The organism is Cupriavidus sp. P-10 (assembly GCF_003402535.2).
Taxonomy (GTDB): Bacteria; Pseudomonadota; Gammaproteobacteria; order Burkholderiales; family Burkholderiaceae; genus Cupriavidus.
The window spans coordinates 2848847-2904459 of sequence record NZ_AP025171.1; the positions used below are offsets into that span (position 1 = coordinate 2848847).

The following is a 55613-nucleotide window of genomic DNA, read 5'->3' on the forward strand; positions in this document are numbered from 1 at the left end:
CCCGCGCCGACGGCATCGGCATCCGCCCCGGGCGGCAGCAGGGCCACGACCGACCAGGTCGTGCCCATGCTCGCGCCGCCCCAGCGGTGCTGCCGGGCATCTTGCGCGGGCGGCACCGGGGGCGCTTGCAGCGCGACAGGGACCAGGATGCGGTTCAACGCGGCGAAATGCTTATTGCGGCAGCACTTCCACCGTCACCGCGTAGGTGGCGCGGCGCGACTTGGCCTGCTTGAAGCTGGCCTTGTCGTCGCGGACCTCGGCTTCCATCCAGTACATGCCCGGCGCCGGCCACTTGACGCTGAACTTGCCGTCGGCGTCGGTGGTGGCGCTGAACTCCTGCAGCTTGTCGCGGTAGCGGATGCCGCCCGGCACCACCTCGACCTTCAGGTTGGCGGCGGGCTTGCCGTCGAGCAGCAGGCGGAAGCTGGCGGTGTCGCCGGCGACCAGGTCATTCGGGTGCGTGATCGGCGCCAGTTCCAGGCCGCGGCCGGTGGTGCGCAGGCCCTTGTCGCTGGGCTTGCCGGCGGTGATGAAGGACTCCACGCGGCCTTCGGCCTGCGTGACCGTCAGCTCCTGCGCATTGGCCGGGACTTCCTTCGCGAAGTTCTCGGCCGACCCGCGCCAGCGCTTGGCCTGGCCATCGACCTTGTAGCTGGCAAACAGGCCCTGGTTGACCACCGCCACGCGGTACGTGCCCGGCTGCGTCAGGTGCAGGTCGAAGGTGCTGCGGTACTTGCCGGTGGCGGCGTTCTCGGCCTTGACGGCGCTGCCGTCGGGGGCGGTCACCTGCAGGTTGTCCAGGCGCAGCGGCACGTGCTCGAAGTAGAACAGGTCGTTGGAGACGGCGGCGTCAACGGTCACCCACGGGTCATTGCCCGACAGCACGGTGGCCGACGGCAGCAGCCACTGGCGGTGCGCGTGCGCGGCCAGCGGCGCCAGCGCGGCGAGGGCGAGCACGGCCACGCGGATGGCCATGCGGGAACGGGTGGGGGACACGATGGCAGACAGGATGGCGGTAGGTTTCATCGTCAGGCTCCGGGAAGGATTACGGCTTCAGGTCGACGGTGACACCGCCGAGTTCGTGGTCGCCCTTGGCGCGGGCGGTCTGTGCGGCTTGCGGCGGCCAGGTGAACGGCACGCGCACCAGTTCGCGCCCGCCGACTTCGCGCGCGGCTTCGACCACCAGCTGGTAGTCGCCCGCCGGCAGCTTGCCCAGCGGATTCTTGCCATCGCGGAAGCTGACCGTGTGCTCGCCCGGCGCGCGGGTCGCGCCCGAGATGCCGTCGGCCGGCATGTTCAGGTCGCGGCCGGCCTTGCGCCACCACTGGCGCATGTCCTTGAGCCACTTGGTGCCCTCGTTTTCCTTGAGCTTGCCGTCGTACCAGACCGCCAGGGTCTGCACCGGGCTCTGGTCGGCGCGCTCGACCCACATCGCCACGTAGGGCTTGTGGTACTCGGCCACGCTGAGGCGCGGGATTTCCACCTTGACGTTCAGGTCGGCGGCCAGCGCGGGACCCGCGAACGGGACCGTGGCCATGCCGGTCAGGGTGACGGAGAGCAGTCGGCGCATATTCGGAGAAACCTCGTCAGTGAGATGCAGCAGGAAAAAGGCAAATGGGGTTGGGTTGCCGGCGGGTCCGGTGATGCTCAGTGAATGCTCAGTGAATGAACAACACCGCCAGCAGCAGCGGCACCACCAGCCCCAGGCCGACCAGCGGCCACGTCGCCAGGCGCCCGCCCGCATGCAGCTTGAGCAGGAACAGGCCGGTAATGCTGAAGACCAGGCAGGCGAACGCGAACACATCCAGGAACAGACTCCATGCCTGGCCGGTGTTGCGGCCCTTGTGCAGGTCGTTCAGGTAGGAGATCGCGCCGCGCGTGGTTTTCTCGTACTGGGCTTCGCCGCTGTCGAGCTCAAGGCTGACCCAGGCATCGCCGCCCGGGCGCGGCAGCGCCACGTAGATTTCATCGGCCGACCATTCGGCCTCGCGCCCGTTGGCATCGACATCGAGCGCCTGTGCCAGCCATGCGGCCAGCGCTTCAGGCACCGGCGCCTTGCGATCGCGTGACTTGCCTTCGCCGGCGGGCTCCTGCGCGCGCAGCGCGTCGAGCAGCGCGGCGGGCGCGGTGGCGTGGCGCGTCTCGACCGCCGGCTTCGCCTCGATCTGCGACGCATGGTTGAGCGTGAAGCCGGTCACGGCGAACAGCATCATCCCGATCAGGCAGATCGCGGAACTGATCCAGTGCCACTGGTGGAGATGCTTGAGCCAGAACGCGCGGCGCTGCTGGCCGGAAGCTGGCTGGGATTCGGTCATTGCGGTGGTAAGCGGGTGGCTCCGGCGGAGCCGGCGGCCGGCCCTGCGCTGGGATCCTTGGAAGCTGGAGCGCCGCCTCGCGCACGTAACGCTGAGGTTGTGCCATTGTCATCACAATGACAGACGCCGCAGAGAAGGATAATCGTTCGCATTTGAATGCGCAAACGGTTCCGCGACGCGGCAGGTTACGACGCATTACAAGGGTCAAGCTGGCGCGTGCCGAGGTCTCCCGCAGGCCCGGCAGCAGCCGCCCCTACGGCGACAATTGCAGCGGCTATTGCAGCGGTGCTGCGGCGTTACAGCCACATGCCCGCCGCCCACCCCACCACGCCGCTGGCGAGTACCACCAGCCATGGCGGCAGCTTCCACGCCATCAGCGCCACCAGCGCCAGCGCGACCAGCACGATGTCGAGCGGCCCGCGCACCGCGCCGACCCACACCGGCTGCCACAGCGCCGCCAGCAGCAGCCCAACCACGCCCGCATTGACGCCGGCCAGCGCCGCCTGTGCCCGGCGGTTACGGCGCAGGCTTTCCCAGTAAGGCAGCGTGCCGAGCACCATCAGCGCGCCGGGCAGGAAGATCGCCACCGTGCACAGCAGCCCGCCAGCCCAGCCGGAAGGCGGCATCTGCGACGAAGCGCCCAGGAAGGCTGCAAATGTAAACAGCGGACCGGGCATGGCCTGCGCCACGCCATAGCCTGCCAGGAAGGTTTCCTTGCCGACCCAGCCGGGCGCCACCACTTCGGCGTCCAGCAGCGGCAGCACCACGTGTCCCCCGCCGAAGACCAGCGCGCCGGCGCGGTAGAAGGCGTCGAACAGGCCCGCGGCCGGATCGGCGCTCAGCTGCGCCAGCACCGGCAGGCCCGCCAGCAGCAAGGCGAAGGCTGCCAGCAGCAACGCGCCGGCCCGATGACCCATCGGCAGCCCGAGTGGCTCATGCGCGCCGGCCAGCGCCGGCCGCAGCAGCGCCGCGCCCGCCAGCGCCGCAACGGTCATCACCGCCACCTGTGTCCATGGCCCCGGCAGCGCAAGCACCGCAACGGTGGCCAGCAACATGATGGCAATGCGCAGCGCGCCCCGGCACAGGGTGCGCGCCATGCCCCACACCGCCTGCGCCACCACGGCCACCGCCACCAGCTTGAGCCCGTGCAGCACGCCTGGCGCGGCGGCCATGCCGTAGTGCGAGACGCCCAGCGCGAACAGGATCATCAGCACCGCCGACGGCAGCGTGAAGCCCAGCCATGCCGCCAGCGCGCCGGCATAGCCCGCGCGCGACAGCCCCAGCGCGATCCCGGTCTGGCTGCTGGCCGGGCCGGGCAGGCACTGGCACAGCGCGACCACATCGGCATACGCGGCTTCGCTCAGCCACTGGCGGCGCCGCACCAGCTCGTCGCGGAAGAACGCCAGGTGCGCGACCGGACCGCCGAACGACGTCAGGCCGAGGCGCAGGAACACCAGGAACACGGCAAGCGGCCCGTCATGGCGGTGGGTGTTTTCGGACGGGCTGGGCAAGGTGGCCATGTGCGCAGGGGACGTTGTAGATGAGAAAGGTTGTGTCGGTGCAACGCGCCGATTCTGCCGGATTTACAGGGACAACGGCGTGACATGAGCCTGCGGCATCACGTCCCGCCTGCCACGAAGAAACATAAGAGCTCGTTACATCACTTATGCGGCAAATGTATTAAAACCAAACAACCACACCACTCCCATGGGCGGTATTACCCCAATCAAGTTAGTTTGCCGCCCCGCCGTTAGCCCGCAGACGCACACGCATGCCCCGACAGGCGTCAACCATGAATGACGCCGCAGATGCGTGTCACCGATGAGCAATGCGCAATGCGCTGAAGGAGGAGTGAGAAGCATGCTGGACAACCTGAGCCTGAAGAAAAAACTGCTGCTGCCGCTGGTGCTGAGCTGGGTCTGCCTGCTCGGCGTCACGCTGTGGAACGCCTGGCACATACGCAGCCTGCGCATGGAAGAGCGCCGGCTGGACCTGATCCATGTCACCGACACGGTCGTCTCGGTGGTGGCCAATTACGAGGCGCTGGCCAAGGCAGGCAAGCTGCCGCAGGAGGAGGCCAGGCAGCAGGCCATCGACCGCGTGCGCGCCATGCGCTTCGGCAGCGATGGTTACTTCACCGTCATGCGTTCCAACAGCGTGGTGCTGATGCACCCGTTCAAGGAAGACATGATTGGCAAGGTGATGGAGGACACGAAAGATCCCAACGGGGTCTACCTGTTCCGCAACATGATCGAGGTCGCCAAGGGGCCGGGCAAGGGCTTCGTCGAGTATGCATGGCCCAAGCCGGGCGCCGAGGCGGCACAGCCCAAGCTCAGCTACGTGGCCACCTTCCGGCCATGGGACTGGGTTTTCGTCGCCGGCTTTTACATGGATGACATCGAAGCGACCTTCCACAAAGAGCTGATGAAAGCCTTCGGCCTGTTGCTGGCGGTCGGCGCGCTGATGTCGCTGGTGATGGTGCGCGTCTCCGCCAGCCTGCACCGCCAGCTCGGCGGCGAGCCGGCCACCACCGCGCAGATCGCCGGCCGCATTGCCGAGGGCGATCTCGGCAGCCATGTCGACGTGCGCCCGGGCGACGAGCACAGCGTGCTGTTCGCGATGCAGCGCATGCAGACGCGCCTGACCGGCGCGATCGGCAGCATCCGCGGCTCGGCCGACTCGATCGCCGGCGCGGCCAAGCAGATCGCCGCGGGCAATGCCGACCTGTCGCGCCGCAGCGAGGAACAGGCCGCCTCGCTGCAGGAAACCGCCGCGAGCATGGAGCAGCTGACCAGCACCGTGCGCCAGAGCGCCGACAATGCGCGCCAGGCCAGTCACCTGGCCGAGGGCGCCTCGGACATCGCCGTGCGCGGCGGCACCATCGTCAACCAGGTGGTCGGGACCATGGGCGAGATCAAGCAGGCCTCGGGCAAGGTGGTCGACATCATCGGCGTGATCGAGGGCATTGCCTTCCAGACCAATATCCTGGCGCTGAATGCCGCGGTGGAAGCCGCCCGCGCCGGCGACCAGGGCCGCGGCTTCGCCGTGGTGGCTGGCGAGGTGCGCACGCTGGCGCAACGCAGCGCCACTGCCGCCAAGGAGATCAAGGCGCTGATCGGCAATTCGGCGCAGCGCGTGGAAGACGGCGCGGTGCTGGTGGAAAGCGCCGGCAAGGCGATGGACGAGATCGTGGCAGCGGTCAAGCGCGTGACCGACCTGATGGGCGAGATGCGTGCCGCCACCGAGGAGCAGACCGGCGGCATCGAGCAGGTCAACCAGGCGGTCTCGCAGATGGACCAGATGGCGCAGCAGAACGCGGCGCTGGTCGAAGAAGCGGCCGCCGCCGCGGCCTCGCTGGAGGACCAGGCCGACATGCTGCACCGGGCCGTCGGCCAGTTCCGGCTGGCGGGGGGCTGATCCCGCCGGCCCAGTCCCGTTGCCGTCATACGCAGCCGCTGGCTGCGTGTATCATGAAGCGCAGCCGGCTGCATCGTGCGGCCGGCGCCCATTCTAAGCAGTCCACTACCGGGAGCGCACCATGATGGCATTCATCGGCACCGTGTTCGTTGGCCTCATCGTCGGACTGATCGCACGGGCGGTGAAGCCCGGCGACGACAAGATGGGCTGGATCATGACCATCATCCTCGGCGTGCTCGGCTCGGTGGTGGCCGGCTACGTCGGCCGCGCGATGGGCTGGTACCAGCCGGGCGAACCGGTGGGCTGGATTGCCTCGGTGATCGGCGCGATCGTGCTGCTGGTGATCTACGGCATGGTCCGCCGCAAGGGCTGACTGGCCTTGCGCACGGTGATCGCATCGTTGGCGTCGGCCAGGCTCGGCGCTTCGGGCTTGGCCGGCTTGGCCGGGGCAGGCGCCGCAGGCGCCGGGGGCTGAGCCACCGCGTCCGCGCGCGGCGGGGCTTCCAGCCCCTGCGCCATGGTGGCGCCCGGCACGGCTTCGGCCGGAGCCGCCATGGTCGGCACGCGCGGCGTGCGCAGGCCCGGCGCGGCATCGCGGCAGCGCAGCAGCGCGCGGTCACCGCCTGGCGCCATTGCCGCCACCTGGGGCGCGATCGCGCGCAGCACCCGCACCGCCAGCGCGCTGGTAAAGCTGTAGCGCGCCGCGTAGGGTTCGCGCACGTTGACCACCACGGTGCCGAAGAAGCGCTCACCCAGCGTAAAGACAAAGGTTGCCGAGCGGTTCACCGAGCGCGACGAGATCAACCGACCGCCCGGGCCGTACACCTGGAAGCGCTGGTCGCCGGTGCCGGTCTTGCCCGCCACCGTCATTGACGCACCGTCGCGCCCGGGCACCGTGAAAGCGCCGCGGATCGACTTGGCGGTGCCGCGCTCCACCACATCGAGCATCGAACGCCGCGCCAGCTCGGCCACCTCGGCCGGCAGCACGCGCTTGCCCGATCCCGGCTGCAGCACGTAGCGCGTGGCGTAGGGGGTGCCGTCGGCAAAGGCCAGGCTGCGCACCGCGGCGCTCTGCGTGACCACGCCGCCGGCCAGCAGGATGCCGGCCAGTTCGGCCAGCGCCGCCGGACGGTCGCCCGCCGCGCCGATCGCACTGGCGTACGACGGCGTCAGCGAATCGAACGGGTAGCCGACCCGCTGCCAGCGCCTGGCGATGCGGGTGAAGGCGTCCTGCTCCAGCAGCGTGCGGATGCGGTTGTCCTGGCCCGCCTTGCTGCGCGTCTTGAACAGCCACTTGTACACTTCCTGCCGCTCGGCGGTGCTGGCGCGCAGGACCTCCGTCATCGTCGCCTCGGGGTGCTGGTCCAGGTACTCCACCATCCACAACTCCAGCGGATGCACCCGTGACAGGTAGCCACGGTCGTTCAGGTTGAACTTGTCCTTGCCGTACTTGCGGTACAGCGCGGGCAGGTCTTCCTTGGCCAGCTGCTTGTCGCCCAGGCGCGCGCGCATGATGCGGATATAGTTTTCCTCATCCAGGTAGGGGCGCGCGCTCAGCAGCGTCACCGACATGCGCACCGCGTTGATGTGCGGGATGGTCATGCGCACGCGGCCCAGCAGCGTGTCCAGCCGCTGCTCGGAATTCTTGCCGCGATAGCGCTGGTAGAAGTTGACCATGTAGGCGCTGCCTTCCTGGTCGGCGAAGCGCTCCAGGTACTCGCGCCGGCCGGGGGCATTGCGGTCCTCGAACAGCTCGCCGATATCCGGGCTGGCGTGGAAGGTCTCATAGCGCACGATGTCGCGCATCATGCGGATAAAGACCAGGTTGACCGAGTGCTGGAACGCGATGCGCACGGTCATGTTGCGCTCGCCCGCCTCGCGCTCGAAGTTGGTGAAGCTCTGCAGCCCGCCGCCGGTGTAGAAGCCTTCACCGGCGCTGCCGGAGTACTTGCGCTCCATCGCGGCCTCGAGCATCGCCATCAGTTCGCGCTCCTCGGGCTTCTTCGTCTTGGACAGGTAATCCACCGCCCAGTGGGCGAGCGCATCCTGCCGGGCCAGCCGCACCCCGGCCAGCTCGGCGCGCCCCATGCCGGCGTACTGCGCGTGCAGCTCGCTGATGATTTCCAGGTAGGTCACCAGCGTGCGCAGCTTGGCGGTCGAGCCCAGGTTCAGGCGCCCGCCACTATTGATGTCGAACGGCTGGTCGATGTTGTCGGCCTGCACCCGCACCACATTGGCGTTGCCGACACGCTCGAACAGCGTGAAACTGGTCATCAGCCTCGACGGGTCGTCGTTATCGCGCAGCAGGTTGTGGCCGTACAGGCCCATGGCGCGCGCATCCGCCTTGTTGTTCACGCGCTGCAGCGTCTCGCTGACGATGCGCTGCGCCTCGCGGTTGACGGTGCTGTCGACCGTCAGGTCGAGCCGGTCCATGTCGTAGCGGCTTTCCACGCCGGTCAGGCGGGTGACGTCGGCACGCACGCGGTTGACGGCCTTGCGCGTGACGAACGGCTCCTGCGGCCCGCGCAACGGCGGCGCGGCCTTGTCCAGCGTCTGCGCCAGTGCCGCGTCGCGCAGCTCGGCGGTGATGATGCCGTTGGCAGCCAGCAGGCGCAGGTAGCTGCCGGTCAGCGCATCCAGGTTGGTGTCGTCGCGACGCAAATGGTAAGACGGGCGGCGCTGCGAGATGATCAGCGACAGCGCGCGCTTGTATACCTGCGCCTGGCGCGGGTCGGGCGCGCGCTGGTCCATTTCCTTGAGCAGCCGGTTAACTTCGCCGAAGTCCTCGCCGTACCAGACCCACAGCGCGTCGCCGATGCCGTTGATCTCGCCGAAGCCCTCGCGCGCCGACAGCGGCACGGTGTTGAGGTAGTCAACCACGATGCGCTCGCGCGCGCGCTGCGTGTCGGGCCCGTCGAGGTAGGCGCGCAGCGACGCCGACGCCATCTGCCGGAACTTCTCGGGGATCGACGCGGTGCGGCCCTCGGGCGAGTGCCGGTACTTCTCGATCTGCGTGGCCAGCGTGCTGCCGCCGGGCGCGTCGTGCGAGCGGTCGGCCAGCCGGATGACCTGGTCGATCACCGCGCGCGACAGCCGGCGCCAGTCCAGCGCCGGGTTCATGTTCGGGTATTCGGGGTTCAGCAGCCCCTGGTTCTCGACGTACAGCAACGCACTCACCAGCAGCGGCGGCACCGTGGCGAAGTCGGGATACTGGCGCTGCGGATAGCGCTCGAACGCCAGCGTCAGCCCGTTGCAGTCGCGCAGCAAGAGGCCGGCCTGGTTTTTCTCGCGGTACGGCGCGAAAAAGCCCTGGTCCATCAGCCTGACCATGTCGGGCGACATGCGCGCCTGCTCGGCCGGAACGTAGCCGCGCTGCTGCAGCCGCTGCGCGAACTGCGGCAGCATGCCGTAGCCCATGCGGGCATCGTACGGACCGGAATGCGGGAAGCGGATGCTGTCGCTGGCGCCGGGCTGGATCTCGAAGGTCAGCCGCTGGCCGAGCTCGCCGATCAGCCGCGCCTGCCAGTGCGAATTGCGCACTTCGCTCGCGACAATGCTATACACGACGTAGACGCCCCCGGTGAGGGCGACCGCCAAGCCAGCGAAGATCCAGCCACGACGCGACACGTTGGGCTTCCCTGTTGGGCCGGCGCTGCGCGCAGAGGCATGCGCGCACCGGCTCGAAGCGCATTATTCTCGCGGCACGCGCAGTGCGCGTGCCGCTTCTCTTGATATTAGTAGGAGTCGGGCCCGCGTGCAGCAAGCATGCGTGGGGTCTTCGCGACGTTCTTCGCGCCGTTGTTAACGCGCGTCATCCGGAGACGCGCTTGCGCCACATGCCGCCGCTGGCTTGCACCGCCGGCGTGCGTCGCTGTCATGCTTTCTGCGCGCGTGCCACCGGCCTTCCCCCGAACGGGTAACCCGGGTCGTTGTAGCCGTGGGTCGACGCATGCCCCGGCACGACCAGCGCATCGATCATGGCCTCTTCGTCCGGCGTGATTTCGACCCCGAGCGCGCCGAAGTAGTCCTCGAACTGCGCCAGCGTGCGCGGCCCCGCGATGACCGACGAGATGATCGGGTTGGCCAGCACCCACGCCGTGGCGAACTGCCCCGGCGTCAGGCCGCGCGCCTCGGCATGCGCCTTGAGTTGCTGCGCGATCACCAGCGATTCCTCGCGGAACTCGGTTTCCATCATGCGGCGGTCGGCGCGGCCGGCGCGGGTGCCCTGTCCCGGCGCCTGGCCGGGCGCGTACTTGCCCGTCAGCACGCCGCGTGCCACCGGGCTGTAAGGCACCACGCCCAGGCCATAGTGCTCGCAAGCCGGCAGGATCTCGACCTCGGGGACGCGGTTCAGCAGGTTGTAGTACGGCTGGCAGGCCACCGGGCGCGGCACGCCCAGCTCGCCGCACAGGCGGGCGATCTCGGCGATGCGCCAGCCGCGGAAGTTCGACACGGCCCAGTAGCGGATCTTGCCGCTGCGCACCAGGTCTCCCATCGCGCGGACCGCCTCTTCCAGGTTCTCGCCGGGGTAGTCGCGGTGCAGGTAGAGGATGTCGAGGTAGTCGGTCGCCAGCCGGTTCAGGCTGTCCTCGACCGCACGCGTGATCCACACGCGCGAGTAGTGCGAGTGGTTGGGCGCGGACTGCATGGCGTTGCCCAGCTTGGTCGCCAGCACCCAGTCGTGACGGTTCGAGGTCAGCAGGCGGCCGACCATCTGTTCCGAAGCGCCCTTGGTGTAGACGTCGGCGGTATCGATGAAGTTGACGCCCTGGTCACGCGCGCTGGCAACGATGCGCGCCGCCTCGGCTTCGTCGGTCTGGTCGGCGAACATCATGGTGCCCAGGCACAGCGCCGAGACGCGCAGGTTGCTGGCGCCGAGGCGACGGTAGGGCATGGTGGTGGCTGGCATGGGGTTCTCCGGATATGGGTGTGACCACGATCCCACATTTTGCCGGCAGTGCGGCAATCGTGCCGGCGAGCACACCGGCAGACGGCGGACAGCGAAACAAACGCGGCTGTCAGGCTCCTTTTATTGCGCCTTTTATTGCACCCCTGCTGCACCATGGCTACCCCACAATTCCGCGCGACAACCGCCTGAAATGGTTTCAAGATGTTGCTGGCACGCCAACTGGCGGCGTTTTGCCGCCATATTCTTGCGTTTGCCGGCGGCCCCACCCCGCCGGCCTGACCAGGAACAAGGATCGGACACCATGCAAACGGAAACCACGGATGTCGTCATCATTGGCGCAGGCCCGGCCGGCTCGGTCGCGGCGGGCCTGCTGCGCAAGCACGGGATCCCGGTACTGGTGATCGAGAAGGAAATCTTCCCGCGCTTTTCGATCGGCGAAAGCCTGCTGCCGCAGAGCATGGCCTATATCGAAAGCGCCGGCATGCTGCGCGCGGTGGTGGAAGCCGGCTTCCAGTACAAGAACGGCGCCGCGTTCTCCCGCGCCGGCCAGCACACTGCCTTCGATTTCCGGGAAAAATTCTCTCCCGGCTGGGGCACGACCTACCAGGTGCAGCGCGCCCGCTTTGACGATGTGCTGATCCGCGAGGCTGCACGCCAGGGCGCTGAAGTCCGCTTCGCGCATCTGGTCGAGAACGTCGACGTCGGCGGCGCGCAGCCCGAGGTGACGGTGCGCGCGCCGGACGGCAGCCAGTACCGGGTGCGCGCGAAATTCCTGCTCGATGCCTCGGGCTTCGGCCGCATCCTGCCGCGCCTGCTCAAGCTGGAGTCGCCGTCGGGCTTCCCGGTGCGCAGCGCGCTCTTCACCCATGTCGAAGACCGGATCGCGCCGGGGACCTTCGACCGCAACAAGATCCTGATCAGCGTGCATCCGCAGCACCCGGACGTGTGGTACTGGACCATCCCGTTCTCGGACGGCCGCTGCTCGCTCGGCGTGGTGGCGGAGAAGGCGTTCCTGGACAACTACACCGGCACCGAGACCGAGCGGCTGCGCGCGCTGGTGGCCGAGGAGCCGGGGCTGGCCAGCCTGCTTGCCGATGCCTCGTGGGACACCCCGGCGCGCCAGATCGCGGGCTACTCGGCCAACGTCAGCTCGCTGTGGGGCAACGGCTACGCGCTGCTCGGCAATGCCGGCGAATTCCTCGATCCGGTCTTTTCCTCCGGCGTCACCATCGCCTTCAAGTCGGCCAGCCTGGCGGCGGACTGCCTGGTGCGCCAGCTCGGCGGCGAAACGGTGGACTGGGAGAAGGATTTCGCGCAGCCGCTGCGTGCGGGCGTCGATTGCTTCCGCGTCTTTGTCGAGGCATGGTATGAAGGCCGCTTCCAGAAGCTGATCTTCCACCCCAACGCCACGTCGGAGATCCGCGGCATGATCAGCGCGGTGCTGGCCGGGTATGCGTGGGACCGCAACAACCCGTTCGTCGCCGATCCACGCCGCCGCATGGCAGTGCTGGAAGAGTTCTGCAACGTCTGACCGCCGCCGAGCCGGCATAGCCCTTATGCAAGGACAACAAGCATGACCAATCCGACCGTACTGGTCACCGGATCGTCGCGCGGCATCGGCCGCGCCATCGCGCTGCGCCTGGCGCGCGACGGCTATGACGTGGTGGTGCACTGCCGCGCACGCCGCGACGAGGCCGAAGCCGTGGCCGACGCGGTGCGCGCCCATGGCAGCAGGTCGCGCGTGCTGTGCTTCGACGTCAGCCGCCGCGACGAGGCAGCGGCCACCCTGCTGGCCGACATCGCCACGCACGGCTGCTACTACGGCGTGGTCTGCAATGCCGGGCTGGCCCGCGACGCGGCGTTCCCGGCCATGACCGGCGCCGAGTGGGACGAGGTGGTGCACACCAACCTCGACGCCTTCTACAACGTGCTCAACCCGGTGGTGATGCCCATGGTGCAGCGCCGCCAGCCCGGCCGCATCGTCACGCTGTCGTCGGTTTCCGGGCTGGTCGGCAACCGCGGGCAGGCCAACTACAGCGCCGCCAAGGCGGGCATCATCGGCGCCACCAAGGCGCTTGCCATCGAACTGGCCAAGCGCGCCATCACGGTCAACTGCGTCGCGCCCGGCCTGATCGACACCGACATGGTCGAGCCGCACGTGCGCGAGGAAGCGCTGCGCCTGATCCCGGCGCGGCGCATGGGCACGCCGGACGAGGTTGCTGCCACCGTGGCCTTCCTGCTGTCGCCCGATGCCGGCTATATCACGCGGCAGGTGATTTCGGTCAACGGCGGGATGTTCGGGTAAGGACGCGAAGATCCAATGAACGCGGTGAGCATCTTCTTCCTGCAGGCCATGCTGGTGGTCGCCCTGCCCTACCTGCTGTGGCGCGGGGCAGGCCTGCAGGCCGCCTTTCCGCTGGTGGCCGTGCAGGTGCTGGCCGGCATCATGCTCGGGCCGTCCGTATTCGGCCAGCTGGCGCCACAGGGCTGGTCGGCGCTGTTCGGCCCCGATCACTTGCCGATGCTGTCCGGCCTGCAATGGCTCGCCGTGACGCTGTTCTGCTTCCTGACCGGCCTGCATTTGCGCGAAGACGCGGCGACGACGCACTGGCATGACACCTTGCGTATCTCGCTGGGCAGCATCGCCGCGCCGTTCGTGCTCGGCGGCGTAACGGGGTGGTGGATGATCCGCGCCGGCTGGCCGGTGGCCGGCGAGCATGCCGATCCTTACTGGTTCGCCTGTGCGATGGGCATCTGCACCGCGGTCACCGCGCTGCCCGTGCTGGGCGCGCTGCTGCGCGAGATGCGGCTCACCGGCACCCCGCTGGGCCAGCTTGCGCTGCGCTGCGCGGCGGTCAACGACGCATGGGTGTGGTTGTTCCTGACGCTGGTGCTGCTGCAGCAGGGCAGCCAGCAAGGCGCCAGCGTGCTGGCCATCGGCGCGCGCGCCGTGGCCTATCTCGCCTTCATGTTCGGCGCGGTGCGCCCCGCGCTCGCCTGGCTGCTGCGCCACCGCGCGCAGGAGACGGAGCTGCTGCTGGCGGTGGCGTTCTTCCTCGTGCTGGCGTCGGCGTTCCTGGGCGAGCTGGCCGGACTGCACCACGTGATGGGCGGCTTCGTCGCCGGCCTGGTCTGGCCGTCGCAGGCGGCACAGCGCGTGCGCCAGCAGCTGGAGCCGATGACGGTGGTGGTGCTGTTGCCGTTCTTTTTCCTCGCCGCCGGGCTGCGGACCGAAATTTCGCTGCAGGAGCCGATGACACTGTGGATCGCCGCGCTGTCCCTGGTCGTCGCCATCGCCGGCAAGATGGCCGGCGTTGCGCTGCCGGCGTTGCGCGCGGGCATGGGCTGGCGCAAGTCGCTCGCCCTGGGCGCGTTGCTGCAGACCAAGGGACTGGTCGAGGTGGTGGTGCTGACCGTGCTGCTGGATGCGCGCGTCATCAGCACCACGGCATTCTCGGGGCTGCTGCTGATGGCGCTGGCCAGTACGCTGCTGGCGCGTCCGCTGACCTTGCTGGTGACACATGGCCGCTTGCGCTGAGCGGCTGCGGGTCGCGATTCAGAACACGTGCTTGATGCCCAGCATCGAACCGAACTGCGTACCGCCCACATTGGGCGAGCCACCCGTCGCCGCGCTGCTGACCGACAGCGCCAGTTGCCCGCCGTTGCCGATATAGCCCGCGGTGGCGTACACCGAAGTCCGCTTCGAGAAGGCATAGCTGGCGCGCACCGCGCCGAGCCACGCCTTGTTGGGGCTGTTGCGGTATTTCAGGTAGAACAGCTCGCCGGCCAGGTTCAGCGCCGGCGTGATGTCGTAGGCCACGCCGCCGTAGAACAGGTTGCTGCGTGGCGCCGCCAGCGCTTCGTTGCGGCGGCCGACCCAGCCCAGCCCCGCCTTGGCATTGCCCAGCAGCATGTAGCCGCCAAGCGCCAGGCGGTCATCCTTGAGCGCGCTGGAGGTCAGCCCGCCGAACGCGCCGGGCCCGCCGCGCTGCGAATCGTAGACGCCGGACACGCCCCACCAGTTGGTCTCGTACATCAGCATGGCCGACCATTCGCGGCAGGCGCGGCTGTCGGCGGGGTTCTCGCCGGCGCAGTTGGTGCCCGAGGGACTGGGGCCGGCGTTGACGGTGTCGCGCCCGAGGCTGTAGGTCGCCCCCACCGTCAGGCCGCCGAACTTGCCCTTGTAGGCGACCGCGTTGTCGGCGCGCGCATTGGGGAAGTAGCTGTCGAGCGAGCCGGAACCGTAGGCGTTGGGGCCGAGGATGTCGGTATCGAGCATGGCCCAGAACAGCATGGTGTACTGGCGCCCGAAGCTGACCTGTCCCCACTGGTTCTGCAATCCGACCCATGCCTGCCGCCCGAACAGCCGGCCGCCCTGGTTGGCGCTGCCGGAGTCGGCGCCAAAGCCCGATTCGAGCACGAAGTTCGCCTTCAGCCCGCCGCCGAGGTCTTCGGTGCCGCGCAGGCCCCAGCGCGACGGCACCGTGCCGCTCAGGTTGGGCATGCGCACCACGGTGTCGCCGCCGCCGACGTGGTTCAGGAACTCCACGCCGGTATCCACCAGCCCGTACAACGTCACTGACTGCGCCGCGGCCAGCGCGGGCACGGCGCACAGCGCGGCCAACGCCGATCGCACGACGGGTCGTTTTGCTCTCATCCCTCTCCTCCTGTTGTTGTTATCAATAGGCCCGCCATGCGGCGGGCAGCCGGCTCAATCGATGTAGCGCAAGCCGGCACGCGCCAGCGGCTCGCGCAATCCGTACATGTCCAGGCCCAGCTCGCCCGCGGCAAAGCGGGCGCGCTTGGCTTCCTCGTTGGCGCTGCGCGCGTCGGCAGCGTCGGCCACGGCGGCGGCCAGCGCCTTGGGCACGATCACCACGCCGTCGTCGTCGGCGATCACCACGTCGCCGGGATCCACCAGCGCGCCGGCGCAGACCACCGGCACATTGACCGAGCCGATGGTGGCGCGCGCACAGCCTTTGGCGTGGATGGCGCGGCTGAAGACGGGAAAGCCCATTTCCTTGAGGTCGCGCGCATCGCGCACGCCGCCGTCGATAACAAGGCCCTTTGCGCCCTGGGCGCGATAAGAGGTCGCGAGCAGGTCGCCGAAGAAGCCGTCGGTGCTGTCGGCGGTGCAGGCGGCCACCACCACGTCTCCCGGCTGGATCATCTCGGCGGCCACGTGCAGCATCCAGTTGTCGCCGGGCTGCAGCAGCACGGTGACGGCAGGGCCGCAGGTGGCCGCACCGGCGTACACCGGACGCATATAGGGCTTCATCAGGCCGATACGGCCCATCGCCTCATGCACGGTGGCGACGCCGAAACGCGACAGGCGCGCCACCACCTCGGGATCGGCGCGTTCGATGCGGCGGTGCACGACGCCGATCTGGTTCTGGATGGGTTGCATGGCGGATTCCTTTCTCGTCGGATGGCGTGGATTACAACCCGCGCACCTTGAGTTGCGCGTCCAGCCGCGGATAGACGCGGCGCGCGTTGCCCTCGAAGATCTTGTGGCGCTGTTCGTCATTCAGGTTTGCCGTGGCGTCGACATAGCGCCTGGTGTCGTCGTAGTAGTGGCCGCTGCGCGGATCGATGCCGCGTACCGCGCCGATCATTTCGGAGGCAAACAGGATGTTGTCGACCGGGATCACCTCGGTCAGCAGGTCGATGCCCGGCTGGTGATAGACGCAGGTGTCGAAGAACACGTTGTGCAGCACATGCTCTTCCAGCGGCGGCACCTTCATTTCCTGCGCAAGGCCGCGGAAGCGGCCCCAGTGGTAGGGCACCGCACCGCCGCCGTGGGGGATCACGAACTTCAGCCTGGGGAAACGCTGGAACAGGTCGCTGGCCAGGCACTGCATGAAGGCCGTGGTGTCGGCATTCAGGTAGTGGGCGCCGGTCGTGTGGAAGCACGCGTTGCAACTCGTACTCACGTGGATCATGGCCGGCACGTCGTACTCGACCATCATCTCGTAGACCGGGAACCAGTATTCGTCCGACAGCGGCGGCGAGGTCCAGTGGCCGCCCGACGGGTCGGGATTCAGGTTCACACCCACGAAGTTGTATTCGGTGATGCAGCGCTTCAGTTCCGGCAGGCAGGTGCTGACGTCCGCGCCCGGCGACTGCGGCAGCATGGCGGCGCCGACGAAGTTGTCCGGAAACAGTTGCGCAACGCGGGCGCACAGTTCGTTGCAGATCGCCGCCCACGTGGCGCTGGTTTCGAGATCGCCGATGTGGTGCGCCATGAACGACGCGCGCGGCGAGAAGATCGTCAGGTCGGAGCCGCGCTCCTGCATCAGCCGGAGCTGGTTGCCGGCGATGGCTTCACGCAGTTCGTCGTCGGAGATGCGCAGGTCGGAGGGCCTGGGGCCGAGTTCCGGCGTGGCGAGGTTGGCCACCTGCTGTTTGCGCCAGTCTTCCAGCGCCTTGGGCGCGGTGGTGAAGTGGCCGTGGCAATCGATGATCATGGTGTCTCTCAGTCTTGTGGCCATGCGCTGGCCGGCACGAGCACTTCGCCGCGCATGATGGGGCGGGCCGTGCGCACCAGCGCGCTGCGCGCGATCGTGCCGGGCCGCTCGGGGTCGGTTTCGATTTCGATGGTGAACTCGCCGCTGGGGTGTTCGATGCTGACGTTGTGCACCGGGCCACTGCCTTGCAACCGGGCGATGCCATCGGCCACCGTGCCGCGCAGCACGCACGCAGTTCCGGCGGTGACCGCGGCCAGCACGCCGATGGCCGCGTGGCATACGTGCGGGATAAAGCAGCGCGTCGCCAGCGTGCCGCCATCGCGCGGTGCGGCGATCAGGCACATCTTGGGATAGCTCTTGCCGCTGGCATCGCCCAGGCCCATGCTGTGGCCGGCGGCAAGGCGCAGCGCTTCCAGCGTCGCTTTCAGCGATGCGTCCTCATTGAGCGCGATTACGCTCTCGTAGCCGGTACGGCCGAGGTCGGTTGCACGCAGCAGCACCATCGGCATGCCGTTGTCGATCAGCGTGGCGTCGACGGCCAGGCCATCGATCACGAGCCGGTCGCGTGGATTGCCGGTGGGCAGCAGCGCGCTGCAGACCGAGCCCGCCGTGTCGAGGAAATCGATCACGATGGGTGCGGCAGTGCCAGGCACGCCGTCGATGCGCGCGTCGCCGCCGTAGCGCAGGCGCCCCCCCGGTGTCGGCACCGTGATGTCGCACAGCATGCCGGTGTTTCGCGTCAGCACGCGCGCCCGCGTGGTGTCGCCGCGCGGCGCGAGCATGCCGGCCTCGAGCGCGAACGGCACCACCGCGGCAAGCATGTTGCCGCAGTTGGGCGCGGTGTCGACGGTGTCGGCATCGGGCTGCAGCTGCGCGAACAGGAAGGCGAGGTCATACTCGCCCGCGATCCCGCCGCTGACGATGCCGGCCTTGCTGGTCAGCGGATGGGCGCCACCCAGCCCGTCGATCTGGCGCGGGTCGGGCGAGCCCATCGCCGCAAGCAGCAAGCGGTCGCGCGCCGCCTCGCCGGCGGGCAGGTCGGCGGCGCGGAAGAACGGGCCGCGCGAGGTGCCGCCGCGCATCAGGATGCACGGCACCGGGCGCAGGTCCGAATCGGGAAAGGCATTCATGGCAGTCGGTCGGTGTGGCGGGGTCGCCAGGGTGAGACGAGTATCGGCGCGGCGACGCCGCGCTGGGTTGCCATCTCGCCTGCCCAGTGTTCCAATCTGCTTATCGGTATGCCGCAGGCGCGGCCCGCGCCAAAGCCATGAATCCTTCCCCGCTCAGCCTGCATCACCTCTACGTGTTCGCTGGCGTGGCCGCGGCCGGCGGCGTGCGCCGCGCCACGGAAACGCTGCACCGCGCTTCATCGGCGATCGCGCGTTCGGTGGCCGCGCTGGAAGGCACGCTTGGCGTCGAACTGTTCGAGCGCAAGGGCCGCGGCATGCTGCTGACGCGCGCCGGCGAGCTGGTGCTGTTGCGCCTGCAGCAGATCGACGCGACCCTGCGCGACGTACGCGAGGAAGCCGTCCGGCTGCGCAGCCGCCATGGCGGCACCGTCGCCAGCTTGGAATCGCTCTACAACGAACGGCGCCTGGAAGTCGCCACGCTGCTGGCCGACGCGCACCATATGCCCAGCGTCGCAGGCGTGCTTGGCGTATCGCAGTCCGCGGTCAGCCAGGCGGTGGCGCGGCTGGAAGAGATACTGGGGCAGCCGCTGTTCCTGCGCACCGCGCGCGGCATGATCCCGACCGACGTGGGCGCGCGCTGGGTCCCGCGCTTTGAACGGGTGCTGGCCGAGCTGCGCCATATCACCGCCGACGTGGCGGCATTGCGCGGCGTGCTCGAAGGCGTGGTCACCGTCGGCGCGCTGCCGCTGGGGCGCACCCAGTTGCTGCCGGCCGCGATCGCGCGGCTGCATGCGCGCCATCCACGGCTGCGCTTCCGCTCGCTGGAAAGCCCGTACGAGGAACTGACCGCGGGGCTGCTGAGCGGGCGCATCGACCTGATCCTGGGCGCACTGAGGCAGGACGCCGCGCAAGGCCTGTCGACCGAGCCGCTGTTCGAGGACCGCATCGCGCTGATCGCCAGCGCCACGCATCCGCTGGCGTCGCGCAAGCGCCTGACGCTGCGCGACCTTGAACCCTATCCGTGGGTGCTGTCTCGGTCGGGTTCGCCGCTGCGCGAGGCGCTCGACGGCTTCTTCACCCGCCATGGCGGGCCCCTGCCCGAACCGCTGGTGGAGACCGGCGACCTGGCGCTGCTGCGCGGCCTGCTGCTGCGCGGCGAGATGATTACCGCGCTGTCCGCGCACCAGCTGCAGTATGAGTTCGACCAGTCCTCCCTGACGGAGCTGAACCTGCCGATGCCGGGCATGCGGCGGGTGATCGGCATGACCACCCGCGCCGGCGCGCGGCTGTCGCCCGGCGCCGACGCGCTGCTGGCGGAACTGCGCGCCTGCGGCACCGCCTGGCACCGCGACGGCGCCGGCGGCACGGCATCGCAATAAGGAAAAGGCAACGGGCCGGCAGCCGAAAGCAATACACCACAGGCGCGCCGAACGTAGACTGCCCTTGCCATGAGCGATGCGCTCGTGGCCTGCGCCGCCATCACACCGGACCGCGCCGATAAGCGGTGGCCGGCACCGGCCAGCGGCCGCATCCCAGCAGGCAACCCAGACAACGATAAAAGGCCCGCGCGCCGGGCCGCAGGAGGAGACGGCATGACCGCACGCCCAAGGCTCGATATCCGGGCCCACATCAATGACCGAAAGATGTCGAGCTACCAGTGGCTGTTGCTCGGCCTGTGCTTCCTGATCGTCGCCACCGACGGCATGGATGTCGCGATCATGGGCTTCCTGGCCCCCGACATCACGCGCGAATGGGGCATCTCGCGCGCCAGCTTCGGCATCGTGATGAGCGCGGCGCCGGTGGGTCTGGCGATCGGCGCGCTGATGGTGGGGCCGCTGTCCGACCGCTTCGGCCGCAAGAAGCTGCTGCTGGGCTCGGTGGCGCTGTTCGGCGTCTTCAACCTGCTGAGCGCGTTTTCCGACAGCGTGGTGACGCTGTCGCTGCTGCGCTTCCTGACCGGGCTCGGGCTGGGCGCGGCGATGCCGACCACCACCACGCTGCTCTCGGAATATGTGCCGGAGCGTTCGCGCAGCACGCTGATCGCGGCCATGTTCACCGGCTTCAACCTGGGCTCGGCGCTGGTGGGCTTCGGCGCGGCCGCGCTGCTGCCGCACTTCGGCTGGCGCGCGGTGCTGATGGTGGGCGGTGCGATCCCGCTGCTGTGCCTGCCGGTCTACCTGCTGCTGATCCCGGAATCGGCGCGCTACATGGTGGTGCGCAAGTTCGCGCCGGAGACAATCGCGCGCACGCTGCGCCGCGTCTGTGGCGGCGACGTGCCGCTTAATGCCGAATTCACCATCAGCGAGCCGCCCGTGCCGGCCACGCAGCCGGTGCGCACGCTGCTCTCGCCGGGCTATCGCGGCATCACGCTGGCGCTGTGGCTGACCTACTTCATGGGCCTGCTGGTGATCTACCTGCTGAGCGGCTGGCTGCCGACGCTGATCAAGGACGTCGGCCTGCCGATCGAGCGCGCCGCCAACCTGACCGCGCTGTTCCAGCTCGGCGGCACCGTTGGGGCGCTGGCAGTGGGCTACTACATGGACCGGCGCGCGGCCAACAAGGTGATCGCGATCGCCTATGTCTGCGGTGCGGCGTGGATCCTGCTGCTGGCCTCGGGCAACGTCAGCTCGGCGGCTTTCGCGTTCTTCGTGCTGATGGCCGGCTTCTGCATGAGCGGCGCGCAGACGGGGCTGAATGCCTTCGCACCGTCGTGCTACCCAACCCCGGTACGCGCCACCGGCGTGAGCTGGATGCTGGGCATCGGCCGCTTCGGCAGCATCACCGGGTCAATGGCGGGCGGCGTGCTGCTGAGCCTGGGCTGGGGATTCAGCGCTGTCATCGCCATCCTGGCGATCCCGGCGACCATCGCCGCAATTTCTATACTGTCCTCACGGGCACAGCAGAGCGCCGTAACGGCGTAACGATGCAGGGCCCGGCGCTGGCCGGGTGTCCCAAGTTTTTCCGAGTTATCTGGGTTTTCGACATGGCTACTATCATCGGCGCGATCGCCTCTTCGCATACGCCCACCATCGGCTTCGCGCTCGATGCCGGCAAGCAGCAGGACCCGGCCTGGGCTCCGATCTTCGCGGCCTACGCGCCCGTCAGCGAATGGCTGAAGGAAGCCAGACCCGATGTGCTGGTCATGGTCTACAACGACCACGTGACGTCGTTCTTCTTCGACCACTACTCGGCGTTCGCGCTGGGCATCGGCGAGTCGTACCACGCCGCCGATGAGGGCGGCGGCCCGCGCGCACTGCCGCCGATCAGCGGCCACGCTGGCCTGTCGCGGCATATCGGCGCATCGCTGATGGCCGATGAATTCGACATGTCGTTCTTCCAGGACAAGGCGCTCGACCATGGCTGCTTCTCGCCGCTGTCGGTGCTGCTGCCGCATGACAGGAACGGTGGCAAGGACGCCTGGCCGGTCAGCATCGTGCCGCTGCAGGTGGGCGTGCTGCAGTTTCCGGCGCCGTCGGCGCGCCGCTGCTTCAAGCTGGGCCAGGCGCTGCGCCGCGCCATCGAAAGCTATCCGGAAGACCTGCGCGTGGCGATCGTCGCCACCGGCGGGCTGTCGCACCAGGTGCATGGCGAGCGGGCCGGCTTCAACAACACCGCGTGGGACCATCGCTTCCTGGACCTGTTCGAATCCGATCCCGAAGCGCTGCTGGAACTGACCCACGCCGACTACGCCCGGCTGGGCGGCTTTGAAAGCGCCGAGGTGGTGATGTGGATGGTGATGCGCGGCGCCATGTCCAGCGGCGTCCGTTGCGTGCATCGCGACTACTACCTGCCGTCGATGACCGGCATCGCGGTGGCGGTGTACGAGAACGCGGCCTGTACCGACCCCGAACGCCACGCCGCGCGCGCGGCACGCCAGCGCGAGCATATCGGCCACCAGTTGCGCGGCATCGAACAGCTCGAAGGGACTTACCCGTTCACGCTGGAGACCAGCGTGCGCGCGTACCGCATCAACCGCTACCTGCACCAGCTGGTGCGGCCCGAATTCCGCGAGCGCTTCCGCACCGACCCGCAGGCCACCTACGACGAAGCCGACCTCAGCGCCGAAGAGCGCGACCTGATCACGCGGCGCGACTGGCGCGGCATGATCCACTACGGCGTGATCTTCTTCCTGCTGGAAAAGCTGGGCGCGGTCACCGGCGTGTCGAACCTGCATATCTACGCAGCGATGCGCGGGCAATCGCTGGAGGACTTCCAGAAGACGCGCAACGCACCCGGCGCGCTGTATTCGGTGGCGGGCAGCGCCGGCAGCGGCACCGCATGGGCCGCGCCGGCCAGCGAGAGCAAGGCTGGCTGACCCGGGAACCTCGCTGCGTTCAGTCCCGGTCCGGCGCGCCCGGCGGGAAGAACGAGCGGTACGGCCGCGCCTCGTCGACGGCACGGGCAAAGGACGGGCGTGCCAGGAGCCGGGTGCGGTACCCGCGCACATGGGCGCACGACGCAGGAACGGGATGCACCCAGTCCGCATAAAACAGCGACGGTGCCGCCGCGCAATCGGCCAGCGTGAATGCACTGCCTGCCGCCCATTCACGGCCGGTGAGCCGGGCATCCAGCCAGGCGTAGGCGCTTTCCAGCAGCTTGCGCGCGTCGGCCACGCCATAGGCATCGCGCTGGCCGGCGGGGCGGAGATGGTCGAGCACGATGCGCTGCATCGGCGTCATCACGTACTGGTCGAAGAAACGGTCCAGCAGGCGGACTTCGAGCGCATCATCGGGCGCTTCAGGCAGCCAGCGCACTGCGCCCCGGTGATGCTGGTCGAGGTATTCGATGATGATGCTGGACTCGAACACCGTGCGGGTGCCATCGACCAGCACCGGCATCCGCTGCAAGGGCCATAGCCGCGCATGTTCGGCCGCATGGTCGGGATGGTCGGGCGACAGCATGCGGAACTCGAACGGGATCGCGTTCTCGTACAGCGCGATCAGCGCCTTCTGGCAGTAGGAGGAAAACGGGTGGGCGTAAAGCTGCATCGTGGTCTCCTGTTGGATCGGCTGGCTACGCTGCGGCGAAGCGGTCGGTTGCAGCGATCAGCTGGTCCATGATCCCCGGTTCGGTCCACGCGTGGCCTGCCCCTTCGATCAGGTGGAAATCCGCCTTCGGCCACGCCTTGTGCAGGGCATGGGCATAGCGCACCGGGCACGGCATGTCATAGCGCCCATGCACGATGACGCCGGGGATATCGGCCAGCTTGTATGCATCGCGCAGCAGTTGTCCATCCTCCAGCCAGCAGCGGTGCGTGAAGTAATGGTTCTCCAGCCGCGCAAAGGCCAGCGCGAAGTGGCTGTCGTCATGCTTGGCGCGGTTGTCGGCATCCGGCAGCAGCGTAATGGTCTCGCCTTCCCACACGCTCCAGGCGCGCGCGGCTTCGACCTGCTTGTCCTTGTCGCCGCCGGTCAGCAGCTTGCGATAGGCCGCCATCATGTTGCCGCGTTCCGCTTCGGGCACCGGCGCCTGGAAGCGCTCCCATTTCTCGGGGAACATCTCGGACACGCCGTACTGGTAGTACCAGTCCAGCTCTGCCTGCGACACCGTGTAGATGCCGCGCAGCACCAGTTCGCTGACGCGCTGCGGATGCTTCTGCGCATAGGCCAGCGCAAGCGTCGAGCCCCAGGAACCGCCGAAGACCAGCCAGCGCTCCACGCCGGCAAGTTCGCGCAGCCGCTCGATATCGTCGACCACGTGCCACGTCGTGTTGTCCTCCAGCCCCGCATGCGGCGTCGATCGTCCGCAGCCGCGCTGGTCGAACAGCAGCACGTCATAGCGCGCCGGGTCGAACAGCCGCCGATGGTCGGCCGAGATCCCGCCGCCGGGCCCGCCATGAAGGAACACTGCCGGCTTGGCGCCCGGCGTGCCGACGCGCTCGTAGTACAGGACGTGGCCGTCGCCGACATCGAGCGTGCCGGTATGGTAGGGCTCGACTTCAGTGTAGAGGGTACGGAGGGAGGGCATGGGGTAGGGCTCCGGTGGTCTCGAGGCCACAGTGTACGCCGCCAGAACGGGGGCTCGCGTCAGCCGGCGACTGATGCGCCATCGAGCCAGATCCGCGAGAGACGGCACAAAAAAAAACCGGCACCCAAAGGTGCCGGTTTTCCTTGCCAGGCAAGTCGCGCTTACCAGCGCGCCCGCGATCAGTCTTCCAGCTTCGGCAGCGAAGCGCTCACCTGCGTCGACAGCAGGCCGGACTTCGCATACGTCTGCAGCTTCTCGCGCGTATCGACGATATCCAGCGTACGCATGGTCAGCTGGCCGATCCGGTCCAGCGGCGTGAACATCGACTCGCCCTTTTCCATCGTCAGCCGTTCCGGCTTGTAGGTCAGGTTCGGCGAGGTGGTGTTCAGGATCGAGTAGTCGTTGCCGCGGCGCAGTTCGATTGTGACTTCGCCGGTGATGGCGCCCGCCACCCAGCGCTGGGCGGTTTCGCGCAGCATGATGGCTTGCGGGTCGAACCAGCGGCCCTGGTACAGCAGGCGGCCCAGGCGGCGGCCGTTGTCGCGGTACTGCTCGATGGTGTCTTCGTTGTGGATGCCGGTGATCAGGCGCTCGTAGGCGATGAACAGCAGCGCCAGGCCCGGGGCTTCATAGATGCCGCGGCTCTTGGCTTCGATGATGCGGTTTTCGATCTGGTCGCTCATGCCCAGGCCATGGCGGCCGCCGATGCGGTTGGCTTCCATGAACAGGTCGACGGCGTTGGCGAAGGTCTGGCCGTTCAGCGCGACCGGCTGGCCTTCCTCGAAGCGCACGGTGACTTCCTCGCGCTTGACTTCGACGTCATCGCGCCAGAACTGCACGCCCATGATCGGCTGGACGATGCGGATGCCCGAATCCAGGTGCTCCAGGTCCTTGGCCTCGTGGGTGGCGCCCAGCATGTTCGAGTCGGTCGAGTACGCCTTTTCGGCCGACATCTTGTAGTCGAAGCCGTTCTGGCGCATGAACTCGGACATCTCGGCGCGGCCGCCCAGTTCATCGATGAACTGCTGGTCCAGCCACGGCTTGTAGATCTGCAGGCCGGGGTTGGTCAGCAGGCCGTAGCGGTAGAAGCGCTCGATGTCATTGCCCTTGAACGTGCTGCCATCACCCCAGATATTGACGCCATCATCCTTCATCGCGGCAACCAGCATGGTGCCGGTGACGGCACGGCCGATCGGGGTGGTGTTGAAGTAGGTGATGCCGGCGGTGGAAATGTGGAACGCACCGCACTGCAGGGCGGCGATGCCTTCGGCCACCAGTTGCGTGCGGCAGTCGACCAGGCGGGCTTCCTCGGCGCCGTAGGCCTTGGCGCGGCGCGGGATGTCATCGTAGTCGGGCTCGTCGGGCTGGCCCAGGTTGGCGGTGTAGGCGTAGGGGACGGCGCCCTTCTGGCGCATCCAGAGGAGTGCCGCGCTGGTGTCAAGGCCGCCGGAGAAGGCGATACCGACCCGTTGGCCGGTAGGAATGTGCTGCAGGATGGTAGTCATCGCCAGAAATCTAAGTGAATTTGTCGGCTCTTGGGCGGGCTTCCGCCGCGTTGCCCGGAAGGGCGCCAGCGCGCGCGGAAGCACGGCGACGCGGCCGGCCGAGTCACGGGCCGAGTCAGTGCCAAACGCGAATTGTGACACGGCAGCGCCCACGCGCCAAACGGCCGCCGCCGCGTGGCCGTGGGCGGCACCCCGGAGGAGCGTTGAAAAGCCGCGAACGCGCCCTTCAAAACTCTCGACTGGTTCGCCCCCGGGACCCCTCCCTATACTGCGCCGCATCGTTGTTTTGAGAGCGGAGTCGTCATGCTGCATCGCGCCCTGCAAGGGATCCGGGTCCTGGACCTGTCGCGCATCCTGGCCGGTCCCTGGTGTACCCAGAACCTGGCCGACCTGGGCGCCGAGGTGACCAAGGTCGAACACCCCCAGCGCGGCGACGACACGCGCGGCTGGGGGCCGCCCTACCTGGACGCACCCGCCGGCACCGAAGGCGATCCGCGCCTGTCGGGCTACTTCATTTGCTGCAACCGCGGCAAGCGTTCGGTGGCGATCGACTACGGCATGCCGGAAGGCGCGGCGCAAGTGCGCGAACTGGCGCGCGAGGCCGACGTGCTGGTCGAGAACTACAAGGTCGGCACGCTGCGCCGCTACGGGCTTGACTACGAATCCCTCAAGGCAATCAACCCGCGGCTGGTCTACCTGTCGATCACCGGCTTCGGCCAGGACGGGCCGATGGCTGACAAGCCCGGCTATGACTACGTGTTCCAGGGCATGGGCGGGTTGATGAGCTATACCGGCCAGCCCGACGGCGCACCGGGCGCGGGGCCCCTGCGTACCGGCGTGGCGGTGGTTGACCTGAGCACCGGCATGTATGCGACCTCGGCGGTGCTGGCCGCGCTGTACCAGCGGCAATCGACCGGCGTGGGCGCGCACCTCGATATCGCGCTGCTCGACGTGGCCGTGGCGATGAACGCCAACCAGGCAGCCAACTACCTGGTCTCGGGCCAGAACCCGCAGCGCAGCGGCAACGCGCATCCCAACTGCGCGCCGTATGAAGTGTTCCGCTGCGCCGATGGCCACCTGATCCTGGCGATCGGCAATGACGGACAGTTCGCGCGCTTCTGCGCGGTGGCAGGCATGCCCGGGTTGGCGCAGGACCCGCGCTATGCCACCAACTCGGCGCGCATCGAGCACCTGCCGGCGCTGCGCGCACTGCTGACCGAACGCTTCCCCACCCGCACGCGCGCGGCCTGGACCGATGCGTTCGACGCCAACGGCGTGCCATGGGGCCCGATCCACACCATGGATGAAGTCTTCGCCCACCCGCAGGTGCAGCACCGCGGCCTGATGCAGGTGGCGGAGCACCCCGTCATGGGACGCGTGCCGATGGTGCGCAACCCGATGCTGGCGGGCCACCACGCCCCGCTCGCGCCGCCGCCGCTGCTGGGCGAGCACTGCGCCGCCAACTGATGCCCGCCCCCCTGCAAGACCCCCACAAGACCGACAAACCCTGCTCCGGAGACACCCGATGAAGCCCGTCCTGACCACTGTTGCCCTGTTCGCCGCGCTCGCCTCGGCCGGCGCCGCGCAGGCCAGCCCCTACCCCGACCGCCCGATCAAGCTGATCGTGCCCTACGCCGCGGGCGGCACCACCGACATCATCGCCCGCATTGTCGGCACGCATCTGGGCCCGGTGCTGGGCCAGCCGGTGGTCGTGGAGAACCGCCCCGGCGCCGGCGGCGCGGTGGGCAGCGCCTATGCCGCCAAGCAACCTGCCGACGGCTACACGCTGGTGATGGAGGTGGAAAGCTCGCACGCGGTCAATCCCAACGTCTACGTCAAGACAGCGTATGACCCGGTGAAGGACTTCGCGCCGATCAGCAACCTTGCCGACGTCCCGAACGTGCTGGTGGTCAACCCGTCGTTCCCGGCCGCCGACCTGCAGGCGTTCATCAGGCTGCTGAAAGCCAATCCGGGCAAGTATTCGTTCGGCTCCTCGGGCAACGGCGGCCTGAGCCACATGAATGGCGAGCTGTTCATGAACGCCACCGGCACGCGCATGCTGCACGTGCCCTACAAGGGCCTGGGCCCGGCGCTCAACGATGCGGTCGCGGGCCAGATCCAGGTCGTGTTCGACAACATCCCCTCGTCGTCCGCGCTGATCCAGGGCGGACGCCTGAAGCCGCTGGCGGTCGCGGCGAAGCAGCGCCTGAAGGTGCTGCCCAACGTGCCGACCTATGCGGAAGCCGGCCTGCCGGCAATGAACAATCCGTCGTGGTTCGGCCTGGCCGCGCCGGCCGGAACGCCCGCGCCCGTCCTCGACAAGCTGAACCAGGCCGTGCGCAAGGTGCTGGCCGAGCCCGACGTGATCGCGGCGATCGAGAAGCAGGGGGCGATTCCCGCCCCCACCTCGCGCCAGGCCTTTTCCGAACTGGTGCGCGGGCAGAATGCGCACTGGAAGAAGGTCGTCGACGATATCCAGTTCACCAGGCTCCAGTAAGCAAGCCACCAGCAAGGAACGACATGAGCGAAACCATCCAGGAACAGTACGCAGGCGTGGACATCGACGCGCGCGGCATTGCCACCGTCACCATCCGCGACGCAGGTTCCCTCAACATCCTCGGCACGCCGGTGATCGCCTCGGTCACGCGCGCGATCGAAGCGCTGGCCGCCAACGACGCCGTGCGCGTGGTAGTGCTGCGCGGCACCGGCGACAAGGGCTTTATCGGCGGCGCCGACATCAAGGAAATGGCCGCGCTGGACCGCGCCAGCGCGCAGGCATTCATCAGCGGCCTGCGCCGCCTGTGCGACGCGGTGCGTCACTGCCCGGCGCCGGTGATCGCGCGCATGCCGGGCTGGTGCCTGGGGGGCGGGTTGGAACTGGCCCTGGCGTGCGATATCCGCATCGCCGCCGACAATGCGCAGCTCGGCATGCCCGAAGTGAAGGTCGGGATCCCGTCGGTGATCCACGCCGCGCTGATGCCGCGCCTGATCGGCAATGCACGCGCGTCATGGCTGCTGCTGACGGGCGAGATCGCCAACGCCGAAGACGCGCTGCAGTGGGGCCTGGTCAGCCGCGTGGTGCCGCTGGACGCGCTGGACCAGGAGGTGGAGCGCGTGGCCGCTTTGCTGGCGGGCTTCGGTCCCGTTGCCGTGCGCCAGCAAAAGCGCTTGCTGCGCGAGTGGGAAGACGCGCCGGTCGATGTGTCGATCAACAACAGCGTGGCGGAATTCGGCAGCGCGTTCGACACCGGCGAGCCGCAGCAGCATATGGCGACCTTCCTCAACCGCAAGCGCTGATTTGCACTATGGCGCCGTGCTGGCCACGGCGCCGCCCTCGCGCGTGGCCACCACGCGCGGATCGTTGAGCAGGAACTGCGCGAACGCCTCGGCAAATGCCGGCAGCTTGCCATCGGCGCGCACGATCAGGTTGAGTTCGCGCAGTGCCCAGGGCTCGGCCAGCCGCACGCCCACCACGCGCGCCTCGCGCAGCGCCAGCGCCGCCACGCTGCGCGGCACCAGCGCCACGCCCACCCCCGCCTCGGCCAGCGACAGCACCGCATCGAAGCTGTGCGCATGCAGCCGCACGTTTGGGCTCTTGCCCGCGCGCTGCGCCATCTCGCGCAGGAACAGGAAGTTGCTGCTGGTTCGGCTCATGCAGACAAAGTCAAAGGCCAATGCCGCACCGAAGCGGACCTCCGGCTCGCGCGCCAGCGGGTGCTCCGCCGCAACCGCCAGGATCAGCTCGTCGCGCGCATAGCGCACCGAGCGCACGCCGGTAGTCTCGAAATCGCCGGCAAGGATGCCGACATCGGCCTCGTGCGCCGCCACGGCCGTCAGGATCGACTGGCTGGCGCGTTCTTCCAGGTCAATGTTCACGTCCGGGTTAGCCAGCAGGAAGCGGCTCACGCTCGGGATGATGAAGCCGTTGAGCGAGCTGCTGTTGGCCAGCAGCCGGATATTGCCCTTCAATCCCGCCGAGAAACGGCCCACTTCGCCGTGCATGCGCTCCACGCCGAGCAGCAGTTCGCGCACGTGCACCAGCAGCGTCTCCCCTGCCGGGGTCAGCTCCATGCCGCGCGCAGTGCGCACGAACAGCGGCGTGCCCATCGCGTGTTCCAGGTTCTTCAGCCGGTAGCTCGCCGCCGACGCGGTGATATGCGTGGCCGAAGCGCCGCCGGAGAGACTTTGTGCGTCGGCAATCGCCTGGAACAGGCGCAGGTCGGTCAGTTCGTAACGCAAGGCAGCCCCAGGTGTCTAAAGTGGTCAGGCGCGAGCCGGATCGAGATGGTTCGCGGGCATTCTAGTGCAGCGCGGCACGCACGCCCCGCCCGCAACCTGGTCTCGCATTGATGTGGACACCGCCCACTTTGTTTGCTAAGGTATTGTGGACGACGTACACAAAAGCGTGCGCCCATTGCCGCGGTCCTCGCCGGCTCCCCGCCGGATACCCGCGGCTACCGTCTGTCTGTACGGCTACGTTCCTCATGGCTGCCCGCCCGGGCGGCCCACTTACAGGAGTTGTCATGCAAGTCCAGCCCTATCTCTTCCTTGAAGGTCGTTGCGATGAAGCTGTCGAGTTCTACAAGAAGACGCTTGGCGCCAAGGTCAACATGCGGATGACGTTCAAGGAGAACCCCGAGCCGGAAAAGGCCGATCCCGGCTGCCAGGCGCCGCCGGGAACGGAAGACAAGGTCATGCACATGGAATTCCAGATCGGCGACAGCGTGATCATGGCTTCGGACGGCCGCTGCTCGAACCAGCCCAAGTTCGAGGGCATCGGCCTGACGATCAGCTTTGCCGACAAGGCCGGGGTGGAAAAGGCCTTCAACGGCCTGAAGGAAGGCGGCCAGGTGGTGATGCCGCTGGACAAGACTTTCTTCGCCGAGCAGTTTGGCATGGTGACTGACCGCTTCGGCGTCATGTGGATGCTGATCACCGAGCAGAAGTAAGCGCGGCGCGTGCGGTTTCGCCGGCGGCGGGGGCATACGGGATTACAATGCGCGCCGCCAGCCGGAGAAACCGGCGAACCCACGACAGCCACGCACCATGGACGAACGCATCACGGAACTCGAAATCAAGCTCGCCTTCCAGGAAGACCTGCTCGACACGCTCAACACCACCGTGGCGCGCCAGCAGCAGCAGATCGACCTGCTGCAGGAGCAGTTCCGGGCGCTGTACCAGCAGTTGCGCAGCGCCACGTCCACGGCGGCCGAGTCCGATCCCCAGCAGGAAATCCCGCCGCACTACTGATGCCGCGCGCTTGCGCGCCTCTGCCATGTGACGGAACGCCATCCCGCCCGCGCGGTCTGACTGGCTGACTCCATTGATGGCGCGCCGGCAGGCGCGCCCCATCCGCCACATGCGCCTGCGCCCGTCCCAGTTTCTTGCCGCCACGGCCGTCTTTGTGTCCGTTTCTACTGCCGCCACCCCCGCGCTGGCCGGCTACAACGTCTGGACCGGCGAATACACGCTCACCCGCGAGGAACTGCAGGCCGCGCTGGAGCAGCGCTTTCCCGCCACGCTCCGCTATGCGGAAGTGGTGACGGTACAGCTGAGCCACCCCCGGCTGGTGCTCGACGAGGCCAGCAACCGGGTCACCACCCATGTCGACGCACGCCTGACCAATGCACTGCTGCCCTCGCCGCCGGTAGACGGCAAGCTGGCGCTTAACAGCGGCGTGCGCTACGACCCCGGCAAGCGCGCCGTGCTGCTCGACAACCCCACGGTGCAACAGGTGGAAGTCGCCGGCATGGCCCAGTACCGCGAGCAGCTCAATGCCATCGGCGCGGTCGTTGCGCAGCAGCTGCTGAAGGACTATCCGGTCTATACCTTCAAGCCCGAGGAACTGCGCTTCGGCGGCAAGGAGGTCGAGCCGGGGACGATCACGGTCGGCAAGGACGCAGTGCGGGTGGAAGTAAAGAACCGCTAGCGCCGCGCCGGATCGCGCGCGCCGCGGAACACCAGCGCCAGCCCCGCCAGCACCGCCGCCATCCCGGCAACCGCCAGCGGCGCCATCCAGTTGCCCAGCAGCAGGTAGTCCAGCACCGCGGTACCGGCCGGCACTAGGTAGAACAGGCTGGTCACATTCACCAGGTTGCCCGCGCGGATCAGACGGTAGAACAGCAGCGTGGCCCCGATCGAGATGCCCAGCGTCAGCCACAGCAGTGGCAGCGCGAAGGCCAGCGAAAACTCGAACGCGAAAGGCTGGAACGGCAGGCATAGCAGGCATGCCGCAAGGCTGACACCATACTGCAGCGGCAGCACCTGCGTGGGCTTGCGCGTGATGCGCTTCTGCAGGATGGCGCCGACCGTCATGCAAGCCAGCGATGCCAGCCCGCACGACACGCCCGCCAGCGACAGCCGTGCCACCAGCAGGCTGTCCGCGACCACCAGCGCCAGCCCGGCGAGCGCGAGCGCCAGGCCCGCCATGCGGATGGCGCTGTAGCGGCGCTCGGTCAGCAACAGGGTCAGCATCGGTTGCGCGCCCAGCACGGTGGCCAGCACGCCGGGCGTCATGCCATGGTCGAGTGCAAGGAAATAGAACACGGCGTAGCCGCCGATCAGCAGCAGGCCGGTCAGCGCCACATGCAGCCGTTCGCCCCGCGGGGGCAGCGCATGGCCGCGCGCCAGGCCGATGGCGCCAAGCACGGCCAGCGTCAGGGCGAAGCGCAGCGTCAGCAAGGCAAAGGGCGTGGCATGGTCCAGCCCAAGGCGCGCCGCGATGGCGCCGCTGCTCCATAGCAGCACGAACAGCGGTGTGGCCCAGAACGCGGCGGATACCGCATGCCGGGCGTCGGCTGCGGCGCCCAATTGCGCCGCGCAGTCTTTTTCGGTGGTCATGGAATGTCATCTGTCGAAGGCATGGCAGACCCCGGCACGCAGGTGTGCGCAACAACTGGCGGCGGCCGGCAGCGGCGCGCAGGCGCGCGGCTGCCGTGCCGTCAGGCACGCGCAGGCGTGAAAACCGGGGACGAGAGTGCTAGAGGCGGGCCGCGATGCGCGCCCGTCAGCCGCGTGGCGGCGGGGGCGGATGCGCGCCGCCGGAGAACGGCGGCGGCGGTGCGACAGAGACGAACGCAGGCTGGCGACGCACGCACGGCATCGCGTCGCACGGCGGCGCGGCGATGACGGGGCGTTGGCGGTCTGCGGTCATGGCGAAATCGGGAAATGGATCCGAAGGTCTGGCGATGCTATGCCTGTGCGGCGGCCGCGTCAACGGGCGGCGTGCATGACCCGGCCGCCGCTCAACATGCGGCGCCTGGATCGAGCTGCGCCACCAGCGCCTCCAGCGCGGGCGCGCAGCCGGCTTCGACCTTCAGCGCCAGCATGTCGTCCGCGCGCGTGGTGCCGAGGTTGAGCGCCGCCACCGGCTTGCCCATCTGCCCGGCCCAGACGCAGAAGCGGTAGCCCGAATAGACCATCAGCGACGAGCCCACCACCAGCACCGCATCGGCGGCCTCGAGCGCCGCACGCGCGGCATCGACGCGCACGCGCGGGACCGACTCGCCGAAGAAAACCACGTCGGGCTTGAGGATGCCGCCACAGCGCCCGCACTCGGGCACGCGGAACTGCGCGAACAGCGGCGATTCGAAATGCACGTCGCCATCGGCGGCCGGCTCGGCAATCACATCGCGCAGCGCGGCGTTCTGTGCCAGCAGCCAGTCCTGCAGGCCGGCGCGGTCATGGCGCGCGCCGCAATCCAGGCAAATGGCGCTGGCCAGGCTGCCGTGCAGCTCGATCACGTCACGGCTGCCGGCGCGCTGGTGCAGGCCGTCGACATTCTGCGTGACCAGCGCGCTCAGGCGGCCCTGCTCGCCCAGCCGCGTCAGCGCATGGTGCGCGCCGTTGGGCCGCGCCTGCCATGCCACCGGCCAGCCCAGCATGCTGCGCGCCCAGTAGCGCTGGCGCCCGGCGTGGGAGCCGAGGAAGGCCTGCAGCGTGATCGGCTGCGAACGCTGCCACTGGCCGCGTGCGTCGCGATAGCCGGGGATGCCGGAATCGGTGCTGATGCCGGCGCCGGTCAGCACGAAGAGGCGCGGATGGCGCCGCACGAAGTCGAGCAGCGCGTTCAACTGGCCGGATCCTCCGCGTGCCGCGCGGCCTGGCGCGCTTCCCACGCGCGCAGTGCCTCGCGGTAGCGGTCCAGTTCCTGGTAGTAGTAGTCGAAGATGCACGGATCGCAGCCGGAGCCGCAGCATTCGTTGTCGCCAGGCCGCTCTGGCGGTAGCGGGCGCGGGTCGTCCACAGGGTTGGCGGCAGGGTTTGCGGGAGATGCTTGGGACACGGACTGCGCGCCGCAACGGGCGCCATTGGCGGATCAGCCGCCAGTATATGCCGCCGGCGCCAACCACGCCGCCGCCCCGCAACGCTGAGGCCGTGGCGCTCAGTAGCTCGCCCAGTGGCTCAATCAGTGGGTCAGCAAGACACTGCCGACCGGGATCACCAGCGCCGTGCCGGACAGGCAGGCAATGTCATCGTCGGCAAGCCAGCGCGCCACCAGGTCGGCCAGCCGCGCGCCAATGCGGGCCAGCTCGGACGGGTCCGCCAGGTAGACGGCATCGATCACGTCCTGGTCGAACGCCAGCGACGCGCTGATGCGGCAACGGCCGGGCGAGCCGGGCGGCTCGGCCTGCCAGCTCACCTGCACCTCGCTGCCGCCGGCACGGTGGTATTCGGCCGACATCGGGAACAGCCGGCAGGTATGTTCGCGGGTCCACTCCACCAGTGCGGTCATGGCGATCCCCCTCTGTGCGATCCGTGCTGCTCGCCGGGTGCGCCGCCGGCTGGTCAGCGGCTCAGAACATGGTAGAGCCAGTCGTGCGCGCGCGGCGGCACGCCCAGCGCGCTGGCGTCGATGCGCCTGCCCCGCACGCAAATTGCGCCGTCGTACAGCGCATCCACCGCTGCCTGGGCATTCGGGTACCGCCCCATCACGCCATTGCCCAGCATCAGCATCCAGTCTTTGTCGCGGGGAATCAGCGTCAGTTGCCCCGCGGCAGTCTGGCAAAAGAAATAGCCGTACATGCAGCCCCCAACCCGCCTTGGCCTGTGTTCATCTTAGTCTCTGCACGCGGCCTGCGCAGTGCGCTTGCGGCTGGGAATGCCGATCTGCACGCTTCCGAGCGGCATGTTGAATTGTTTTTACGGCACGCGCGCCAGGCGGCCCGTGCGCCGCGTTTTGCCCGAAGATAGGCCGACGCCCACCGGCGCCGCCTATGCGGCTGCCTGCTGAACGGACGACGACATGAAGGCAGCCACATCCAGACGGTTGCGGATCCTGCGGCTGGCAGCGCTCGTGCTGGCGGCGTGCCTTGCCATGGCCGCCCGGGCCGCACCGGATGCGGCCGCCGTACCGGCGCCAGCGCTCGTGCCCGCAGCGCCTGCCGCGATCGACACGCCCGCCGCCACCGCGCCGGCCAACGGCACGCGTCCGCGCGTCTGCCTGGTATTGTCCGGTGGCGGTGCGCGCGGTGCCGCGCATATCGGCGTGCTCAAGGTGCTGGAGGAACTGCGCGTGCCGGTGGACTGCATCGCAGGCACCAGCATGGGCTCGCTGGTGGGCGGCGCCTATGCCACCGGCATGTCGCCCGCCGAGATGGAGCGGCTGGTCAGCGGCCTGAGCACCGAAAAGCTGTTCAAGGAACGCCCGCCGCGCCAGGACCTGACCATCCGCCGCAAGCAGGATGACTTCACCAACCTGTTCACGCCCGAGATCGGCGTGCAGGCACGCGGGCTGCTGCTGCCCAAGGGAGCGGTCTCGGGCGTGCAGCTGGAAACGGTGCTGCGCCAGCTGGCACGCACGCCCGGCTACCGCGACTTCGACAAGCTGCCGATCCCGTACCGTGCCGTCGCCACCGACCTGGTCGCCGGCACACCGGTAGTGTTCAGGGCCGGCGAGCTGGCCAACGTGATGCGCGCCAGCATGTCGGTGCCGGGCGCGGTGGCACCGGCGGAATACGCAGGAAAGCTGCTGGTCGATGGCGGGCTCACCGACAACCTGCCGGTCGGCGTGGCGCGCGCGATGGGCGCCGATGTCATCATCGCCGTGAACCTCGGCACGCCGCTGATGAAGCGCGAGGAACTGACCTCGGTCATCGGCGTGACGGGCCAGATGCTCAACATCCTGACCGAGCAGAACGTGCGCGCTTCGCTGACTTCGCTGGCTCCCGCCGACGTGCTGATCGAGCCCGCGCTCGGCGATTTTTCCGCGACTGACTTTGACCACCTGGCCGCCACCATCCCCATCGGCGAAGCGGCTGCGCGCCGGGTGGCCGACCGCCTCGCGCCGCTGGCGCTGCCGCCGGCGCAGTACGCGCAGCTGCGCGTGGTGCAGCAGGCGGTGCCGCCGCCGGACACGCGGCCGGTGGATGCGATCGAGATGGCGCCGCTGCACCGTGTCAATCCCGAGTTTGCGACGGCGGTGATGGAGACCAAGCCGGGCGAGCCGGTCGACCAGGCCACGCTCGACCAGGACATGCGCCGGCTGTTCGGCACCGGCGACTTCGAGCACGTCAACTACGGCATCATGGAAGAACCGGGCAAGCGCATCCTGGTGGTCAACGCGGTCGAGAAGTCGTACGGGCCAGACTACCTGCGCTTTGGCCTCGGGCTCAGCTCGGACTTCCGCGGCGATGCGTTCTTCAACCTGATCGGCAGCTACCGGCGCACCTGGCTGAACTCGCTTGGCGCCGAATGGCGCACCGATTTGCAGGTAGGCCAGACCACTTCGCTGACGAGCGAGTTCTACCAGCCGCTGAACACGCGCCAGTACTTCTTCATCGCCCCGCGCATCGAGCTGGAGCGCCGCCCGGTCAATGTGTTCCAGGGCAGCACCCGCCTGGCCACCTATGACCTGCGCCGCTTCGACGTGGCACTGGACGTGGGCAGCCAGTTCACCAAGTACGGCGAGCTGCGGCTGGGCGTGCAGACCGGCACGCTGGACGCCACGCTGAGCACCGGCCCGGAACAGCTGTCGCCGGGCCCCGGCAGGATCAAGCGCGGCGCCATTACCGGACGGCTCTTCTTCGACCAGCTCGACAGCGTCGACTTCCCGCGCTTCGGCTATGCTGGCTCGTTGCGGGTCTATGCCTCGCAACCGGGACTCGGTGCCGACGATGCCTATATCAAGGCGCAGGCCGACCTGGTGTATGCCCATTCGTTCGGCAACCATACCGTCTCGCTCGGCCTCAAGGCCGGCACCAATGTCGGCAACCCGCTGCCGCGCTATGACCTGTTCCAGTGGGGTGGATTCCTGCAGCAATCCGGCTATGCGACCGGCCAGCTGCTGGGCGGCAACCTGCAGTTTGCGCGGCTGGTCTACTACAACAAGCTGGCGCGGCAGACGCTGCTGCAGGGCATCTACGCCGGCTTCTCACTGGAGGCGGGCCGCATGGGCGCGCCGCTGGTGCCGGGCAGCCCGACCGGGCTGCTCAAGTCGGGATCGCTGTTCCTGGCACTGGACAGCCCGCTCGGGCCGCTCTATTTCGCCTATGGCCGGGCCGCGGCCGGGACATACAGCTTCTACCTCTTCCTCGGCAAGCCGTTCTGACACGTGGGTCCACCGCGGCGTGGGGCCCCGCATGTGATGCGTGCGCACCCCACCAAAGTTGTATGTAATGTCTTAATTCAAATGTCTATACTTTTCCCTGTCAGCAAGACCCCCTCTTGATTGACAGACCCTTCCCGGTCGCCGCTGCCCCAGCGGCGACTTTTTTCTGTTCGGTCGCCGCGTGCCCGACACCGGCCGCGAGTGCGTGATACCCGCTGCCTGCCGCCAGTTCTGGCCCCCTATAATCCCCGCCTCGGGCAGTGCTGCCGGCCCCATTCGCGGAGATTTCCATGCAGATTGACTTCACCCATTTCACGCCATGGCTGTCGCTGGCCGGTGGCCTCGTCATCGGGCTGGCCGCGGCGCTGATGATCCTGGGCCTGGGCCGGATTGCCGGCATCAGCGGCATCGTCGGCGGCATGCTGTCGCTGCCGCACGGCGACACCGCCTGGCGCGCCGCCTTCATCGCCGGGTTGCTGCTGGCACCGTGGCTGGCCGGCGCTTTCGGGGCCATGCCGCAGGCGCGCATCGACGCGGGCTGGGGCACCGTGCTGGCCGCGGGGCTGCTGGTGGGCATCGGCACGCGCTATGCGGGCGGCTGTACCAGCGGCCACGGCGTATGCGGCCTGTCGCGCGGGTCGGTGCGCTCGCTGGTGGCCACGCTGACCTTCATGGCGGCGGGCTTCCTGACAGTGCTGGTGCAGCGCCACCTGCTCGGAGGCTGACATGAGGGTCTGGTTCGCGCTGCTGGCCGGCCTGGTATTCGGCATTGGCCTGATCGTGTCCGGCATGGCCGACCCCGGCAAGGTGCTGGGCTTCCTGGACCTGGCTGGAGCCTGGGATCCTTCGCTGGCATTCGTGATGGCCGGCGCCGTGCTGGTGGGCACGCTGGCGTTTGCGCTGGCTCGCCGACGCTCGCGTGCGTGGCTGGGCCAGCCGATGCAGTGGCCCACTGCGTCAGCGATCACGCCGCGGCTGGTGCTGGGCAGCGCCGCCTTCGGCGTAGGCTGGGGGCTGGCCGGCTTCTGCCCGGGCCCGGCGCTGGTGGCGCTTGGCGCAGGCTACGCCAAGGCGTGGGGCTTTGTCGGCGCCATGCTGGCCGGCATGGCGTTGTTCGAGGTCGCGGAGCGAGTACGGGCGCGGCGCTGAGTCCGCAGCCTACGGGTAAAGTATCGATCACAAACAGCGCATCGTGCCCACCGGGACACACGTGGATGCACGCAGTGCTGGCCCCTTGCGCCAAGGCGGTTTAAGATTGCGCGATTATCGAACAACGAACCCGGACAGCACAGCCCAATGGAAGTCCTCCGCCCCATCGGTCTCGGTCATGCACAGGCCGACACCGTCCGCGTCGCCCGGCCGCACGCCGATTTGCTGAGCAGCTTTGCCGGCGATCCCAATTTCATGCTGTCGCTGGCGCGCGGGCTGACCGTGCTGGAGGCCTTCTCGGAACGCAAGCGTCCGCTGACCATTTCGCAGGTGGCGCAGCGCACGCAGCTGTCGCGCGCCTCGGTGCGGCGCTGCCTCTATACGCTGGAGCAGCTCGGCTACGTCAGCCAGCAGGACGGCCAGTTCGCGCTGCGCCCGCGCGTGCTGCACCTTGGGCATGCGTATTTCTCGTCGACCTCGCTGGTGTCGCTGGCGCAGCCGATCCTGGACAACCTGAGCGCGCGCATCCACGAGACCTGCGCGCTGGCCATCCTCGACGGCACCGACATCCTCTACCTGGTGCGCTCCGAAGTGCAGCGCGTGCTGAACTATTCGCTGGGCATGGGCAGCCGCCTGCCAGCTTACTGCACCTCCAACGGCCGGCTGCTGCTGGCGCACCAGCCGGCCACGGTGCTCGATGGCTTTTTCGAGCATGCCGAACTGCGCCCGCGCACGCTGCAGACCAAGGTGTCGCGGCAGGAGCTGGAAGCTTGCTTCGCGCGGGCGCGCGAAGTCGACTACGTGATCGTCGATGAGGAGCTGGAGCCGGGCCTGCGCGCGATCTCCGTCCCGGTACGCTCGGCCTCGGGCATCGTGCTGGCCGGCCTGAGCGTGAGCGTGCGTGCCGCGCGCGTGCCGGAAAGCGAGATGGTCACGCGGCTGCTGCCGCCGATGCGCGAAGCCGCCGCGGCGATCGGGCGGCTGATCGGCTCCTAGCCACGCAACCGCGCGGGGCCGAGCATGGCCGCGGTCATGCCATGGTCGGCGATATGCGCCAGCAGGCTCCGGCAGCGGCCGGCCCTGCGCCAGCTATCTGCAATCAGCCCCGGTGTGCCAGCTCCAGCGCGAACACCAGCCGCTGCAGGAAATTCTCCATGCGGCCGTCCGGACTGACAAAGGCGCAGCCAAAGTGGTGGATGGCGTTGTCATCGTGGCCGACCAGCCAGTGGCCAACCACCTGCAGGTCGAGTTCGAGCTTGCCCAGTTCGCGGAAGTCGAGCCGGCACTTGGCCACCGTGGTGCCGACCGGCAGTTGCTCCTCCGTGACGCTCTTCGAGCGCAGCCCGACGCCGGACAGGGACAGGTCGGCGATATCCAGGCACAGCAGGGCATTGTCGGCGCCGCGGATCTCGCAGCGGTAGCCCTTGGTCACCAGCGTGCGCGCGCGGAAATGGCGGCGGCGCTGGAAGTGATAGAGCTTCTCCGGAAACTCGACGACAAAGGCCGGGCCCTGCTCGAAGCGGGTCGCGGCGGGCTGCCCGACCAGGAAATTCACCGGCACGCCACGCAGCAGGCCGGAAAACGCATTCTCTTCCGAGGTCATCAACGACTGCCGCTCGGCATCGGCGTTGCACCAGTCGAACACAAAGGTCCGGTTGACCGGATCGACATGCAGGACCGAGGTGACGAACTGGTGGCCGGTGCGGGTGCGCACGCTCAGCATGCACTTCTGCCACGACAGGTCGCGCAGGACGGTGCCGATCTGGGAGTTGTGCGTGAGGCGGTAACGCTCATCCGCCAGCGGCATGGCGGCGACCGTGTCGATATCGGTATCGGTTCCGGTGCCGGCCCCGGAGGCTTCGTGCTGATTCATAAATTCACGCAACGTCTGGTATAGCGGGATGCCGCCGGGTAGTGGGGGGCGCGGCAGCTAGTCGGCCTGCCGGCCGCGCGCCGCATGTTAAGCGCGTGCCCCCACGTCCGGCAAGACTCATGGCGACACCTTCGGCAAATCTGTGGCAGAACTTGAGCACAGACTTACGGGGGGTAGCGCCTGCGCCGCTTTCAGGCGTCTGTCGGGGCCGGCGGTGGTGCCTCGGGGAGTGCGCCAGGCATGGCCAGCGTGGCCTGCGCCTCTTCGCGCAGCCACGCCAGCAGCAGCAGCCGGCGCGTGTCGTTCTCGAACGGCGCCGGCGACAACAGATGGTACGCCGATCCATCCGGCGTGAAGCCGAACGGAGCGGCCAGGCGCCCGTCGGCGATCTCGTCGGCGGCCATCAGCCGGGAAGCCATGGCCCAGCCGAGCCCTGCGGCAGCGGCCTGCAGGCTCAGGTAGAAGTGCTCGTACCAGGCATCGCCCTCGAACCTGGCGGCTTGCGCCGCGGGGCCGGCCGCCGCCAGCCAGCGTTGCCACGCATCGGGCCGGGTGCGCGTATGCAGCCGTGCCGGCACGGCTGCGGCGCCCTGGGCCAGCAGCGGGCGGCAGACCGGCCCGACCCATTCCTGCGCCACCTCGCGCGCATGCCAGCGCGCCTCAAAGGCGAAATCATTGCGCCGCAGCGCCAGGTCGGCGCCACTGCGCGCGAAATCGATCGGCCCGCCGGCCGCCATCAGGTGCAGCGGGATGTCGGGGTGGCGTGCGGCAAACCGCGGCAACCGCGGGATCAGCCAGCGCATCGCCACGGTCGGCTCGCACGACAGCACCAGCGCGCGGCCAGGCGGCTGGGTGCGGATGCGCGCGGCGGCGCCGGCCAGGATCTCCATCGACTGCGAGGCGGCGGCAAACAGCGTGCGCCCCGCCTCGGTAAGGAAGACGCCTCGGTTGCGCCGCTCGAACAGCGCCACGCCGAGCGTGTCCTCCAGCTGGCGGATCTGCCGGCTGACCGCGCCGTGGGTCAGGTGCAGCTCCTCGGCCGCGCGCACGAAGCTCTCGTGCCGTGCGGCAGCCTCGAAGAATCGGATCCAGCCCAGCCAGTGCATCGGGGTTTTCAGTCAGTTTTTCTCACGGATTTGCGCGAGTATATATCGGTTGTGGTGGCCCGTTGCCGCACGCAGAATTGGGTACGTTTTGGCCCGCCGGCCAAGAGCTAGTGCGGTAATCCTGCCTCAACCACAACGTAATTTCACAGAAAATGATTCCAGTCGCCGAATCGCTGGCGGTCGCCGCCGTGACCGTGCTCGCGGTGGTCAGCCCCGGCCCGGACTTCGCCATGGTGACCCGCAACAGCTACCTGTACGGCCGCCGCGCCGGGCTGCTCAGTGCCTCCGGGATCGCGCTGGGGGTTCAGGTCCATGTGCTGTACACGATGTTCGGCGTGGCGCTGCTGATGGCGCACGCGCACGGCGTGCTGACGGTTGTGAAGGCGCTGGGCGCGGCCTACCTGGTGTGGATCGGCGTGCAGACACTGCGCCGGCGCGCGCCGCTGGCGGTCGACCTGCACGGCGCGCCGGCACTGCGTCCGGCCGCGGCCTTGAGGATGGGCTTCCTCACCAATGCGCTGAACCCGAAATGCACCCTGTTCGTCGTCAGCACCTATACGCAGGTGGTGGATGCGCATACCCCGGTGCCGGTGCAGTTCGGCTATGGCGGGTTCATGTCGCTGGCGCATCTGGCGTGGTTCAGCCTGGTGGCCTGTGTGTTCACCGCGCCGGCGCTGCGGGCGGCGATGCTGCGCCGGCAGCGGCTGCTGGACGGCGCCATCGGCTCGGCACTGTGCGGGCTGGGGGTGGCGTTGGGGCTCAGCAACCTGGCGTAGCGGCGGGCCGGGCCAGGGGCCACGCCTGCCGCACGAGATGCTCCGCGCCCTGCGGTCCCAGTCGGCTCTCGAACAGCACCAGCCGCTGCACCGGCCAGGGGTCGCTGGCGAGCATGCGCTGTTGATCGAGCCAGGCGCGCAACACGGCCTCCGGCACCGTCGGGCGGCAGCGTGCCAGGGTCAGGTGTGGATGGTAGCGGCGGCGTTCCGGTTCGATCCCGGTGGCCTGCGCCAGCGCCTGCCCCACCGCGGCGTGCAGCGCACGCAGCGCGTCCAGCCCGGGACCCGGCGCGAGACCAGCCCACAGTACGGCCCCCTGGCCGCTGCGGAAGCGGCCAGTGCCCGCAGCCTGCAGCGTAAAGGCCGGCACCGCGAGTCCGTCGAGCGCCGCGTTCATCTGCGCCTCGGGTACGCCGCATTCGCCCAGGAATTGCAGCGTGAGATGGACCTGCTCGGCCGGCACCGGGCGCAGGCCGCTCGTCGACGGCAGGGTCGACAGTAGCCGCGCCGCCTGCGCGGGCGGGACTTCCACGGCAAAAAACAGGCGCGGCATGGCGTCGGCTCAGCCGCCCGCGGGGCCGGCGCCCTCGCGCCGCAGCAGCGCGCGCTTGCGCTCGATGCCGCCGGCGTAGCCGGTCAGCGCGCCGGCGGTGCCGAGCACGCGATGGCAGGGCACGACCACCGACAGCGGGTTGCGCCCCACCGCGCCGCCGACCGCGCGCGCGTGCGTCGGCGGCAGTCCCAGGGCGCGGGCGAGTTCGCCGTAGGACGCCGTCGCGCCACATGGGATGGCCTGCAGCGCCTGCCAGACGCGCTGCTGGAACGGGCTGCCCGCGAAGCGTACCGGCACCGTAAAGGCGTCGCGATTGCCGGCGAAGTATTCGGCCAGCTCCTGCGCGGCGCGCTCGAGCACCGCCGCTTCCTGCGGCGACGCGTCACCGGTGGCCCCGGCCATGTTGGCGGGGTAGTACTTCTGCCCCGCGAAAAAGACGCCGGTCAGGTACGTCCCTTCCGCGCGCAGCAGCATGGTGCCCAGGGGGCTGTCGATCTGGCGATAGCTGCTCATGTCATGGTCTCCGGTTCGCGCGCGACGGGCGCGGCGGGCGCGTCCTTCATGGTCTCATAGCGATGCCACAGGTGGACTGCCGCATAGGCGCGCCACGGCGCCCACTGCGCGGTGCGCACCTGCATCGCGCGGACGGTGTCGACGCCCAGCACCTTGCGCAGCGCGTAGTCGGTGCCGGGAAAGGCGTCGGGCCAGCCGAGCGCGCGCATGGCGACGTACTGCGCGGTCCAGTCGCCGATGCCGTCGATGGCGCGCAGCGCCGCGACGGTCGCTTCCGGCGGCGCATGCGCGTCAAGCGCGAGCGTGCCGTCGGCCACGCATTGCGCCAGCGCCTGCAGCGTGCGTGCCTTGCCCGCCGGCACGCCGGCGTCGCGCAGCTCCTGCAGCGGCATGGCGACGATGGCGGCGGCACTCGGGAACAGGAAGCGCAAACTGCCGGGCAGTGCCTCGGGCAGCGCTTCCGCCGACGCCACGCGCTGTGCCATTGCGGCCAGGATGCGGCGCGCATGCACGACCGGGATGACCTGCCCCACCACCGCACGCACGGCAATCTCAAACCCGTCGACACTGCCCGGCAGCCGCATGCCCGGCATGGCCTGCGCAAGCTCGCCGAGGTGCCGGTCGACCACATCGGGACGGCAGCCCAGGTCGCACAGCCTGCGCACCTTGCCCAGCGCCTGCGGGATCGCACGCGCCAGCGATGCCGACAGGGTCACGCGCAACACCATGCGGCGCGGCCCATGCTCGATGCGAACCCAGCCCGCATACACGGTGCCGCCCGCCTCCACGCGCAGCGTGCGCGCATAGGCGCCGTCGCGGATCTCTTCGATGCCATCCACCGCGCGCGTGGCCAGGAAGCCCAGCAGCGCCTCCCACGCCAGCGGCGGCCGGTAGCCCAGTTCGAACACCAGCCGGTCGCCCACGCCATCGGTGGCGCGCCGGCGCAGCGCGAGCGGGGTCAGGCCGTAGCGCGTCTTCAGCACATCGTTGAAGCGGCGCACGCTGCCGAAGCCCGCCGCCAGCGCCACCTCGGTCACCGGCAGCGCAGTGTCGGCCAGCAGGCGCTTGGCCAGCAGCAGCCGCTGCGTCTGCGCATATTCCAGCACCGAGACGCCGAACTGCGCATCGAACAGGCGCCGCAAATGCCGCTCGGTCACGCCGATGCGCGCGGCCAGCCCGGTGACGCTGCCTTCGGCCATGAAGCCTTCGTCGATCAGCGTGGCAGCGGCCTGCGCGAGCCGGCCCGAGATATCGGCCAGCCCGTGGCCCGGCGCAAGTTCGGGGCGGCAGCGCAGGCAGGGACGGAAGCCGTGCTTCTCGGCGGCGGCGGCACTTTCATAGAAGGTGCAGTTCTCGCGCCTGGGGGTGCGTACCGCGCACACCGGCCGGCAGTACACACCGGTCGAGGACACGCCTACGAAGAAGCGCCCGTCGAAGCGGCGGTCATGCGACGCCACGGCCTTGTAGCAGGTATCGGGATCGAGGTTCATGCTGGCATGCTACCGCTTCGGCAACCTGGGCACCGGCTGGATTCGGACATTTCCCTCTGGCGTGCAGAGGTGGGCTGCGGCACAGTTCCGGGTACGGGCGGCGGCTAGAATTGCGCTTTACGCCACTGCCCTGTATTCATCACCCGGCAGCCAGCCCACACCGGAGACGCCATGCGCCGTTTTGCCCTGCACCTGTCGATGCTTGCCTCGCTGGCCCCGCTGCCTGCGCCGGCGCAACCCGTGCAGCCGGTGCCTGCGGCATCGCCTTCGCTGGTGCGGCAGGTCGCCACCGTGGAGGGCATCACCGAATACCGCCTCCCCAACGGCCTGCGCATCGTACTGGCGCCGGACGCGGGCAAGCCCACCACCACGGTCAACATCACCTACCTCGTGGGCAGCCGCCACGAGAACTACGGCGAGACCGGCATGGCCCACCTGCTCGAGCACCTGCTGTTCAAGGGCACGCCGTCGCTGCCGGGCAAGGCCATCCCGACCGAATTCGCGCGGCGCGGCATGAGCGTCAACGGCACCACCGCGCAGGACCGTACCAACTACTTTGGCACCTTTGCCGCCAGCGACGAAAACCTCGACTGGGCGCTGCGCATGGAAGCGGACCGCATGGTCAACAGCGTGCTGTCCAAGGCCGATCTCGACAGCGAGATGACCGTGGTGCGCAACGAGATGGAAATGGGCGAAAACAGCCCGTCGCGCATGCTGATGCAGCAGACCATGTCCGCCGCGTACCGCTGGCACAACTATGGCAAGGCGCCGATCGGTGCGCGCAGCGATGTCGAGAACGTCAGCATCGACAACCTGCGCGCGTTCTACCGGCGCTACTACCAGCCCGACAACGCGGTGCTGGTGGTGGCGGGCAAGTTCGATCCCGCCGCCACGCTGGCGCGCATCGAGCGCTACTTCGGCCCGATTCCACGCCCCACGCGCGTGCTGCCGCCGGAGCACACCGTCGAACCGCCTCAGGAAGGCGCGCGCGAACTGGTCATCATGCGGCCTGGCGACAACAGCCTGGTGGCTGCGCAATACCATGTCAGCCCCGGCGCGCATCCGGACACTACCGCCTTGTCGATGCTGACCATCATCCTCGGCGACACGCCCGGCGGGCGCCTGTACAAGGCGCTGGTCGAGCGCGGCCAGGCCGCTTCGATCGGCACCGCGTTCTATTCGATGAAGGATCCCGGCACGCTGCTGGTCATGGCGGAAACCTCCAGGGACCAGTCGCTTGCGGCCGCGCGCGCAGGCCTGATCACACAGGTGGAAGGCTTTGCCGAGGCCCCCGTGACCGAAGCCGAACTGGAACGCGCGCGCGTGCGCATGCGCAATGCCTACGACCACTACATGAGCGATCCGGGCGCGCTTGGCATCGCCTTGTCCGAGGCCATCGCCAAGGGCGACTGGCGGCTGTTCTTCCTGAACCGCGACCGCATCGAGACCACCACGCTGGCGGACGTGCAGCGCGTGGCGCAGAACTACCTGCAGTCGTCGAATCGCACCGTGGGCCTGTTCGTGCCGTCCGCGCAGCCCAGCCGCGTGCAGGTACCCGCCAAGCCGGATGTCGCCGCGATGGTCAACGGCTACCAGGGCAAGCCCGCGCTGGCCGCGGTCGCGCCGTTCGACCCCAGCCCCGCCAATATCGAGGCGCACACCACGCGCCAGACGCTGGCCAACGGCATGCAGCTGGCCCTGCTGCCCAAGCCGGCGCGCGGAGAGGTGGTGCACGGCGTGCTGGTGCTGCGCATGGGCGACGTGCAGAGCCTGCAGGGACTGACTACGGTCGGGACGCTGACCGCGTCGATGCTGCGGCGCGGCGCCGGCGGCCTGGACCGCCAGCAGATCGCCGACCGCATCGAGTCGCTGCGCGCGCGCGCCAGCATCGGCGGCAGTTCCGAGCGCGTGACCATCAGCTTCGAGACGCGCCGGGCCCAGTTGCCCGAGCTGCTGGCACTGCTGCGCGAGATCCTGCGCGCGCCTGACTTCCCTGAAGCCGAATTCGAGACGCTGCGAAAGACCAGCATCGCTGATATCGAAAGCATCCAGAGCCAGCCGGGCGTGATGGCGTCGAATGCGCTCGGCCGCCACGGCGACCCCTATCCGGTGGGCGATCCGCGCCACGCGCGCAGCATTGCCGAGAATATCGCCGACCTGCGCGCGGCCACGCTGGCGCAGGTGCGGGATTTCCATGCGCGTTTCTATGGCGCGGGCCATGCGCAGCTGAGCCTGGTCGGCGACTTCGACGCGCCGGCCGCTGCGGCGCAGGCCGCGCAGCTGTTCGGCGACTGGACCGCGGCGCAGCCGTATGCACACGTCGACCGGCCATTCGTGCCGATTCCGCCGGCCGAGTTCATGCTGCCCGCGCCGGGCAAGGCCAATGCCGTCTACGTGGCCGCTGCGCCTATCGACCTGACCAGCGACTCGCCGGACTATGCGCTGATGATGATCGCCAACCGCGTGCTGGGCGGCGCCAGCCTGCGCAGCCGGCTGGCCGACCGCCTGCGCCAGCAGGAAGGGTTGAGCTACGGCGCCAGCAGCTGGGTACAGGTGGGCGCGCTCGACCGCGCCGGCCGTTTCGGGTTGCAGGCGCAATACGCACCGCAGAACCTCGCGCGCTTGCAGCACGCGGTCGCCGACGAGCTCGAGCGCTTTACGCGCGATGGCATCACCGCACCGGAACTGGCCGAAGCGGTCAGCGGCCTGCTGCAGCAGGGGACGGTCAGCCGCAGCAACGACGCGGCGCTGGCGGGTACGCTTGCCAACCAGCTCTACCTCGGCCGTACCATGGCCTTCACTGCGGAACTCGAAACGCGCTTGCGCGCGGCGACAAGGGAATCGGTCAATGCCGCCATCCGGCGCTATATGCAGGCGGGCGGCCTGTCCCGCGTCTATGCGGGCGACTTCAGTGGCGCGCCAGCCGCGCAGCCGACTCAAGCACGCGATGCGGCCCGAGGCAGCCAGGCAGGCGCCAGTGCGAACACCGAAGCCGCGGGCGCCACGCCGGCCGCGCAGCCCTGACATATCCGGGAAACAAAATTCGGCTGCACTGGCGGAATGCGCAAGACCGCTTTGGGCAGCGTTATGCTGCCCAAGCGGCCAGGCTAACGGCCGGGCGCGGCAAGACCAGCCGGGCAAGCCTGCCACGGTGCATGGCCCTTGCCGCGACCCCGGGTTGACTGTATATTCGTACAGTATAAGTCGATATAAGAGGTGTGGATGTCAATCGTGCGAGCTGGCAGCAAGGCAGAAGCGCTCCGGCTTCTGGCCTCGGAAGACGTGCTGGCGCTGGAGCTGGACTACGAGACGGGCTGGCAGGATGCGGTCGAACTCGGCAGGCTCGGAGAAAAGCGCGGTATCAAGGTGCAGTATCGCGGACAGGAAAGTATTGCCGTCCGCTCCCGCGAAGCCCTGATCGAAGGGCTCGCCAAACCCAAGGGCACGTTCCGCCAACGCAATCTCTATTGCCAGTTCGATCTTGGCACGCTGGCGGACCATGAACTGCTCGAACTCGAAGCCAAGGCCACGCGGCTCGGGGACTACATTCTCGCCGGCCACCTGCTGCGCGATGTCGACGGGGTGTGGCCGCAGCAATAAGCGACCAGATCAGCGCCGCAACCAAAAATAAAGGCCGCCATGCCGGCGGCCTTCGACCTTCACATCGCACGCGGTGCGATCAGTGCCAGACCCGCGTCGCGTTGGCCCATCGCGCGGCGCACGATTGCGTGGCGGCAGCAGCGGCCTCGGCCGCATCCTCGGCTTCGGTGAGCTGGCCGGCATCGGCCAACGACATCTGCGCAGCGTTGTCCAGTGCCGTGCGCCACATGACAGCCGACACCAGCGTCTTGCATTGCCGGCGTTCGCCATGCGCGAGGGCCAGCAAGCGCTCGTAGCCCTCCATCACGATCAGGCGGTCGCCGCGGCACGGCTGCAGTTGCAGCGTGTACAAGTGATCGCACTCGCATTGCAGGATGCCGCCGCTGACCGCCAGCACGATCGCGCCTGGCAGCGCGATACCGCTGGCCTGCACCTCGCCACGCAAGCGCGCCAGGTGCGCTTGCGCACGCGGGTCGCTGGCCTGCGTCCCCTGCGCCATATTGGCCGGCACCGCGCCCAACGCCATCAGCTCAGCGGGCGATACCGCCAGCGTATACGCCTGCAATGCAGGGCGATAGGTCGCCACCACCGCGCGCAGGCGGTGCGGGGTGTCAACGTCACGGCCTGCCGGACCGCGATCCTGCCAATCGTTCATGCCGACTCCTGCCACACCGGGCCGTTGCATGGTCAGTCGCGCAGCAGCTGCTTGGCGATGATGATCTGCTGGATCTGCGTGGTGCCTTCATACAGGCGCAGCAGGCGCACGTCGCGGTAGAAGCGCTCGGCCTTGTACTCGGCGATATAGCCGGCGCCACCGTGGATCTGCACCGCGCGATCGGCCACGCGGCCCACCATCTCGGTACAGAACATCTTGGTGCAGGAGGCCAGCATGCTGACTTCCGGATCGCTCTTGCCGGCGGGCTTGGCATCGTAGCGCTGCGCGCAGTCGCGCACCATCGACAGGCCGGCATAGAGCTCGGCCTGGCTGTCGGCCAGCATGGCCTGGATCAGCTGGAAGTCGCCGATGGGCTTGCCGAACTGCTTGCGCTCCTTGGCATAGGCCACCGCGTCGCTGATCAGGCGATGCGCCATGCCGCAGGCCAGCGCCGAGATATGCAGGCGGCCGCGGTCGAGCACCTTCATCGCGGTCTTGAAGCCCACGCCCGGCACGCCGCCGATGATGTTGGCCGCCGGCACGCGCACGTTTTCCAGCACCACGTCGCAGGTCTTGGTGCCTCGCTGGCCCATCTTCTTGTCCGGCTTGCCCAGCGAGATGCCCGGGGTGTCGGCCGGCACGATAAAGGACGAGATGCCCGAGGCGCCCGGACCGCCGGTACGCGCCATCAGCGTGAAGGCGCCGGCGCGCGGTGCGTTGGTGATAAAGCGCTTGGTGCCGTTGATGACGTAGTGGTCGCCGTCCAGCTCGGCCTTGGTCTGCAGCGAGGCGGCGTCGGAGCCGGCGTTCGGTTCGGTCAGCGCAAACGAGATGATCAGCTCGCCGCTGGCGATGCGCGGCAGGTAGCTTTGCTTCTGCTCCTCGGTGCCATCCATCAGGATGCCCTGCGAGCCGATGCCGACGTTGGTGCCGAACACCGAGCGGAAGGCAAAGGCGGTGTGGCCGAGGTCGTACACCACATCGCATTCCTGCGACATCGACAGGCCGATGCCGCCGTAGTTCTCGGGAATGGAGATGCCGAACAGGCCCATCTCCTTCATGTCCGCGACGATCTCGGCCGGGACGTCGTCGGTCTCTTCCAGCGTGTCCTCGGCGGGCTTCAGGCGTTCATCGATGAAGCGCTGCACCGAGGCGCGCAGCAGGGCAAAGGATTCTTGGTCAAGGGCCATGAGGATTCTCCGGGTCAGGCGGTACGTCTGTCTGGCCGACATGGTACGCCGGCCATGCGATTTGACAATCCACTGCGGATTGGACAGAAGCGTCAATATAATTTGACAATCTTCCGGTGTCAGTTCCACGTCACTGCCAGCAGCCCGGCCAGGCCGAAGGCCAGTGCAGCAAGTGCGTCGCCGGCGATCAGGCCCCCGCCCAGCAGCGACGCGGTGCTCATGTCCTCGGGCAGCGCCTGCTGCGCACGCCTGGCCCCGGGCCTGCGCCTCACCATGGCGCCGCCGATACTGGCCACCACGCCACCGGCGGCCATCCAGCCTGCCGCCGCCAGGTTAACAAAGCCGCCAAAGGACGATGCATAGGGCGACGGCAGCAGCACTGCATCGAGCACAAAATCCGCCACCCTGCCCCGCCGGCCCGATTGGGCGAAGCGCTGCCATGCCGGCCCGCCCAGGACCAGCTTGCGCAGCACTGCCGTGGCCAGCCCCAGCGCCAAGCCGAGCGCCACCGCGGCGTGCTGGGCGGCGCGTGGCTGCGCCAGCCCGTGCAGCACGCCGACGATCTTGTAGGTCATGGCCGAGGTCCAGCGCGCCGGCTGCTGGTCTGCCGGCAGCCGGGTCTGGTCCAGCGCCAGCACCGGGTACGCATGCATGAACAGCCGCGCCATCGCCACGGCCACCAGCGCCCCCACCACGATGCCAGCGACCTGGTAGCCGAACTGCACCATGCGGTCGCTGCCCAGCCGCCAGCCGGTGGAGCGGTCCTGCTGCATGTCGCTGGCTTCAGCGGTCGCCACCAGCAGCACGGTCGCCGCGATCAGGCCCACGTGCGGCGCGCGCAATCCGGCCGCGGCCATCAGGATCACCGTCAGCACGAAGGCGGACGAGATCGGGTTCTGGTCGACCATGCCGACCGAGATGCCGTTGACCAGCGCGAACACCAGCACCAGCAGCACCGCCATCAGCTGGAAGCCCAACGGCTGGCCGAACCACATCACGCCGGCGGCGACCGTGGCGGCTCCCCAGAGCAGCGCCCACGCGGCCACCCATGCCATGCCGGGCCCGCGCCGTGACGGCGCCGCCTGTCCCGACCGGCCGCGCCACTGGCGCCACGCCTGCCCCAGCAGCAGGGCGACATCGAGCGCCGCCGCGCCCATGATCATGCCGAGCGCCACCAGGAAGGTGGCCTTGCGGTACGGTTCGCCGGGCGCGAGCCACCCCACTGCGACGAACCACGGCGTCAGCGCCCAGCCGACCAGGCCGCCTACCAGCGCGGCAATGCCGATGCGCGCCCCGACGATCATGCCGGCGCCGAAAGTTGCCGCGGACAGATCCAGCGCAGCCAGCCACGGCACGCGCGCGGCGCCCAGGCCACTGGCCAGCCCCAGCGCCATGCCGCCGCCCAGCCGGGCCACCGAGCGACGCAGCAGCGCCGGGTCGGTCAGTGCGCGCAGGATATTGGCGACCGCCAGTCCCGACGGGAACGTCAGCTGCATCCGGTCTACCAGCAGCGGCGTGTACAACATGCCGATGCCTACGCCGTACATGCCGATGCACAGCATGTAGAGCACCAGCTGCCACAGCGGCGGCTGCGCCAAACCCAGCCATGCCATCGCCTGCAACACCACCGCCATCCCGCCCATGCCCGCTACCGACGCCGCCGCGGTCTGGATGTAGTTGGCACCGTGCCTGCCCGGCGCGCCATAGCCGGCGGTCACTACAGAACCAAGTATGCCCGCCAGCACCTGGCCACCGACAAAGAATCCCAGCGAGAAATTCATATAGGCCGCGGCAATGCCGCCGAGCGGCCCCAGCACCAGCATGCCGGCCGCGCCCAGCAGCGCGTGGTAGCGCCAGCTGCCGGCAGGGGGCAGCCAGCTGGCGCGGGGCACGGCATCAGTGGGCAGGATCGGCATGGCGAAGGCTAGGCAGTAGCGGGTGCGCTCTGCGAAGCATAGGCCACGGCATGGGGTGAGCGACGTGCGACTTGTCTCCTTTTCCGTAGGAAAGCCTCGGAGCCCGAGCAGCCAATCGGGTAAACACTAGTTTCGTGCGCAACCATCTGATATATAGTTGCGCACACAACCAATTACATCGAGCGAGACCCAGCCATGCCAGACTCCACCGCCCCGCACGCGGCCGTGCCGCCGGCACCGCCTCCTGTTACGCGGCGCCCCTGGCCGCACCACGTACCCGTGCTGATTGCCGGCGGCGGCCCGGTCGGGCTGGCGCTGGCGGCGCTGCTGGCGCGCTACGGCATCGCCACGCTGGTGGTCGAGGCCGACGCTGGCTACTGCGCCGGCAGCCGCGCCATCTGCATGTCGCGCCGCTCGCTCGAGATCCTGGGGTGGGTCGGCGCGGACCAGCAAACGGTCGAAACGGGCCTGCCCTGGGTGGGCGGACGCAGTTACTACCGCGACGCCGAGGTGCTGCACTTCCGCATGCCAAGCGAGCCGGATGAGCGCTTCGCGCCGATGGTCAACATCCAGCAGTACTACCTCGAAGCCTTCGCGCACGAAGCCTCGCTGCGGGGCGACACGCCGGCCGACGTGCGTTTCGGCGCGCGCGTGCGCACGGTGCGACCGCATGACGGCGGCGTGGTGGCGGAAATCGAGAGCGCCGGCGGCGTGGTGCAGGTCGACGCACAATGGCTGGTGGCCTGCGACGGCGGCCGCAGCACGGTGCGCGAGCAACTGGGCCTGCGCATGGAAGGCACGCAGTACGAGGGCCGCTACGTGATCGTCGACATCGTGCAGAAGACCCCGCGCGAGGTGGAGCGGCTGGCGTGGTTCGACCCGCCTTCGAACCCGGGCTCGACCATCCTGATGCACCGCCAGCCCGACGACGTCTGGCGCATCGACTACCAGATCCGCGACGACGAGGACCCTGAGGAAGCGGTCAAGCCGGAGAACGTGCTGCCGCGCGTGCAGAGCCACCTGGACATGATCGGCGAAACCGAGCCCTGGCAGCCGCTGTGGATCTCGATCTACAACGCCAAGTGCCTGACGCTGCAGGATTACCGCCACGGCCGCGTGCTGTTCGCCGGCGACGCCGCGCATCTGGTGCCGATCTTCGGCGTGCGCGGGCTTAATTCGGGGCTGGACGACGCCGGCAACCTGGCGTGGAAGCTGGCCGCGGTAGTGCGCGGTCAGGCCGCGGACAGCCTGCTCGACTCCTATTCGGTCGAGCGCGTCCACGCCACCCGGCAGAACATCGCCTACGGTGCCAAAAGCACCGAATTCATGGCGCCTCCCGACTTTGCCTTCCGCCTGATGCGCGAGGCCACGCTGCGGCTGGCGCAGGGCGACACCGCGGTGCGTTCGCTGATCAACCCGCGCCAGTCGGCTCCGATTGCCTATGCCGGTTCGCCGCTGAATGGTGCCAGCGACTTCGGCGCCGACTGCCCCGGCGCCGCGCCCGGGCTGCCGGCTCCGGAAGCGCGCGTCGCCAGCGCGGAGGGCATCGCCCACCTGACGCAATGCTTCGGGCAGCGCTTCACGTTGCTGTACTTCGGTGATTCGCCGACGCTGCCGGCAACGCTGGCCGCACTGGTGCAAGCCCATCCGCAAACGCTGCAGGCGCGCGTGGTCGTCAGCGGCACCGCCATCCCCGCGGACAACGCGCTCGCCGATGTCGCCGGCCAGGCGCAGGCGCGCTACGGCGCCTGCTCCGGCGCCCTCTACGCGATCCGCCCCGACGGCTACGTGCTGGCGCGCTGGCGCGATCCCGCGTGGGACGACGTCGCCGCGACCCTCGCCCCCCTGATGCAAACCCCGCAATCCCAACCGGCCGGAGCCCGCCATGCAAGCTGATGATCTCGACCTCGCCTATACGCGCCTGTGCGAGGCCATGGGCCGCACCGGCGAGGAACGTTCGCCGCTGCTGCTGGCGATGGTGTGCCTGGGGTTGATGAGCCGGCAGGAAACACTGGCACCGGTGCTCGCACTGATCGACGAGGCGGAGGCGCGCAGCCAGGCGTAGGCACTACAATGCCCACGCCCGACCGGACATCGCCATGAAACCACTGCCACGCCTGGAACAGTTCCTGACCTACCGCCTGCACCAGGTCAACAAGCTCAGCGACAAGGACAGCGCCGCCGCCTACCTGGAGCAATGCGGCCTGCTGCTGAGCGAGGGCCGCTGCCTGGCCGCGATCGGCGCGTTCGCGCCGCTGTCGGTCAACGCGCTGGCGCAGCGTGCCAACCTGACCAAGGGCCAGGCCAGCCGCTCGGCGCAGGCGCTGGTGGAACGGGGACTGGTCAGCAAGGAAGCCAGCGCCGCCGATGGCCGCGGCGTGGTGCTGGCCCTGACCGCGCAGGGCAAGCCGCTGTACCGGCAGGCGATCGCGATGATCGCGCGGCGCAATGACGAGATCTTCGGCTGCCTGAGCGAGGCGGAACAGGCGCTGCTGGGCAGCCTGCTCGACCGGCTGGTGGCGCACGCCGCCCAGCAGGACGGCGCGGCGGACAGCGACGAGGCCTAGCGACCCAAGCCTAGCGCCGCAGGCCGTCCACGTGCGTGCGCGCACCGTCGCGGCGCGCGGCTTCGGCGACCTCATTGCTGACCACGGTCTGGCCGATCGGCGCCAGCGCGATGCCGGCCAGCTTCAGGTGCTGGATCGCGAACGGGATGCCGATGATGGTGACGAAGTTCGCGACTGCCGCCATCACGTGGCCGATCGCCAGCCACACGCCGGCAAACACAAACCACAGCACATTGCCGACCAGCCCGAAGGCGCCGGTGCCGACATCGTCGCGCCCGGTCAGCTCGCGCCGGCTGATGGCCTGCTTGCCGAACGGGAAGAAGGTGAAGCTGCCGATCACGAAGCAGGCCTTGCCCCACGGAATGCCGACGATCGAGATAAAGCAGAGCAGCCCGGCCAGCCACCATGCCAGGCCCATTACCACGCCGCCGAGGATGAACCAGAGGAAGTTGCCGATTGCACGCATGCCAGCCTTTTGGGTGTGAGCAGGAGAGGACACCGATGATACGCGCGGCGCCGGAGCGTACCCGTTTCTGCGTGCCGCGCCAGGACGTGCGAAATGGCGGCGCGCGGGCCTCTGCATGCCCCGTGCGCGCCTCTCGAACGCGCGGCTTCCGCAAGGCAATCGCTGCTGCCAGCCGCTCCCGGCGCGGCTGGCAGCTGCAAAGCGTACCCGTTTCTGCGTGACTGGTTTTGGCCGGCGCCGGGCGTGGCAGCGTTCGGCAAGGTCGCGATGGCGGCGCTAGAATGTGACGCCCGCCGGCCATTTGCCCGGCATCCCGCGATCCGGGAATGCCGGGCGGCCCGGCGCGGCCATCCCCTTCGCAACCCTCACGCTTTTCGCACGCCACGCGGCGCGTCACACCGTTCTCTCCGCCATGAAACCCACGCTGCTGATCCTGACCCAGGTCGCTCCGCACCATCGCGACGCCATCGCCGAACAGTTCGAGATCGTCTACGCGCCCGA

General features: G+C 68.7%; 54 protein-coding genes (2 of these 54 running past the window's edge). 25 read left to right on the forward strand and 29 right to left on the reverse strand.

All coding sequences use genetic code 11. The features are described from left to right. The 5 genes from CTP10_RS29720 to chrA form a co-directional block, all read right to left on the reverse strand. Positions 1–158, reverse strand: partial view of an FAD:protein FMN transferase gene (locus CTP10_RS29720; RefSeq protein ID WP_116319105.1) — the 5' portion only. It extends 862 nt beyond the left edge of the window; 158 of the gene's 1020 nt are visible here — the first part of the coding sequence; its start codon is at positions 156–158; its stop codon lies beyond the left edge, outside the window. 13 nt (positions 159–171) lie between these two features. After that, complete coding sequence (locus CTP10_RS29725; RefSeq protein ID WP_376790681.1) at positions 172–975, reverse strand: DUF4198 domain-containing protein; 804 nt, start codon at positions 973–975, stop codon at positions 172–174. Between the two features lie 70 nt (positions 976–1045). Next, entirely contained in the window at positions 1046–1570 is a 525-nt protein-coding gene (locus CTP10_RS29730) for a DUF2271 domain-containing protein (RefSeq protein ID WP_116319107.1), read from the reverse strand. Between the two features lie 88 nt (positions 1571–1658). Continuing rightward, positions 1659–2315, reverse strand: coding sequence for a PepSY-associated TM helix domain-containing protein (locus tag CTP10_RS29735; RefSeq protein WP_116319108.1), 657 nt, complete (start codon positions 2313–2315; stop codon positions 1659–1661). A 296-nt stretch (positions 2316–2611) separates the two neighbouring features. Further along, entirely contained in the window at positions 2612–3835 is a 1224-nt protein-coding gene (gene chrA / locus CTP10_RS29740; protein ID WP_116319109.1) for a chromate efflux transporter, read from the reverse strand. Between the two features lie 340 nt (positions 3836–4175). On the opposite strand from chrA, the gene CTP10_RS29745 reads away from it, so the two are divergent. Both CTP10_RS29745 and CTP10_RS29750 read left to right on the forward strand, forming a co-directional pair. Then, complete coding sequence (locus tag CTP10_RS29745; RefSeq protein ID WP_116319110.1) at positions 4176–5732, forward strand: methyl-accepting chemotaxis protein; 1557 nt, start codon at positions 4176–4178, stop codon at positions 5730–5732. Between the two features lie 121 nt (positions 5733–5853). Further along, positions 5854–6105, forward strand: a complete 252-nt coding sequence (locus CTP10_RS29750; RefSeq protein ID WP_116319111.1) for a GlsB/YeaQ/YmgE family stress response membrane protein — start codon at positions 5854–5856, stop codon at positions 6103–6105. On the opposite strand, the gene CTP10_RS29755 is transcribed toward CTP10_RS29750, so the two are convergent. After that, positions 6078–9359 carry a transglycosylase domain-containing protein gene (locus tag CTP10_RS29755; protein ID WP_116319112.1) on the reverse strand — a complete coding sequence of 1094 codons (3282 nt, stop codon included), beginning with the start codon at positions 9357–9359 and terminating at the stop codon, positions 6078–6080. The genes CTP10_RS29750 and CTP10_RS29755 overlap by 28 nt on opposite strands. Positions 9360–9606: 247 nt before the next feature. Continuing rightward, a complete protein-coding gene (locus tag CTP10_RS29760) occupies positions 9607–10641 on the reverse strand; it encodes an aldo/keto reductase (RefSeq protein ID WP_116319113.1) in 1035 nt (344 codons plus the stop codon). 301 nt (positions 10642–10942) lie between these two features. Here CTP10_RS29760 and CTP10_RS29765 point away from each other — a divergent pair, with 301 nt between their 5' ends. Genes CTP10_RS29765 through CTP10_RS29775 form a run of 3 tightly spaced genes read left to right on the forward strand, consistent with a single transcriptional unit; the run spans position 10943 to position 14179 of the window. Further along, positions 10943–12172 carry an NAD(P)/FAD-dependent oxidoreductase gene (locus CTP10_RS29765; RefSeq protein ID WP_116319114.1) on the forward strand — a complete coding sequence of 410 codons (1230 nt, stop codon included), beginning with the start codon at positions 10943–10945 and terminating at the stop codon, positions 12170–12172. A gap of 42 nt (positions 12173–12214) precedes the next feature. Then, positions 12215–12946 carry a 3-oxoacyl-ACP reductase FabG gene (fabG, locus tag CTP10_RS29770; RefSeq protein ID WP_116319115.1) on the forward strand — a complete coding sequence of 244 codons (732 nt, stop codon included), beginning with the start codon at positions 12215–12217 and terminating at the stop codon, positions 12944–12946. A 15-nt stretch (positions 12947–12961) separates the two neighbouring features. Next, the gene (locus CTP10_RS29775; RefSeq protein ID WP_116319116.1) at positions 12962–14179 is read left to right on the forward strand and encodes a cation:proton antiporter; all 1218 of its coding nucleotides are present in this window, start codon (positions 12962–12964) and stop codon (positions 14177–14179) included. 18 nt (positions 14180–14197) lie between these two features. Here CTP10_RS29775 and CTP10_RS29780 read toward each other — a convergent pair whose 3' ends face one another. The 4 genes from CTP10_RS29780 to CTP10_RS29795 are packed head-to-tail and all read right to left on the reverse strand — an operon-like array spanning position 14198 to position 18238. Beyond that, positions 14198–15298 (reverse strand): porin, encoded by a 1101-nt coding sequence (locus CTP10_RS29780; RefSeq protein WP_116319117.1) that lies wholly within the window; start codon positions 15296–15298, stop codon positions 14198–14200. Between the two features lie 54 nt (positions 15299–15352). Next, a complete protein-coding gene (gene ligK / locus CTP10_RS29785) occupies positions 15353–16048 on the reverse strand; it encodes a 4-carboxy-4-hydroxy-2-oxoadipate aldolase/oxaloacetate decarboxylase (RefSeq protein ID WP_116319118.1) in 696 nt (231 codons plus the stop codon). A gap of 31 nt (positions 16049–16079) precedes the next feature. Next, a complete protein-coding gene (locus CTP10_RS29790; RefSeq protein WP_116319119.1) occupies positions 16080–17108 on the reverse strand; it encodes an amidohydrolase family protein in 1029 nt (342 codons plus the stop codon). A gap of 8 nt (positions 17109–17116) precedes the next feature. Further along, positions 17117–18238 carry a 4-oxalomesaconate tautomerase gene (locus CTP10_RS29795; protein WP_233528100.1) on the reverse strand — a complete coding sequence of 374 codons (1122 nt, stop codon included), beginning with the start codon at positions 18236–18238 and terminating at the stop codon, positions 17117–17119. A 137-nt stretch (positions 18239–18375) separates the two neighbouring features. On the opposite strand from CTP10_RS29795, the gene CTP10_RS29800 reads away from it, so the two are divergent. The 3 genes from CTP10_RS29800 (at position 18376) to CTP10_RS29810 (ending at position 22553) form a co-directional block, all read left to right on the forward strand. After that, on the forward strand, positions 18376–19617 hold the full coding sequence (locus CTP10_RS29800; RefSeq protein ID WP_116319120.1) for a LysR family transcriptional regulator: 1242 nt from the start codon (positions 18376–18378) through the stop codon (positions 19615–19617). Between the two features lie 213 nt (positions 19618–19830). Next, a complete protein-coding gene (locus tag CTP10_RS29805; protein ID WP_116319121.1) occupies positions 19831–21159 on the forward strand; it encodes an MFS transporter in 1329 nt (442 codons plus the stop codon). 62 nt (positions 21160–21221) lie between these two features. After that, positions 21222–22553 carry a gallate dioxygenase gene (locus CTP10_RS29810; RefSeq protein WP_116319332.1) on the forward strand — a complete coding sequence of 444 codons (1332 nt, stop codon included), beginning with the start codon at positions 21222–21224 and terminating at the stop codon, positions 22551–22553. A gap of 19 nt (positions 22554–22572) precedes the next feature. Here CTP10_RS29810 and CTP10_RS29815 read toward each other — a convergent pair whose 3' ends face one another. The 3 genes from CTP10_RS29815 to argG form a co-directional block, all read right to left on the reverse strand. Then, positions 22573–23226 (reverse strand): glutathione S-transferase family protein, encoded by a 654-nt coding sequence (locus CTP10_RS29815; protein ID WP_116319122.1) that lies wholly within the window; start codon positions 23224–23226, stop codon positions 22573–22575. A 25-nt stretch (positions 23227–23251) separates the two neighbouring features. Continuing rightward, entirely contained in the window at positions 23252–24205 is a 954-nt protein-coding gene (gene pip / locus CTP10_RS29820; RefSeq protein WP_116319123.1) for a prolyl aminopeptidase, read from the reverse strand. Between the two features lie 179 nt (positions 24206–24384). Beyond that, positions 24385–25710, reverse strand: coding sequence for an argininosuccinate synthase (argG, locus tag CTP10_RS29825; protein ID WP_116319124.1), 1326 nt, complete (start codon positions 25708–25710; stop codon positions 24385–24387). A gap of 303 nt (positions 25711–26013) precedes the next feature. Here argG and CTP10_RS29830 point away from each other — a divergent pair, with 303 nt between their 5' ends. The 3 genes from CTP10_RS29830 to CTP10_RS29840 are packed head-to-tail and all read left to right on the forward strand — an operon-like array spanning position 26014 to position 29007. Continuing rightward, positions 26014–27177: a CaiB/BaiF CoA transferase family protein gene (locus CTP10_RS29830; protein WP_116319125.1), complete on the forward strand. Its 1164-nt coding sequence runs from the start codon at positions 26014–26016 to the stop codon at positions 27175–27177. Between the two features lie 58 nt (positions 27178–27235). Beyond that, entirely contained in the window at positions 27236–28207 is a 972-nt protein-coding gene (locus CTP10_RS29835) for a Bug family tripartite tricarboxylate transporter substrate binding protein (RefSeq protein WP_116319126.1), read from the forward strand. 23 nt (positions 28208–28230) lie between these two features. Next, positions 28231–29007 (forward strand): enoyl-CoA hydratase, encoded by a 777-nt coding sequence (locus CTP10_RS29840; protein WP_116319127.1) that lies wholly within the window; start codon positions 28231–28233, stop codon positions 29005–29007. A gap of 6 nt (positions 29008–29013) precedes the next feature. Here the strand turns inward: CTP10_RS29840 and CTP10_RS29845 are convergent, their stop codons facing one another. Further along, entirely contained in the window at positions 29014–29949 is a 936-nt protein-coding gene (locus CTP10_RS29845) for a LysR family transcriptional regulator (RefSeq protein ID WP_116319128.1), read from the reverse strand. Positions 29950–30233: 284 nt separating this feature from the next. Between CTP10_RS29845 and CTP10_RS29850 the strand changes: the two genes are divergently transcribed. The 3 genes from CTP10_RS29850 (at position 30234) to CTP10_RS29860 (ending at position 31639) form a co-directional block, all read left to right on the forward strand. After that, positions 30234–30659, forward strand: coding sequence for a VOC family protein (locus CTP10_RS29850; RefSeq protein WP_116319129.1), 426 nt, complete (start codon positions 30234–30236; stop codon positions 30657–30659). A gap of 97 nt (positions 30660–30756) precedes the next feature. Beyond that, on the forward strand, positions 30757–30960 hold the full coding sequence (locus CTP10_RS29855; RefSeq protein WP_116319130.1) for a SlyX family protein: 204 nt from the start codon (positions 30757–30759) through the stop codon (positions 30958–30960). A 109-nt stretch (positions 30961–31069) separates the two neighbouring features. Next, entirely contained in the window at positions 31070–31639 is a 570-nt protein-coding gene (locus CTP10_RS29860; RefSeq protein ID WP_116319334.1) for a DUF1439 domain-containing protein, read from the forward strand. Here the strand turns inward: CTP10_RS29860 and CTP10_RS29865 are convergent. The 5 genes from CTP10_RS29865 to CTP10_RS29885 all read right to left on the reverse strand — a co-directional run bounded on the left by CTP10_RS29865 (position 31636) and on the right by CTP10_RS29885 (position 34734). Beyond that, a complete protein-coding gene (locus CTP10_RS29865) occupies positions 31636–32550 on the reverse strand; it encodes a DMT family transporter (protein WP_116319131.1) in 915 nt (304 codons plus the stop codon). The two genes, CTP10_RS29860 and CTP10_RS29865, sit on opposite strands and share 4 nt — an antisense overlap. A gap of 404 nt (positions 32551–32954) precedes the next feature. After that, on the reverse strand, positions 32955–33782 hold the full coding sequence (locus tag CTP10_RS29870) for an NAD-dependent protein deacetylase (RefSeq protein WP_116319132.1): 828 nt from the start codon (positions 33780–33782) through the stop codon (positions 32955–32957). After that, positions 33779–33994, reverse strand: a complete 216-nt coding sequence (locus CTP10_RS29875) for an oxidoreductase-like domain-containing protein (protein ID WP_199414568.1) — start codon at positions 33992–33994, stop codon at positions 33779–33781. The genes CTP10_RS29870 and CTP10_RS29875 overlap by 4 nt, the downstream gene beginning before the upstream one ends. A gap of 123 nt (positions 33995–34117) precedes the next feature. Beyond that, a complete protein-coding gene (locus CTP10_RS29880; RefSeq protein ID WP_116319134.1) occupies positions 34118–34444 on the reverse strand; it encodes a hypothetical protein in 327 nt (108 codons plus the stop codon). A 53-nt stretch (positions 34445–34497) separates the two neighbouring features. Next, positions 34498–34734, reverse strand: a complete 237-nt coding sequence (locus CTP10_RS29885; protein ID WP_116319135.1) for a hypothetical protein — start codon at positions 34732–34734, stop codon at positions 34498–34500. A gap of 220 nt (positions 34735–34954) precedes the next feature. On the opposite strand from CTP10_RS29885, the gene CTP10_RS29890 reads away from it, so the two are divergent. The 4 genes from CTP10_RS29890 to CTP10_RS29905 all read left to right on the forward strand — a co-directional run bounded on the left by CTP10_RS29890 (position 34955) and on the right by CTP10_RS29905 (position 39403). Continuing rightward, positions 34955–37258 (forward strand): patatin-like phospholipase family protein, encoded by a 2304-nt coding sequence (locus CTP10_RS29890; RefSeq protein WP_116319136.1) that lies wholly within the window; start codon positions 34955–34957, stop codon positions 37256–37258. Positions 37259–37548: 290 nt separating this feature from the next. Continuing rightward, the gene (locus tag CTP10_RS29895) at positions 37549–37983 is read left to right on the forward strand and encodes a YeeE/YedE family protein (protein ID WP_116319137.1); all 435 of its coding nucleotides are present in this window, start codon (positions 37549–37551) and stop codon (positions 37981–37983) included. 1 nt (position 37984) lies between these two features. Then, positions 37985–38407, forward strand: a complete 423-nt coding sequence (locus CTP10_RS29900; RefSeq protein ID WP_116319138.1) for a YeeE/YedE family protein — start codon at positions 37985–37987, stop codon at positions 38405–38407. Positions 38408–38554: 147 nt separating this feature from the next. Further along, entirely contained in the window at positions 38555–39403 is an 849-nt protein-coding gene (locus CTP10_RS29905) for an IclR family transcriptional regulator domain-containing protein (RefSeq protein WP_116319139.1), read from the forward strand. A 103-nt stretch (positions 39404–39506) separates the two neighbouring features. Here CTP10_RS29905 and CTP10_RS29910 read toward each other — a convergent pair whose 3' ends face one another. Beyond that, positions 39507–40280 carry a flagellar brake protein gene (locus CTP10_RS29910; RefSeq protein ID WP_116319140.1) on the reverse strand — a complete coding sequence of 258 codons (774 nt, stop codon included), beginning with the start codon at positions 40278–40280 and terminating at the stop codon, positions 39507–39509. Positions 40281–40471: 191 nt separating this feature from the next. Further along, positions 40472–41386: a LysR family transcriptional regulator gene (locus tag CTP10_RS29915; protein WP_116319141.1), complete on the reverse strand. Its 915-nt coding sequence runs from the start codon at positions 41384–41386 to the stop codon at positions 40472–40474. Positions 41387–41538: 152 nt separating this feature from the next. Between CTP10_RS29915 and CTP10_RS29920 the strand changes: the two genes are divergently transcribed. Further along, complete coding sequence (locus CTP10_RS29920; RefSeq protein WP_116319142.1) at positions 41539–42162, forward strand: LysE family transporter; 624 nt, start codon at positions 41539–41541, stop codon at positions 42160–42162. Here the strand turns inward: CTP10_RS29920 and thpR are convergent. The 3 genes from thpR to CTP10_RS29935 are packed head-to-tail and all read right to left on the reverse strand — an operon-like array spanning position 42146 to position 44718. After that, positions 42146–42715, reverse strand: coding sequence for an RNA 2',3'-cyclic phosphodiesterase (gene thpR / locus CTP10_RS29925; RefSeq protein WP_116319143.1), 570 nt, complete (start codon positions 42713–42715; stop codon positions 42146–42148). The two genes, CTP10_RS29920 and thpR, sit on opposite strands and share 17 nt — an antisense overlap. A 9-nt stretch (positions 42716–42724) precedes the next feature. Further along, complete coding sequence (locus CTP10_RS29930) at positions 42725–43228, reverse strand: methylated-DNA--[protein]-cysteine S-methyltransferase (RefSeq protein ID WP_116319144.1); 504 nt, start codon at positions 43226–43228, stop codon at positions 42725–42727. Continuing rightward, positions 43225–44718 (reverse strand): AlkA N-terminal domain-containing protein, encoded by a 1494-nt coding sequence (locus CTP10_RS29935; protein WP_116319145.1) that lies wholly within the window; start codon positions 44716–44718, stop codon positions 43225–43227. The genes CTP10_RS29930 and CTP10_RS29935 overlap by 4 nt, the downstream gene beginning before the upstream one ends. A gap of 171 nt (positions 44719–44889) precedes the next feature. On the opposite strand from CTP10_RS29935, the gene CTP10_RS29940 reads away from it, so the two are divergent. Together CTP10_RS29940 and CTP10_RS29945 are read left to right on the forward strand one after the other, a co-directional pair. Further along, entirely contained in the window at positions 44890–47742 is a 2853-nt protein-coding gene (locus tag CTP10_RS29940; RefSeq protein WP_116319147.1) for a M16 family metallopeptidase, read from the forward strand. A gap of 198 nt (positions 47743–47940) precedes the next feature. Beyond that, on the forward strand, positions 47941–48318 hold the full coding sequence (locus CTP10_RS29945; protein ID WP_029045162.1) for a hypothetical protein: 378 nt from the start codon (positions 47941–47943) through the stop codon (positions 48316–48318). A gap of 79 nt (positions 48319–48397) precedes the next feature. Here the strand turns inward: CTP10_RS29945 and CTP10_RS29950 are convergent, their stop codons facing one another. The 3 genes from CTP10_RS29950 to CTP10_RS29960 all read right to left on the reverse strand — a co-directional run bounded on the left by CTP10_RS29950 (position 48398) and on the right by CTP10_RS29960 (position 52079). Continuing rightward, a complete protein-coding gene (locus CTP10_RS29950; protein WP_116319149.1) occupies positions 48398–48973 on the reverse strand; it encodes a hypothetical protein in 576 nt (191 codons plus the stop codon). Positions 48974–49005: 32 nt separating this feature from the next. Continuing rightward, a complete protein-coding gene (locus CTP10_RS29955) occupies positions 49006–50163 on the reverse strand; it encodes an acyl-CoA dehydrogenase family protein (protein ID WP_116319151.1) in 1158 nt (385 codons plus the stop codon). Positions 50164–50282: 119 nt separating this feature from the next. Further along, entirely contained in the window at positions 50283–52079 is a 1797-nt protein-coding gene (locus CTP10_RS29960; protein WP_116319152.1) for an OPT/YSL family transporter, read from the reverse strand. Between the two features lie 195 nt (positions 52080–52274). Between CTP10_RS29960 and CTP10_RS29965 the strand changes: the two genes are divergently transcribed. Genes CTP10_RS29965 through CTP10_RS29975 form a run of 3 tightly spaced genes read left to right on the forward strand, consistent with a single transcriptional unit; the run spans position 52275 to position 54646 of the window. After that, positions 52275–53975 carry an FAD-dependent oxidoreductase gene (locus CTP10_RS29965; RefSeq protein ID WP_116319153.1) on the forward strand — a complete coding sequence of 567 codons (1701 nt, stop codon included), beginning with the start codon at positions 52275–52277 and terminating at the stop codon, positions 53973–53975. Continuing rightward, positions 53965–54144, forward strand: a complete 180-nt coding sequence (locus CTP10_RS29970) for a hypothetical protein (RefSeq protein ID WP_116319155.1) — start codon at positions 53965–53967, stop codon at positions 54142–54144. Before CTP10_RS29965 ends, CTP10_RS29970 begins: the two co-directional genes overlap by 11 nt. Before the next feature lie 34 nt (positions 54145–54178). Beyond that, the gene (locus CTP10_RS29975; protein ID WP_116319157.1) at positions 54179–54646 is read left to right on the forward strand and encodes a MarR family winged helix-turn-helix transcriptional regulator; all 468 of its coding nucleotides are present in this window, start codon (positions 54179–54181) and stop codon (positions 54644–54646) included. A 10-nt stretch (positions 54647–54656) separates the two neighbouring features. On the opposite strand, the gene CTP10_RS29980 is transcribed toward CTP10_RS29975, so the two are convergent. After that, positions 54657–55112 carry a YccF domain-containing protein gene (locus tag CTP10_RS29980; RefSeq protein WP_116319158.1) on the reverse strand — a complete coding sequence of 152 codons (456 nt, stop codon included), beginning with the start codon at positions 55110–55112 and terminating at the stop codon, positions 54657–54659. A 412-nt stretch (positions 55113–55524) separates the two neighbouring features. Between CTP10_RS29980 and CTP10_RS29985 the strand changes: the two genes are divergently transcribed. Beyond that, positions 55525–55613: the 5' portion of a 2-hydroxyacid dehydrogenase gene (locus CTP10_RS29985; RefSeq protein WP_116319160.1), read on the forward strand. The gene runs 847 nt beyond the window's last position; only the first 89 of its 936 coding nucleotides appear in the window; it begins with the start codon at positions 55525–55527; the stop codon falls past the right edge of the window.

Excerpts from the sequence above, each read along its gene's own strand:
- CTP10_RS29955 (WP_116319151.1), bottom strand. The coding sequence starts at position 50,163 with ATGGCCCTTGACCAAGAATCCTTTGCCCTGCTGCGCGCCTCGGTGCAG.
- CTP10_RS29835 (WP_116319126.1), top strand. The coding sequence starts at position 27,236 with ATGAAGCCCGTCCTGACCACTGTTGCCCTGTTCGCCGCGCTCGCCTCG.
- CTP10_RS29725 (WP_376790681.1), bottom strand. The coding sequence starts at position 975 with ATGGCCATCCGCGTGGCCGTGCTCGCCCTCGCCGCGCTGGCGCCGCTG.
- CTP10_RS29895 (WP_116319137.1), top strand. The coding sequence starts at position 37,549 with ATGCAGATTGACTTCACCCATTTCACGCCATGGCTGTCGCTGGCCGGT.
- CTP10_RS29805 (WP_116319121.1), top strand. The coding sequence starts at position 19,831 with ATGACCGCACGCCCAAGGCTCGATATCCGGGCCCACATCAATGACCGA.
- CTP10_RS29905 (WP_116319139.1), top strand. The coding sequence starts at position 38,555 with ATGGAAGTCCTCCGCCCCATCGGTCTCGGTCATGCACAGGCCGACACC.
- CTP10_RS29865 (WP_116319131.1), bottom strand. The coding sequence starts at position 32,550 with ATGACCACCGAAAAAGACTGCGCGGCGCAATTGGGCGCCGCAGCCGAC.
- argG (WP_116319124.1), bottom strand. The coding sequence starts at position 25,710 with ATGACTACCATCCTGCAGCACATTCCTACCGGCCAACGGGTCGGTATC.
- CTP10_RS29780 (WP_116319117.1), bottom strand. The coding sequence starts at position 15,298 with ATGAGAGCAAAACGACCCGTCGTGCGATCGGCGTTGGCCGCGCTGTGC.
- CTP10_RS29840 (WP_116319127.1), top strand. The coding sequence starts at position 28,231 with ATGAGCGAAACCATCCAGGAACAGTACGCAGGCGTGGACATCGACGCG.
- CTP10_RS29850 (WP_116319129.1), top strand. The coding sequence starts at position 30,234 with ATGCAAGTCCAGCCCTATCTCTTCCTTGAAGGTCGTTGCGATGAAGCT.
- CTP10_RS29795 (WP_233528100.1), bottom strand. The coding sequence starts at position 18,238 with ATGAATGCCTTTCCCGATTCGGACCTGCGCCCGGTGCCGTGCATCCTG.
- CTP10_RS29745 (WP_116319110.1), top strand. The coding sequence starts at position 4,176 with ATGCTGGACAACCTGAGCCTGAAGAAAAAACTGCTGCTGCCGCTGGTG.
- CTP10_RS29735 (WP_116319108.1), bottom strand. The coding sequence starts at position 2,315 with ATGACCGAATCCCAGCCAGCTTCCGGCCAGCAGCGCCGCGCGTTCTGG.
- chrA (WP_116319109.1), bottom strand. The coding sequence starts at position 3,835 with ATGGCCACCTTGCCCAGCCCGTCCGAAAACACCCACCGCCATGACGGG.
- CTP10_RS29950 (WP_116319149.1), bottom strand. The coding sequence starts at position 48,973 with ATGAACGATTGGCAGGATCGCGGTCCGGCAGGCCGTGACGTTGACACC.
- CTP10_RS29890 (WP_116319136.1), top strand. The coding sequence starts at position 34,955 with ATGAAGGCAGCCACATCCAGACGGTTGCGGATCCTGCGGCTGGCAGCG.
- CTP10_RS29920 (WP_116319142.1), top strand. The coding sequence starts at position 41,539 with ATGATTCCAGTCGCCGAATCGCTGGCGGTCGCCGCCGTGACCGTGCTC.
- CTP10_RS29810 (WP_116319332.1), top strand. The coding sequence starts at position 21,222 with ATGGCTACTATCATCGGCGCGATCGCCTCTTCGCATACGCCCACCATC.
- CTP10_RS29760 (WP_116319113.1), bottom strand. The coding sequence starts at position 10,641 with ATGCCAGCCACCACCATGCCCTACCGTCGCCTCGGCGCCAGCAACCTG.
- CTP10_RS29965 (WP_116319153.1), top strand. The coding sequence starts at position 52,275 with ATGCCAGACTCCACCGCCCCGCACGCGGCCGTGCCGCCGGCACCGCCT.
- CTP10_RS29930 (WP_116319144.1), bottom strand. The coding sequence starts at position 43,228 with ATGAGCAGCTATCGCCAGATCGACAGCCCCCTGGGCACCATGCTGCTG.
- fabG (WP_116319115.1), top strand. The coding sequence starts at position 12,215 with ATGACCAATCCGACCGTACTGGTCACCGGATCGTCGCGCGGCATCGGC.
- CTP10_RS29910 (WP_116319140.1), bottom strand. The coding sequence starts at position 40,280 with ATGAATCAGCACGAAGCCTCCGGGGCCGGCACCGGAACCGATACCGAT.
- CTP10_RS29775 (WP_116319116.1), top strand. The coding sequence starts at position 12,962 with ATGAACGCGGTGAGCATCTTCTTCCTGCAGGCCATGCTGGTGGTCGCC.
- CTP10_RS29975 (WP_116319157.1), top strand. The coding sequence starts at position 54,179 with ATGAAACCACTGCCACGCCTGGAACAGTTCCTGACCTACCGCCTGCAC.
- CTP10_RS29880 (WP_116319134.1), bottom strand. The coding sequence starts at position 34,444 with ATGACCGCACTGGTGGAGTGGACCCGCGAACATACCTGCCGGCTGTTC.
- CTP10_RS29935 (WP_116319145.1), bottom strand. The coding sequence starts at position 44,718 with ATGAACCTCGATCCCGATACCTGCTACAAGGCCGTGGCGTCGCATGAC.
- thpR (WP_116319143.1), bottom strand. The coding sequence starts at position 42,715 with ATGCCGCGCCTGTTTTTTGCCGTGGAAGTCCCGCCCGCGCAGGCGGCG.
- CTP10_RS29830 (WP_116319125.1), top strand. The coding sequence starts at position 26,014 with ATGCTGCATCGCGCCCTGCAAGGGATCCGGGTCCTGGACCTGTCGCGC.
- CTP10_RS29980 (WP_116319158.1), bottom strand. The coding sequence starts at position 55,112 with ATGCGTGCAATCGGCAACTTCCTCTGGTTCATCCTCGGCGGCGTGGTA.
- CTP10_RS29750 (WP_116319111.1), top strand. The coding sequence starts at position 5,854 with ATGATGGCATTCATCGGCACCGTGTTCGTTGGCCTCATCGTCGGACTG.
- CTP10_RS29765 (WP_116319114.1), top strand. The coding sequence starts at position 10,943 with ATGCAAACGGAAACCACGGATGTCGTCATCATTGGCGCAGGCCCGGCC.
- CTP10_RS29970 (WP_116319155.1), top strand. The coding sequence starts at position 53,965 with ATGCAAGCTGATGATCTCGACCTCGCCTATACGCGCCTGTGCGAGGCC.
- ligK (WP_116319118.1), bottom strand. The coding sequence starts at position 16,048 with ATGCAACCCATCCAGAACCAGATCGGCGTCGTGCACCGCCGCATCGAA.
- CTP10_RS29860 (WP_116319334.1), top strand. The coding sequence starts at position 31,070 with ATGCGCCTGCGCCCGTCCCAGTTTCTTGCCGCCACGGCCGTCTTTGTG.
- CTP10_RS29855 (WP_116319130.1), top strand. The coding sequence starts at position 30,757 with ATGGACGAACGCATCACGGAACTCGAAATCAAGCTCGCCTTCCAGGAA.
- CTP10_RS29960 (WP_116319152.1), bottom strand. The coding sequence starts at position 52,079 with ATGCCGATCCTGCCCACTGATGCCGTGCCCCGCGCCAGCTGGCTGCCC.
- CTP10_RS29790 (WP_116319119.1), bottom strand. The coding sequence starts at position 17,108 with ATGATCATCGATTGCCACGGCCACTTCACCACCGCGCCCAAGGCGCTG.
- CTP10_RS29730 (WP_116319107.1), bottom strand. The coding sequence starts at position 1,570 with ATGCGCCGACTGCTCTCCGTCACCCTGACCGGCATGGCCACGGTCCCG.
- CTP10_RS29945 (WP_029045162.1), top strand. The coding sequence starts at position 47,941 with ATGTCAATCGTGCGAGCTGGCAGCAAGGCAGAAGCGCTCCGGCTTCTG.
- CTP10_RS29800 (WP_116319120.1), top strand. The coding sequence starts at position 18,376 with ATGAATCCTTCCCCGCTCAGCCTGCATCACCTCTACGTGTTCGCTGGC.
- CTP10_RS29815 (WP_116319122.1), bottom strand. The coding sequence starts at position 23,226 with ATGCAGCTTTACGCCCACCCGTTTTCCTCCTACTGCCAGAAGGCGCTG.
- CTP10_RS29915 (WP_116319141.1), bottom strand. The coding sequence starts at position 41,386 with ATGCACTGGCTGGGCTGGATCCGATTCTTCGAGGCTGCCGCACGGCAC.
- pip (WP_116319123.1), bottom strand. The coding sequence starts at position 24,205 with ATGCCCTCCCTCCGTACCCTCTACACTGAAGTCGAGCCCTACCATACC.
- CTP10_RS29900 (WP_116319138.1), top strand. The coding sequence starts at position 37,985 with ATGAGGGTCTGGTTCGCGCTGCTGGCCGGCCTGGTATTCGGCATTGGC.
- CTP10_RS29940 (WP_116319147.1), top strand. The coding sequence starts at position 44,890 with ATGCGCCGTTTTGCCCTGCACCTGTCGATGCTTGCCTCGCTGGCCCCG.
- CTP10_RS29885 (WP_116319135.1), bottom strand. The coding sequence starts at position 34,734 with ATGTACGGCTATTTCTTTTGCCAGACTGCCGCGGGGCAACTGACGCTG.